The sequence below is a fragment of the Duganella rivi genome, from assembly GCF_009857435.1.
Lineage (GTDB): Bacteria > Pseudomonadota > Gammaproteobacteria > Burkholderiales > Burkholderiaceae_D > Rugamonas > Rugamonas rivi.
On the sequence record NZ_WWCK01000002.1, the window covers coordinates 173015 to 230685 of the forward strand.

Sequence of the window (57671 nt, forward strand, 5' to 3'; positions counted from 1 at the left end):
GCCGCCAGATTCTGGCCCAGCGTGAAGCGCCATGCGCCCAGGCGGCCGTGCGTATTCACTAACTCGATATGGCCAACGCCCGCGTGATCGTGGTGCTTCAACACCAAGTCCGGCGAAAACGGCCACGCTTCCCAGCGCTCGGCGCCCGGTGCGCGGGCCAGAACCCGGCTCGGCGTCACGACCACTACACCTTTTGCGAAACGAAGTTGCTGATCCAAGTCAACCTCCAGGGCACTTACAACGTTTTCCCCTTGGGAAAGTTGTGCCTGTATCTCTGAACGCCAGCGTTCTGGAAGATCGCTAAGGCTGGATACGGTGGAAAGTTGTTCGGTTGTCATCGTGTGGCGTACTCCGGTGGGGAAAAGGGCTGTTATAACGGCTTATTTACGGTATTCTGTCATTCATCAAACATTTGACAGAGAACAATAAAACCGGATGTTTGGGGCGCGGGGCCAACTGGCGGCAAGTATACCGCACAGGGCAAGCCAAGGGTACAGGGTTTAAAATACGGCGCGGGCTGGCTAGGCCGATAACAAAGTTACAAGAATCAATACATGACTAAGAAGAAAGACATTGAAGTTCTCCGCGTGACCCACTTGCGTGGGCCCAACATCTGGACTTATCGCCCAGTGATCGAGGCATGGCTGGATATCGGCGAGCTGGAGAACTTTCCCTCGAATTTGCTGCCCGGTTTGTATGAGCGCCTGACGGCGATCCTGCCGGGCCTGATCGTCCACCGCTGCGGCGTGGGCGAGCACGGCGGCTTCCTCGAACGCCTGCGCGACGGCACCTACGCCGGCCACATCCTCGAACACGTGGTGCTGGAGCTGCAAAATCTGGCCGGCATGAAAACCGGCTTTGGCAAGACCCGCCAGATCGGCGAAGACACCGGCCTGTACAAAATGGCTTTCCGTACCCGCCAGGAAGAAGTCGGCCGCGCCGCGCTGGCCGCCGGCCGCGACCTGCTGATGGCGATGATCGAAGATAAACCGTACGACCTGGCCGCCACGATTGCCAACCTGACCGACATGGTCGAGAGCCTGTGCCTCGGCCCAAGCACCGGCAACATCGTCGATGCTGCCGGCGTGCGCAAGATTCCGCATATCCGCCTGACCGACGGCAATCTGGTGCAGCTGGGCCACGGCGCGGCGCAGCGCCGCATCTGGACTGCGGAAACCGAACACACCTCGGCCATTGCCGAAGGCATCGCCAGCGACAAAGACTTGACCAAGACCTTGATCTCGTCCTGCGGCGTGCCAGTGCCGGAAGGCGAATTGGTACGCAGTGCCGAAGAAGCGTGGGAAGCCGCGCAAGACATCGGCCTGCCGGTGGTACTGAAACCGTACGACGGCAATCACGGCCGCGGTGTATCGCTGAACCTGAGCACCGAAGCCGACATCGCCGCTGCCTATGCGCTGGCAGCGGAAGAGGGCGACAGCAGCAGTGTCATCGTCGAGCGCTTCATCGTTGGCGATGAGCACCGCCTGCTGGTGGTGGGCCGCCGCGTGGTGGCTGCTGCCGCCGGCGAATCGCTGTGGGTGACCGGCGACGGCAAATCCTCCGTGCTGGAATTGTGCAATACCCAGATCAACACCGACCCGCGCCGCGGCGAGACCGAGGAGTTCCCACTGGGCCTGGTCAAACCGAACGAATCGGGCGAGATCGTGCTGGAACTCCAGCGCCAAGGCCTGACCCACGATTCCGTGCCGGCCGACGGCGTGAAAGTGCTGATCCAGCCTAACGGCAACGTCGCGGTCGACGTCACCGACAAGGTGCACCCGCAAGTGGCCGCAGCAGCCGCACTGGCGGCGCGCGTGGTCGGCCTGGATATCGCCGGCATCGACCTGGTGACCTCCGACATTTCGCGTCCGCTGGACGAAACCGGCGGCGCCATCATCGAAGTCAACGCCAGCCCAGGTTTGCTGGCGCACTTGAAGCCAGCCGTGGGCGAGCCGCGCAACGTCGGTGAAGCCATCGTGGAGCACCTGTTTGGCGAAGCCACTGGCCGCATGCCTATCGTTGGCGTCAGCGGCAAGCATGGGACTACCATGACCTCGCGCCTGATCGCGTGGCTGCTGCAAATCAGCGGCAAGAAAACCGGCCTGACTTGCGCCGACGGCTTGTTCGTCAATGGCCGCGAGCTGCCGCTTGACGGCTTGAGCGAGTGGGAAACCGGCGAGCGTCTGCTGTTGAACAAAAACGTTGAAGCCGGCGTATTCGAATCTAGCGCGCGCATGATCCTGGCCGAAGGCCTGGCCTACGACAAGTGCGCCGTCGGCGTGGTCACTGACGTCAGCGACTTCGAAGACGTGAGCGACTTCCACATCGAGAGCCTGGATAAGCTGTACAACGTGCTGCGCACCCAAGTGGACGTAGTGCTGCCGAGCGGCGTCGCGGTGCTGAACGCCGCCGATTCGCAAGTGGTAGAGATGGCCGACCTGTGCGACGGCGAAGTGATTTTCTACGGCGTGGACGAACACCTGGACGCCATCGCCGCGCACCGCAAGGACGGCAAGCGCGTGGTGTTCCAGCGCGCGAATGGCATCGTGCTGGCAAACGGCGACGCTGAAGTAGCGAACCTGCCGCTGTCGCCACTGGTGCCGCCTGAAGCCGTGCTGGCAGCGATTGCCGCCGGCTGGGCGCTGGGCCTGACGCCGGAGCTGATCGGCGCCGGCTTGCGCACCTTTGAAGCGGCTCCGAAGAAATCGCATCACTGATCGTCATCACTGAAAGAATAAGAAGAGTTATATGGAAGTCATACGCACCCGCGCCCTTCGTGGCCCGAATCTGTGGAGCCATCACACTGCGGTGGAAGTCATCGTTTCGTGCCCGCCGGAAGAACAATCGATTGCCACGCTGGCAGGCTTCGAGCAGCGCCTGCGTGCGCGCTTCGGCACCATCGGCGCACTGCGTCCGACCGGTACCTCGGACGCCGTGCCGCTGGCCCGCGTATTGGAAGTGGCGGCACTGAGCCTGCAAGCGCAAGCCGGTTGCCCGGTCACCTTCAGCCGCACCACTGCGACGCTGGAAGACGGCATCTACCAGACCGTGGTCGAGTACACCGAGGAAGCAGTTGGCCGCCGTGCCGTGGAGCTGGCGGAAAGCCTGATCAACGCCGCGCTGGCCGATACGCCGTTTGACCTGGCCGCTGCGCTGGCAGAACTGGCCGATCTGGATGAAGACGTGCGCCTGGGGCCAAGCACCGGCGCCATCGTCAACGCCGCCGTGGCGCGCGACATCCCATTCCGCCGCCTGACCGACGGTTCGATGGTGATGTTCGGCTGGGGCTCGAAACAGCGCCGCATCCAGGCCGCTGAAATGGACACCACCGGCGCGATCGGCGAGACCATCGCGCAGGACAAGGAACTGACCAAGAAGCTGCTGCACGCAGCGGGCGTGCCGGTGCCTATCGGCCGCTCGGTGGAAGATGAAGCCGACGCGTGGAAAGCCGCGCAGGAAATCGGCCTGCCGGTGGTGGTGAAGCCGAAGGACGGCAACCAGGGCAAGGGCGTGACGGTCAACATCATGAGCAAGGAGCACCTCGAAGCCGCCTTCCGCACCGCCAAGGAATTCCGCGACGACGTGATGGTTGAACGCTACCTGCCGGGTCATGACTACCGCTTGCTCGTCATCGGCAACAAGCTGGTGGCCGCAGCGCGCCGCGATCCGCCGCAAGTGGTGGGCGACGGCAAGCACACCGTGCGCGAGCTGGTGGACATTGTGAATGCCGATCCGCGCCGCGGCTCGGGCCATTCCACTTCGCTGACCAAGATTCGTTTTGACGACATCGCGATTGCGCGCCTTGCACTGCAAGACCTGCAAGCGGATTCGGTGCCGGCCCATGGCCAGCGCGTCATCCTGCGCAACAACGCCAATCTGTCGACCGGCGGCACCGCTACCGACGTTACCGATGACGTGCACCCGGAAGTGGCAGCGCGCGCGGTAGAAGCGGCGCAAATGATCGGCCTCGATCTGTGCGGCGTGGACGTCGTTTGCGACAACGTGCTGTCGCCGATTGAAAATCAACGCGGCGGCGTGGTGGAAGTGAACGCTGCACCGGGCCTGCGCATGCACATCGCGCCATCGTTCGGCAAAGGCCGCGCAGTGGGCGAGGCTATCGTCAACACTATGTTTGCACCGGGCGAGAACGGCCGCATTCCAGTGGTGGCGGTGACCGGCACCAACGGCAAGACCACCACCGTGCGTTTGATCGCGCACCTGCTGACTGCCAGCGGCCTGCGTACCGGTATGACCAATACCGACGGCGTCTACATCGAAGGCCGCCAGACCGATAGCGGCGATTGCAGCGGCCCACGCAGCGCGCGCAACGTGCTGCTGCACCCTGACGTCGATGCGGCGGTGTTTGAAACCGCGCGCGGCGGCATTCTGCGCGAAGGCCTGGCTTTCGATCGCTGCCAAGTGGCGGTCGTCACCAACATCGGCATGGGCGATCACCTTGGCCTGAACTACATCACCACGGTGGAAGACCTGGCGGTACTCAAGCGCGTGATCGTGCAGAACGTGTCGGAGAGCGGCTTCGCGGTGCTGAACGCGGTCGATCCTATCGTTGCAGGCATGGCGGCGAATTGCCGCGGCAAGGTGATCTTCTTCGGCGCCGATCGCACGCATCCTGTGATTGCGACGCATCTGGCGCAGGGCTGCCGTACCGTGTACGTGGAAAATGGCCACATCGTTGCAGCGGAAGGCCGCGAGCAGCACACCATTCCATTGTCGGCTGTGCCAATCACCCGCAACGGCGCGATTGGCTTCCAGGTGGAGAACGTGATGGCGTCGGTCGCTGCGGCATGGGGCGTGGGCATCAGCTGGGATGCGATTCGCCTCGGCCTGAAAACCTTCGCCAACGATTCGGACAATGCGCCGGGCCGTTTCAACGTGTTCGATTACAAGGGCGCAACGCTGATCGCCGACTATGGCCACAATCCAGACGCGATCCTCGCGCTGGTGAAGGCTGTAGAGACCATGCCGGCCAAGCGCCGCGTGGTGGTGATCTCGGGCGCAGGCGACCGCCGCGACCAGGACATCACGCAGCAGACCGAAATCCTTGGCCGCGCGTTTGACGACGTGCTGCTGTACGAAGACGCCTGCCAGCGTGGCCGTGTTGATGGCGAGGTTGTAGCGCTGCTGCGTTCGGGCCTGAACGGCGCGCCGCGCACTTCGCACATCGAGGAAATCTATGGCGAGTTCAAAGCCATCGATACCGCGCTCGCCCGCTTGCAGGACGGCGACCTTTGCCTGATCCTGATCGACCAGGTAGAAGATGCGCTGGCGCACATCGCAAAACGTATCAAAGAAGCATAATTTAGATAATATCTATCGAATCCATAGATATAAATAGATTTTGTTTATGACTCTCGTTGTTTAGAATAGCCTCACGCTATCAAACAACGAGGAGTCATAGTCATGAATATCACCACCGCCTCCGGCATTCCCGTCGCCGACAATCAAAACTCCCTGACCGCCGGCCCGCGTGGCCCAGTGCTGCTGCAAGACTTCCACCTGATCGAAAAACTCCAGCATTTCAACCGCGAGCGCATTCCTGAGCGCGTGGTACACGCCAAAGGCTCGGGCGCTTACGGCACCTTCACCGTCACGCACGACATCACCAAGTATTCCAAGGCCAAGCTGTTTGCCGAAGTAGGCAAGCAAACCGAGACCTTCTTGCGCTTCTCCACCGTGGGCGGCGAGAAGGGCAGTGCCGACACCGAGCGCGATCCACGCGGCTTCGCAGTGCGTTTCTATACCGAAGAAGGCAACTGGGATTTGGTCGGCAATAACACGCCAGTGTTCTTCCTCAAGGACGGCATCAAGTTCCCGGACTTCATCCACACCCAAAAGCGCGATCCGCAAACCAATCTGAAATCGCCGACCGCGATGTTCGACTTCTGGAGCCGCACGCCGGAAAGCCTGCACCAGGTGACCACGCTGTTTTCCAGCCGTGGTACGCCAGACGGCTATCGCCACATGCACGGTTTCGGCAGCCACACCTACAGCTTGATTAACGAAGCCGGTGAGCGCGTCTACGTAAAGTGGCACTTCCTCACGCAGCAAGGCATCAAGAATCTGAGCGCGGAAGAAGCGACGCGCATCGCCGGCTCTGACCCGGATTACGCACAGCGCGATTTGTTTAACGCGATTGCAGGCGGCGACTTCCCACGTTGGGACGTCAAGGTGCAAGTAGCCACCGACGCCGAACTGGCGGCATGGGAAGCGCGCACCGGCTGGAATCCGTTCGACCTGACCAAGGTGTGGCCGCACGCGGACTTCCCATTGCTGCAAGTCGGCGTGCTGGAACTGAACCGCAATCCGGTCAACTACCACTCGGAAGTGGAGCAGGCTGCGTTGTCGCCATCGAACGTGGTGCCGGGCATGGGCTACTCGCCGGACAAGATGCTGCAAGCGCGCCTGTTCGCTTACCACGACGCGCAGCTGTACCGCGTCGGCACCAATCACCAGCACCTGCCGGTGAACGCGCCACGCTGCCCGTTCCACAATCAGCAGCGCGATGGTGCGATGGCTGGCGCGAACGGTGGTTCGGCGGTCAATTACGATCCGGTGCAAGGCGCGGGCAGCAACCCGCACGGCATGGGCCACGGCGAACCGCCGCTGGCGCTGGACGGCGCGGCCGGCCGTTACGATGGCCGCGGCAAGGAAGACGATTACACCCAAGCCGGTGACCTGTTCCGCCTCTTCCCAAAGGATGAGCAACAAAACCTGTTCAACAACATCGCCGGCCCGCTGAGCCAAGTGAATATCGAGATCATCGAGCGTCAACTGGCGCATTTCGACAAGGCCGACCCAGCCTACGGCGCCGGTGTGCGTGTTGCGTTGAAAGCGCGCGGCGTCAATCTGGCGTAAAGATGGCTTACAATCTCCATGTTGCAGTGCACCGTGGAGGTTAGACTTGAAGTCCCATTCTGCTTGTCCACCATCATTCTCCCTGCCGGGCCAGATCGTTCTGGTCTTGCAGGGCGGCGGCGCTTTAGGCGCTTACCAGCTCGGCGTGTACCAAGCCTTGCACGAAGCCGGCATCGAGCCGGACTGGGTGATTGGCACTTCCATCGGCGCGATTAACGGCGCGCTCATTGCGGGGAATCCGCCGGAGCAGCGGTTGGATAAGCTGCGCGAATTTTGGCATCGCATGGAGCGGAATTCCTTCGGCTTCGACGCCATGCCGCGCGCGGTGGCGAATGCGATTACGGTGGGGCAGGGGATACCGGCTTTCTTCGAGCCGAATTTGACGTCGTGGTGGAATCCCGAGGCGCGCGTCGGCGTCGAGCATGCGTCTTTCTATCAAACCACGCCGCTGCGTGCCACGCTCGAAGATCTGGTCGATTTCGATTACCTCAATGCGAAGCACATGCGCATGACGGTGGGCGCGGTCAACGCGCGCAGCGGCGCAATGCGCTACTTCGACACGCGCCGCGAGCCGCTGTGCGTCGAGCATGTGATGGCGTCTGGCGCGCTGCCGCCTGCGTTTCCTGCGGTGCGCATCGATGGCGAGCCGTATTGGGACGGCGGTATCTACTCCAATACGCCGATCGAAGCGGTGCTCGATGATGAGCCGCGCCGCAGTTCAGTGATCTTCTCGGTGCAAGTGTGGAACCCGGACGGGAGCGAGCCGGAAAGCGTGCTCGATGTGCTGGATAAGCACAAGGAAATCCAGTACGCGAGCCGCGCTAGCAACATCGAACAGCAGCGCAAGCTGCACCGCCTGCGCCACGTGATCCGCGAACTGACCAAGCACCTGCCGGCGGAAGAACTGGCATCGCAAGAAGTCCGCGACCTGGCCTCGTGGGGCTGCGGCACCGACATGCACGTAGTCTCGCTGCGCGCCCCGCGCATCGGCAACGAAGACCACACCAAGGACATCGACTTCAGCGCATCCGGCATCCGCGCCCGCTGGCAAGCCGGCTACGACGACACGGTGCGCTTCATCAAGCAGCGCCCATGGGATCAGCCTATCGACCCTATCGAAGGCATCGCGATCCACGAACTAAACGCATGAAGCCCATGCTAATCTGTTCTAGTACGGGCTTGATGCGGGCCGGCCAGCCAAGTCTGTCCATATGTCGTCTGGCAGCGAGCGGTCTCGCAGGCAAACCCGGTCATGCTCTGGGTAGGTAATTTGATCGACAGGTGCGCGGGTTCCAACTACCAGGCAACGCGTTGGAGACGAACTTCGATTCTCCAAATAATGTCCGACCGGGACGCCGGCCTTGAAAGTCGCGACACTACCAGCTCGCATAAGCGTTTCGGACGCGCCTTCGATGACGGTGATTTCACCGGCAAGAACATAGACCATCTCGTCTTCGGCGCTATGCCAATGTTTGATTGACGATCTGCTGCCTGGCTGAAGGATTTCAATGAACGATCCAAACTGCGAAAGCTGTCCAGCTTCACTGATCCAGAGTGTTTGATTCGGTTCGGTGGAGCCTTCCACCTTGCTGATCTCTTTGATCAGTTGATCAGGTGTAAAGACGGGCATTAGCGTCACTCCTTTGCAAGGGATATGGGCTCAGAGCCTAGCACATCGTGGCAGACTTCCAGCCACGCGCGGGCGGCGTGGGAGAGGTAGGCGCCGCGCCAGACGTGGGCTGGTTGCCATGGTAGTTCGGGATCAACCAGCTTTACTGCATCGAGATGGCCTATGGCCAGGCGATGGATGAAGGGCTCGGGCAGCAAGGCCACGCCCATGCCGGCGGAGGCCATCGCCACCAGCCAGTCCCATTGACCGCTCTGGGCGGCGATCTGCGGCTCGAAACCTGCTTCGGCGAAGGCGGTGCGCAGGGCGCGGGTCATGGCGAAATCGTCTTTCAGCAGCACCAGCGGCGTGTTTGCCAGCGACTTCAGTTTTAGCGTGGTGCGGTTTTTCTGGAAGGTGTTGCGCGCGGCGAGCGCCCAGATCGGGTAGCTGGCAATCGGCGATGACTGCAATCCCAGCGCGGGATCGGCCGGCAGCACGGTCAGGCCGATCTCCAGATCGCCTTGCGCTACCTGGCGTTCTATCGCCTGGCCAGCGTCTTCCTGCAATGTCAGCGTGATGTTGGGGTGGCGCTGGCGGAAGGCTTTCAGCACAGGCGTGAACAGCAGGTTGATCATCGGCGGAATGCCGACTGTCAGGTGGCCGCGCTCCAGCGCTTGCGTGTCGCGAACCTCCGCCGCCAGCTGGCGCATGGCGTTCAGCATTTCCAAGCCACGTTCGTAGACCACGTTGCCGGTATCGGTCAGCGTTAATCGGCGGCCTTCGCGGATCAGCAACTGCGCGCCGACTTCCTCTTCCAGCTGCCGCACCATTTTGCTGATGGTCGACTGCGTAACGTGCAGCGACTCCGCCGCCTGCGTAAAACTATTCAGGCGGACGGTTTCAACGAAGTAGCGCAGTGATCGCAGATCCATGAGTAAAACGACTGGAAGTTGAGAATTTAAGTCATGAAACGACTTTTTCCTGATTCTATACTGGATCAAAGAATGAGGAGAACAATCATGTACGAAGATCGCATCCGCCGCCCGGCACTCATGAACAAGCTGATGAGCGCCGAGAAAGCCGCCCTTTTATTCAAAGACGGTATGACTGTGGGTATGAGCGGCTTTACCAGAGCCGGAGACGCCAAGGCGCTGCCGTTAGCGCTGGTTGAACGTTCGCGCCAGTCGCCTTTGCATCTCACTTTGCTGACCGGCGCGTCGCTCGGCAACGACAGCGATGGCTTGATGGCCAACGCCGGCGTGGTCGCGCGCCGCATGCCGTTTCAGGCCGACGCCGCGCTGCGCCGAAAGATCAATTCCGGCGAGGTGATGTTCATCGACCAGCACTTGTCGGAGACCGCCGAGCAGCTGCGTTCCGGCGATCTGAAGGCCATCGATATCGCGGTGATTGAAGCAGTGGCGATTACGCCTGATGGCGGCATTATTCCTACCATGTCGGTCGGGAACACGGCCAACTTCGCGCAGCAGGCCGACAAGGTGATCGTCGAGATTAATCTGAGCGCGCCGCTGGCGCTGGAAGGCTTCCACGATATCTACGTGCCGGGCAATCGTCCGCATCGCGGCGCGATTCCGCTGCTGACGCCTTGGCAGCGCATGGGCTGGACTTCCATCCCGGTGCACCCGGATCGCATCGCTGCCATCGTCATTACCGATAGCCCGGACAGCCCATCCAACGCGCTGCCGCCGGACGACGAGACTGACGCCATCGCGCGCCACGTCATCACCTTCCTTGAAGGCGAGGTGAAGGCAGGGCGCATGGATCCGTCGCTGCGGCCGCTGCAAGCGGGCATCGGCACTATCGCCAACGCGGTGCTGCATGGCCTGATCGATTCGCCGTTCCGCAACATGACCATGTATTCGGAGGTGCTGCAGGATAGCGCGATTGAGCTGCTCGATTCGGGGCAGTTGTCGATGGCGTCGGCGTCGTCGATCACGCTGTCGGCGGCCATGCACGAGAAGTTCATCCACAATCTTGAGAAGTACCGCGAGCGCATTGTGCTGCGGCCGCAGGAGATCAGCAATCACCCAGAAGTGGTGCGCCGTCTCGGCATCATCGCGCTGAACACGGCGCTGGAGTACGACATTTACGGCAATGTGAATTCGACCCACGTCGGCGGCACGCACATGATGAACGGTATCGGCGGTTCGGGCGACTTTGCGCGCAACGGCCAGTTGTCCATCTTCGTCAGCAAATCGGTGGCCAAGGATGGCGCGATTTCGAGCGTGGTGCCGTTTGTGGCGCACGTCGATCATACCGAGCACGATGTAGACGTGGTGGTGTCCGAATGGGGCTTGGCCGACCTGCGTGGCCTCGCGCCACGCGAACGCGCACCGCTCATCATCGAGAACTGCGCTCACCCGGATTATCGCCCGCAGCTGCGCGCTTATTTCGAAGAAGCGAAGCAGGGCGGCGGCCAGACCCCGCACGTCCTGGAGAAGGCCTTGTCGTGGCACGCCCGCTATAAACGCGAGGGGAGCATGCTGGTAAAATAACGGTCATAAAAATTCACTTGATATTGGATTAACATGACCATCAAAATCAGCCAGAACTTCGACTCCGGCGCCATTGAAGTGCTGCGCGCCGACAGTGCAGCCACCATCGAACTGAATCTGCGCAAGGACTCGCACGCGGACATTCACCAGTGGTTCCACTTCCGCGTGCAGGGCGCGCGCGGCCAGAAGCTGAACATGCGCTTCCTGAACGCCGGCAGCGCTACTTACGCCAAAGGTTACGAAGACTATCAGGCGGTCGCCAGCTACGACACCGAGAATTGGTTCCGCGTGCCGACCACCTTCGATGGCGAGGTCATGACGATCAAGCACACGCCGGACACCGACAGCATCTACTACGCTTACTTCGAGCCGTATTCGTTCGAACGCCACCTGCGCTTGCTGGGCGAAGTGGGCGAGCACCCGCTGGCCCGCGTGCACGACCTGGGCAGCACGGTTGATGGCCGCGATATGAACCTGGTCGTCATCGGCAAGCCGGAAGCGGAAAAGAAAATCTGGTTCATCGCGCGCCAGCACCCGGGCGAGTCGATGGCCGAGTGGTTCATCGAAGGCCTGATCGATTCGCTGCTGGATGATGCGAATCCAATCGCGCGCAAGCTGCTGCAACGCTGCGTGTTCTACATCGTGCCGAACATGAACCCGGACGGCTCGGTGCGTGGCAATCTGCGCACCAACGCGGCTGGCGCTAACCTGAACCGCGAGTGGATGACCCCATCCGTCGAGCGGAGCCCGGAAGTGCTTTACGTGAAGCAGAAGATGCACGAAACCGGCATCGATATGTTCTTCGATATTCACGGTGATGAAGCGCTGCCGTACAACTTCGTGGCCGGTAACGAGATGCTGGAGAACTTCAGCGACGAGCGCCGCGCCAAGCAGCAGGCTTTCATTGACCGCTACAAGAACGCCTCGCCGGACTTCCAGGATACCGTCGGCTACGCAGCCAGCAAGTACAAGGAAGACATGCTGACGCTGGCCTCCAAGTACGTCGGCCACCACTTCGGCTGCCTGGCGCTGACGCTGGAGATGCCGTTCAAGGACAACGCGGATCTGCCTGATCCTGCCGTTGGCTGGAACGGCGCGCGTAGTGCGGCGCTGGGTGCTGCGATCCTGCAGCCTATCCTGCTGTCGCTGAACGACTACTGATCATGGGCGTCGAAATCGAGCGCAAGTTCCTGTTGCGCGGCGATGGCTGGATGACGCTTGGAGAACCGGTGTTCTTCAAGCAGGGCTACCTGTCGTCGCACAAGGATCGCGTGGTGCGCGTGCGGATTGAAGGCGAGCGTGCAGTGATGACGATCAAGGGCGCCAATAAAGGCGCCACGCGCGGCGAATGGGAATACGAAATCCCCGTTGCCGATGCGGCCGAGCTGCTCGACGGTTTGTGCGAGCAGCCCTTGATCGAAAAGTACCGCCGCCGCATCACGTACGCGGGCAATGTGTGGGAAGTGGATGAGTTCCTCGGCGCGAATGCCGGACTGGTGGTGGCGGAGATTGAATTGCAGTCGGAAGACCAGCAGTTCGACAAGCCGGACTGGATCGGAGAGGAAGTCACCGACGATCTGCGCTACCTCAACTCCAGCTTAATTAAGCACCCGTATTCCGCTTGGTAAAGCCGCTCGTTTGTCCTAAGCTGTAAGGATGGACAACGAACGACAAATGGCGCTTGAAGCGCGCTTCGATATGATACTGCCGACCTTGGCTACCAAGTCGGATATCGAAGCTTTGCGCGCAGAGATGCACAAAATGTCTGCTGAGGGCTACCGTTGGATGGTGGCTTCGATGATTGGTATGTTTCTTGGCTTCGGCGGGCTGTACTTCGCTAGCAACAACGCTGCAAAGCCGCAGCCGGCAGCGCCGGTTGTCGTGCAGGCACCGCCGGCGCAGGTGCAGCCGATACAAACATTACCGCCCATCGTCATCTACGTCACGCCGCCAGCACAAAAATAAAGCCCCGTGAGGGGCTTTATCGTTAGTGGAAGTGCTCCGTGCCGGTCGGGGCGTCTTCCGGCATTTCGGCGTGGGCCAGTTCGCCTTGCGGGTCGGCGAACAGCGGGGCGCCGCAGTCATCGCAGAATTCCATCACGTAGCGCTCGGTGTGCTTCTTGATCTGCGTGATGCCCGCTGCGTTCAGATGCGCGGTGATATCTTCCACCGGCGTCATCGGCTTTTGCAGCGCGGTCAGCGCGCCCGGGCCTTCCGGCGGCGTGCCTTCTTCATCTTCCTGCCCGTACAGCGGCCACACCACGCCATAGATCACGTCCGGCGACGAACGCTGGGTGAAGGCCACGCGGTATTCGTCGATCTGGCCATCGGCGGTTTCTTCGCCAAAGCCGGCAATCACGGCGCGCAGTTCGGATGGCTCTACCGACAGCGTGTGCGTCAGGTAGTGCACCGCCGCGCGGATCGATACCGGGCGAATCAACTTGTCCGCTTCGCGGCAGGCCATGTAGTAAGCCTCCGGCAACAGCAGCTCAACGCCGCAACCCGGCAGCAGACGGTTGACGGTCGGCGTGGCTTGCACACGCCATTGTTCCAGCGCGGAAGCACGCTCGGCAGCGAAGCTGGCTTGATGCTCGGCCATTTGCCAGCGGAACAGCGGCGCGCCGGCCGGCGCCACCACGGCCACCAGCAGGTAGCGCGTGTCGGCCAGGAACGGTGCGGTTTCCGGCACCTTGGTGTCGGCCTTCAGCACGCTGCCTTTGATGGCGGCTTGCGCCAGCTTGTGCACTTTGCCGTAGGTCTCGACGTGGCTGCGCGGCAGCTGGTCGATCGAGAACAGGGTAGGCGACATGGCCAGCTGCGTGCCATCGGCCAGCAGGTGGGCGGAGAAGTGCGCCGTCAGCGTTTGCAGAATATCGGACGGAATCGCGCCGGAGGCAATTGCAAAGCGCGTCCACGCCAGGATGGGCGCGGCCACCAGCAGCACGTCGAATTGCTTGCTGACGCCGTCGGCGGTTTCAACGGTGAAGCTGCCCGATTCGCTGCCGGCTTCCACACTGTCCATCAACACGTCGTAGGCGTTCAGGTCTTCCTTGAACAGCGCGTTGAGCGTGGCGTCGATGGTGTCCTGGTGGCCGGTTTTCAAGAGTTTCTGGAGCTGTGCATCGAGGGAGTGTTCCCATGCACGTTCTTCGATGCGGCTAGCCGCCTGCCCAACTGCTTGAGCATAGGTGGCGAGGCGCTGGCTCTCGGCGGACAACTTGTGAGGTGAAGCTTGTTTTGAACGACGCATCGCGCGGAGAGTCTCTATAAAAGTGAATAAAACTGATTATGACCCTATTGTAGATGATTCGGCAAACGTGCATAAAAAAACGCCGGGACAAGCCCGGCGTTCTCTCTGTAACTGCTTAACGATTAAGCAGCCAGCAGTTGGCGCAGAACGAACGGCAGGATGCCGCCGTGCTTGTAGTAGTCCACTTCGATCGGGGTATCGATACGCAGCAGCACTTTGACTTCCTGCTTGGTACCGTCGGCGCGGTGGATCACCAGCGTGGCTTGCTGCTGAGGCTTGATCTCGCCGTCCAGGCCTTTCAGATCGTAGGTTTCCTTGCCGGTGATGCCCAGCGATTCGACCGAGTCGTTGCCGATGAATTGCAGCGGCAGCACGCCCATGCCCACCAGGTTGGAGCGGTGGATACGTTCGAACGAACGCACGATCACAGCCTTCACGCCCAGCAGCTGGGTGCCTTTCGCTGCCCAGTCGCGCGACGAGCCGGTGCCGTACTCTTCGCCGCCGAACACCATGGTCGGGGTACCCGCTGCCACGTACTTCATGGCCGCGTCGTAGATCGACAGCTGTTCGCCCGATGGCTGGTGAATGGTGATGCCGCCTTCGACTGCGGAACCGTCGGCCTTCGGCGGGATCATCTTGTTCTTGATGCGCACGTTGGCGAAGGTGCCGCGCATCATGATTTCGTGGTTGCCGCGGCGCGAGCCGTAGGAGTTGAAATCGGCTTTCGACACGCCGTTTTCTTTCAGCCATTTACCGGCCGGGCCGTCTTCCTTGATCGAGCCGGCTGGCGAGATGTGGTCGGTGGTGATCGAGTCGCCAAACACGCCCAGCGCGCGCGCGCCGGTGATGTTGGGATCGGTCGCTTTCGGGGTCATCTCGAAGCCGTCGAAGAACGGTGGCTCGGCGATGTAGGTCGAAGCAGGCCAGTTGTACACTTGACCTTCGGTCGACGACACGTTTTCCCACAGCTTGCCTGGATTGCCCTTGACGTCGGCGTAGTTCGATTTGAACACTTTCGAGTTCATCGCAAACTTCATCAGCTTGGCGATCTCTTTCGAGGTCGGCCAGATGTCGCCCAGGTACACGTCCTTGCCGTCCTTGCCCTTGCCGACCGGCTCGGTCATCAGGTCGACGGTCATGTTGCCGGCGATGGCGTAGGCAACCACCAGCGGAGGCGAAGCCAGGAAGTTGGAGCGGATATTCGGGTGAATACGCGCTTCAAAGTTGCGGTTACCGGACAGCACGGCCGAAGCGACGATGTCGTTCGAGGTGATGGCGGCGTTCAGTTCAGGCGTCAGGTCGCCGGCGTTGCCGATGCAGGTGGTGCAACCGTACGCGGTCACGCCGAAGCCCAGTTTTTCCAGGTATGGCAGCAGGCCGGCGGCGGTCAGGTACTCGGTCACCACGCGCGAGCCAGGCGCCAGCGAGGTCTTGATGTGCGGCGCCACGGTCAGGCCGGCTTCCACCGCCTTCTTCGCCAGCAGGCCGGCAGCCAGCAGCACGCTCGGGTTCGAGGTGTTGGTGCACGAGGTGATGGCGGCGATCAGCACGTCGCCGTTCTTCACGTTGACGCCGTTGGTGGTGGTGTAGGTCTTGGTCAGGTCGTCGGCTTTTTTGTTGAAGCCGTTGTCCGAAGTCGGTTTCGAGAACAGTTCGGTGAAGTTGTTTTTCACGTTGCCGATTTCGATACGGTCTTGCGGACGCTTAGGGCCGGCCAGCGACGGGGTCACGTCGGTCAGGTTCAGTTCCAGCACCCGGGTGTAGTCGATGTCGCCGGCTTTCGGAATGCCGTACATGCCCTGCGCCTTGAAGTAAGCCTGGAAGGAAGCGATCTCTTCCTTGGTGCGGCCGGTGCCTTCGAAGTATTCGATGGTGGCGTCGTCAACCGGGAAGAAGCCCATGGTCGCGCCGTATTCCGGCGCCATGTTGGCGATGGTGGCGCGGTCGGTGACCGACAGGGTCTCGGTGCCTTCGCCGAAGAATTCGACGAATTTGCCCACGACCTTAGCCTTGCGCAGCATTTCGGTGATGGTCAGCACCAGGTCGGTCGCGGTGCAGCCTTCGCGCAGCACGCCGGTCAGGTTGACGCCGATCACGTCCGGGGTCAGGAAGTAAACTGGCTGGCCCAGCATGCCGGCTTCCGCCTCGATGCCGCCCACGCCCCAGCCGACCACGCCGATACCGTTGATCATGGTGGTGTGCGAGTCGGTGCCGACCAGCGAGTCAGGATAGTAGACGCCGTTGCTGTCCTTGTGGACGCCGCGCGCCAGGTATTCCAGGTTGACCTGGTGGACGATGCCGAAGCCCGGCGGCACCACGCCGAAGGTGTCAAACGCTTGCATGCCCCACTTCATGAACTGGTAGCGCTCGTTGTTGCGCGAGAATTCCAGCTTCATGTTCAGGTCCAGCGCTTTCGGCTCGCGGAAGTGGTCGATGGTGACCGAGTGGTCAACCACCAGGTCGACCGGCACCAGCGGCTCGATCTTCTTGGCGTTCACGCCCATCTTGTAGGCGACGTTGCGCATCGCGGCCAGGTCGGCCAGCAGCGGCACGCCGGTGAAGTCTTGCAGCACCACGCGGGCGACGACGAATGGAATCTCGTCTACGCGCTCGGCGGTGGCGCCCCAGTTGGCGACTTGCTTGACGTGTTCTTCGGTGACTTTCTTGCCGTCGACGTTACGCAGAACCGACTCCAGCACGACGCGGATCGATACCGGCAGGCGGGAGATTTTGGCGCCCAGGCTTTTTTCCAGGGCTGGCAGCGAATAGAACTTCGCCTTTTTACCCGAAATACTGAATTCCTGAAGCGTGTTAAGCGTGTTGTGGGACATGACCTCTCCTTCGGGTGGGTGCGGGTTTTTGGAACTTATTGCAGCGTGTTGGCCGGCGCCTCGGTGATGGCGACCGGCTTCATTTGTTCGGCATTGCGGCATTCATTGGCCAGCTGGCGGTTTTGCTTGGAATCGAGCAGCATGCCCTTGGCCGGGATGCCGATCCAGATCAGGCCGTAGAGCTTGTTCTCGAAGCGGTTGGCGCCGGTGGTGGTGCCGACGCGGGTCAGGCGGTGCAGGCGCTTTTTCCAGCGCAGCGCGATGTGCGCTTCGTCGTTGGTGTTGGCGTAGATGGTGATCTTGTTGCCCAGTTCGCAGTCGAACTCGGTGACGGCGGAATCGGTGATCGATGGTTCGTCGGCTTCTTCATCCGGCGCTTTTGGTTCGACCGGCTTGGCGGCTTTCTTGGTGGTTTTGGTGACAGCTTTCTTCACCACTTTCTTGGTGGTGTCGCCATCGGTGTTGGCGGCGTGGGCGCCAGTTGCCAGTGTCAGCGAGGCCAGCGTGAGGCTGCAGGCCATGAATAATTTGGAGATGGACATCAGTGTGCTTCCTGTTTGTGATCGGTGGTGCTACCGTTGAACAGCGGCGCGACGGATTCGGGCAAGGTCAGCCCGGCCAGTTTAGCGCGCTGCAAAACAGTCCAATAGTATCTGTAGCTGGCGCGATCATGCAATCGGCCATTTTGGGCAATCGGCCCCCATTGTACGGCAGCTGCTTCGTGCAGAATGGCGGCCGCCTCGCTGACCTCGGACAGGCGCGGGGTAAAGGTTTTGATGATCGGCTTGATCTGGTTCGGGTGGATGCTCCACATGCGCGTAAAGCCGAACTCGGCGGCGGCACGCTGGGCATCGTTGGCGGCGACAGCGGTATCCTTGATCTCGGTGGTCACGTTATGCGACGGCACCTTGCCGTGCGCATGGCAGGCGGCGGCGATTTCCAGCTTGGCGCGCGTTACCAGCGGATGGGTGAACTGGCCCGGCGTGCGCATCGCCGCACCGGGAATTGCGCCGTAGTGCGACGAGACGAAATCCATGATGCCAAACGACAGGCTCTGCACCTGGGGCAGGGCGGCGATCGCGTAGGCGTCGCGCAGGGCGCCGTGGGTCTCGATCAGCACGTGCACCGGCAAGTCCTTGCGGCCGGCCTTGGCGGCGTGGGTGTTGATCAGCTTGATGGCGCGTTCGACTTCGGCCACGCCATGCACCTTGGGCAGCATGATGTAGGCCAGGCGCTGGGCGGCGGCGCAGATGATTTCCACGTCGCGCGCAAAGAACGGGCTGCCGACATCGTGCACGCGGGCGCCGATGCGGTTGAATTTGTTCTCGTCGGAGTTGAGCAGTTCGACCACCAGCTTGGCGTGCGCCTCCTCGTTGCCGGCGCTGGCGCCGTCTTCGCAATCGAGGGTGATGTCGAACAGTGGGCCAAGTTCTTGTTGCAGGGCGATCGACTTGCGCATCAGCTTTTCGGAGCCGGCGTAGTGATCACATGCGGGCAGCAACAGCGGCTGGCGGTTACCCTGGAATAAAACCTCGGATGGATGCATGCAGGAAGGATCAGGTGAAACAGATACCGCGCTGCTCTCGGCAGCGCGGCGGGTGCGGCGGATCGGTGGTTTAACCGGTTCCACGTGCGGACAGAAGATTATGGCAGCAGGTGCTTAACGCCTTCGCGCTCTTCGGTCAGTTCTTTCAGGGTCAGGTTGATGCGCTCTTGCGAGAAGGCGTCGATTTCCAGGCCCTGGACGATTTTGTATTCACCGTTTTCGGTGGTCACTGGGAAGCCGAACATGATGCCTTCAGGGATGCCGTACGAACCGTCCGATGGCACGCCCATGGTAGTCCACTTGCCGTTGGTGCCAACGTGCCAGTCATGTACGTGGTCGATGGCGGCGTTGGCAGCCGAAGCAGCCGACGACAGGCCGCGCGCTTCGATGATCGCTGCGCCGCGCTTGCCAACGGTAGGCAGGAACACGTTGGCGTTCCATTCCTGGTCGTTGATCAGGTCTTTCACGTTTTTGCCGTTCACGGTAGCGAAGCGGTAGTCAGCGTACATGGTTGGCGAGTGGTTGCCCCACACGGTCAGCTTCTCGATGTCTTTCACCTGGGTGCCGGTCTTGGCAGCCACTTGCGACAGCGCGCGGTTGTGGTCCAGGCGCAGCATGGCGGTGAAGTTCTTCGCTGGCAGCGAAGGCGCCGATTTCATGGCGATGTAGGCGTTGGTGTTGGCTGGGTTGCCGACCACCAGAACTTTCACGTTGCGCGAAGCGACTTGGTCCAGTGCCTTGCCCTGGGCGGTGAAGATCTGGGCATTGGCTTCCAGCAGGTCTTTACGCTCCATGCCTGGGCCGCGTGGACGGGCGCCAACCAGCACGGCGTAGTCGACATCCTTGAAGGCGGTCAGTGGATCGGAGTGGGCGGTCATCTCGGTCAGCAGCGGGAATGCGCAGTCGTCGATTTCCATCATCACGCCCTTCAGCGCTTTCTGTGCTTTTTCGTCGGCGATTTCCAGCAGTTGCAGGATAACTGGTTGGTCTTTGCCGAGCATGTCGCCGTTAGCGATACGGAACAGCAGAGCGTAGCCGATTTGGCCGGCGGCGCCGGTGACAGCAACACGCAGTGGGGTTTTAGCCATGATGAATCTCCAAAGTGGGAAGTGAATCGTTCGTGAAGCAGGGCCGGCGGCCGACCCGGGAAAACGTAATGATACTGCAAAATAAGCGCTTTATAATCGCGTATCCATAAAGCGCTTGGCTCGGGAGTGTAGGCTTGGCGCCACTATCTGTCAATCCTATCTTATGTCTTATATAAGACAGATAAGTTATTGCCGTTTTTTCTGGACGGCACCAGTCTTTTGTGGTGAAATCTTGGCCTATGAGTTCCACCCCGTCCAATCCGAATAATAATCCTGCCGCCGCAAATGCTGGCGGCGCGGGTGGCTCGTCTCCTACTTTCTCTCCTTTGTACCAGCAAATCAAGGCTCTTATTACGCAGAGCCTGCAGTCCGGCGAGTGGAAGCCGGGCGAGCTGATTCCTAGCGAAGTGGAACTGGCCAACCGTTTCAAGGTCAGCCAGGGCACCGTGCGCAAGGCGATCGACGAGCTGGCGGCGGAGAACCTGGTGATGCGCAAGCAGGGCAAGGGCACGTTCGTCTCGACCCACCACGAGGCGCGCGCACACTTCCGCTTCCTGCGCCTGATGCCGGACGAGGGCGTGCCGCACTACCCTGAAAGTAAGTTCATAGAAGTGAAGCGCATGCGCGCGCCGGCCGACGTGGCGCGCCTGCTCGACTTGAAGTCCGGCGACGCCGTGATCTTCGTCAAGCGCGTGCAGTCGTTCGACGGCGTGCCGACGATTGTCGAGGAGCTGTGGCTGCCGGGTCTCACCTTCAAGGGATTGACTGCCGAGCGCCTGGAAGAATACAAAGGCCCTATGTACGGCCTGTTTGAGTCGGAATTCGGCACCCGCATGATCCGCGCCACGGAGAAAATCCGTGCCGTCTGTGCCGGCGCAGACGACGCCGCACTGTTGAAAATTACCGTGAATACGCCGCTGCTGGCGTCCGAGCGGGTCTCGTTTACCTATGGCGACAAGGCGGTCGAGCTGCGCCGCGGCCTGTACCTGACCGAACGCCATCACTACCACAATGAGTTGAATTGATGGAGACACAGCGCGCAGTCATACGGCTGTAGCATTGTTGCGCTGATAATACGTTGAGCTACGGAAAGGTAGCCAGAGCCGAGCTTCTCATGGTGTTGCCAACGATTATTTTTGTTATATGTAACAATAGATATTGGTTATGAGAGTAGAAATAGGCGAAAATCGCAGTCTCACCAAATTTTTGTATAAGCCTGAGGAGGTCTTGTTATGTCAGAAGCCGTAAGGGAAGCCCCTAAAAAAGAACGGCCGGAGTTCCGTAACATTCACGTTACCGAACTGTCCAACTACCGCATGCCATTGGCTGCCATCGTATCGATCCTGCACCGTATTTCGGGCGTAGGCATGTTCGTGCTGCTGCCATTCGTGCTCTATCTCTTGCAGAACTCCCTGCGCTCCGAGATCTCTTTCGCGTACTACGAAGGTTTCGTGACCTACCCGCTGGTCAAAGTGATCATCCTGGGCCTGTCGTGGAGCTTCCTGCACCACATGCTGGCTGGTATCCGTCACCTGGTGATGGACCTGCACATTGGCCTGGACAAGCACTCGGCGCGCAAGTCGTCGGCCACCGTTCTGGTCATCAGCCTGGTGCTGACCGCCCTGATCGCCCTGAAACTGTTTGGAGTATTCTGAAATGTCCATTAACGATAACGGTATCGGCCCTAAACGCCGCGTCGTCGGCGCTTCCTATGGCATGCGCGACTGGCTGGCGCAACGCGTCACCGCAGTCATCATGGTGATCTACACCGCCACCCTGGTGCTGGCCTTCCTGACCGGCCAGAACTTCACCTACGAAGGCTGGGCCGGCTTGTTCGCCCAGCAGTGGTTCAAACTGGTTACCGCTGTGACCCTGATCGGCCTGTTCTACCACGCGTGGGTAGGCATGCGTGACGTCTGGATGGACTATGTGCGCGCCGTTGGCCCGCGCCTGTTCCTGCAAATCGCCACCATGGCCTGGCTGATCGGCTGCGCCGTGTGGTCGATTCAAATTATCTGGAGTGTCTAATCGTGGCAGCTATCAAATCTGCAATCCCTACCCGCCGCTTTGACGCGGTAATCGTCGGCGCCGGCGGCTCCGGCATGCGCGCATCGCTGCAACTGGCCGAAGCCGGCCTGAATGTGGCTGTTCTCTCCAAAGTGTTCCCAACCCGTTCCCACACCGTGGCAGCGCAGGGCGGTATCGGCGCCTCGCTGGGCAATATGGCCGAAGACAACTGGTTCTGGCACATGTTCGACACCGTCAAAGGTGGCGACTACCTGGGCGACCAGGACGCGATCGAATTCATGTGCCGCGAAGCACCGAAGGTCGTGTACGAGCTGGAACACTTCGGCATGCCGTTCGACCGTAACCCGGACGGCACCATCTATCAGCGTCCGTTCGGCGGCCACACCGCCAACTTCGGTGAAAAAGCTGTGCAGCGCGCTTGCGCCGCAGCTGACCGTACCGGCCACGCACTGCTGCACACCCTGTACCAGCGTAACGTCCGCGCACGTACCCACTTCTTCGTGGAGTGGATGGCGCTGGACCTGATCCGCGACGCCGAAGGCGACGTGGTTGGTGTGGTAGCCCTGGAAATGGAAACCGGCGAAGTCATGATGCTGGAAGCGAAAACCACCATCTTCGCCACCGGCGGTGCTGGCCGTATCTTCGCCGCTTCGACCAATGCCTTCATCAACACCGGCGACGGCATGGGTATGGCGGCACGTGCCGGCCTGCCACTGCAAGACATGGAATTCTGGCAGTTCCACCCGACCGGCGTGGCCGGCGCGGGCGTGCTGATCACCGAAGGTGTACGCGGTGAAGGCGGTATCCTGATCAACTCGGAAGGCGAGCGCTTCATGGAGCGTTATGCTCCGACGCTGAAAGACCTGGCGCCGCGCGACTTCGTGTCCCGCTCGATGGACCAGGAGATCAAAGAAGGCCGCGGCTGCGGCCCGAACAAAGACCACGTCATGCTGGACCTGCGCCACATCGGCAAGGACACCATCGAGAAGCGTCTGCCGTCGATTCTGGAAATCGGCCACAAGTTCGCCAACGTCGATGCGACCAAGGAACCGATCCCGGTCGTGCCAACCATCCACTACCAGATGGGCGGTATCCCGACCAATATCCACGGCCAGGTTGTCACCCCGAACGGCGACGGCACCCAGAAAGTGGTCAACGGTCTGTACGCCATCGGCGAATGCGCCTGCGTATCGGTGCACGGCGCCAACCGCCTGGGCACCAACTCGCTGCTGGACCTGGTGGTGTTCGGCCGCGCAGCCGGCAACCACGTGGTCGCATCGAACCTGAAGCAGAAGGAAAACAAGCCGCTGCCGAAAGACGCCGCCGACTTCGCACTGAACCGCCTGAACAAGCTGGAAACCTCGACCGGCACTGAGAAAGTGCAGGGCGTGGCCAACGACATCCGTTCGACCATGCAGAAATACTGCGGCGTGTTCCGTACCGACGAGATGCTGAACAAAGGCGTCGAAGAGATCATGAAGCTGGACGAGCGCCGCAAGCACGTTTCGTTCAAGGACAAGTCGAAAGTGTTCAACACCGCCCGTGTTGAAGCACTGGAACTGGACAACCTGATCGAAACCGCGAAAGCGACCATCGTGTCGGCAGCAGCCCGTAAAGAATCGCGCGGCGCCCACGCCCACGACGATTTCCCGCACCGCGACGACGACAACTGGATGAAGCACACGCTGTGGTACTCGGAAGGCAACCGCCTGGACTACAAGGCAGTCGTCACCAAGCCGCTGACGGTTGATACCTTCAAACCGAAACCACGTACTTTCTAAGGCTATAAAATGGCACGCACTCTCAAACTGAAAATTTACCGCTACGACCCGGATCAGGACGCCAAGCCGTACATGCAAGACGTCACCGTCGAGCTGAAAGACACCGACAAAATGCTGCTGGACGCCCTGCAGCGCATCAAGTCGGACGTGGATGACTCGCTGGCCCTGCGCCGCTCGTGCCGCGAAGGCGTGTGCGGTTCGGACGCGATGAACATCAACGGCAAGAACGGTCTGGCTTGCACCACCAACCTGAACGAGCTGACCGAGCCTATCGTGCTGCGTCCGCTGCCAGGCTTGCCGGTGATCCGCGATCTGATCGTCGACATGACCCAGTTCTTCAAGCAGTACGATTCGATCAAGCCATACCTGATCAACGATTCGATCCGCCCAGAGAAAGAGCGCCTGCAGACCCCTGCAGAACGCGAAGAACTCGACGGCCTGTACGAGTGCATCCTGTGCGCGTGCTGCTCGACCTCGTGCCCATCATTCTGGTGGAACCCGGACAAGTTCGTCGGCCCGGCCGGCCTGCTGCAAGCCTACCGCTTTATCGCCGACTCGCGCGACGAAGCCACCGGCCAGCGCCTGGACAACCTGGAAGATCCGTACCGCCTGTTCCGCTGCCACTCGATCATGAACTGCGTCGATGTCTGCCCTAAGGGTCTGAACCCGAACAAGGCCATCGGCAAGATCAAAGAGCTGATGGTACGCCGCGCAATCTAATGCGCACACGGGCGGCGGCAGTAGCGCCGCCCGTTTTTGTGTAAAGTAGTAAGACTATGACTGAAACGAACCCTTCTGCGCATCAGTCCGACCCAGCCAACCGTGCCCGCCTGCGCTGGCGCTCCCGTCGGGGTCTGCTGGAAAACGACATCATCCTGACGCGTTTTCTGGATGCGCATGAAACCGAATTGACCGACGAGGAAGTGGACGCATTCACGCGGCTCCTCGACTTGTCGGACAATGCCCTGATGGATCTGGTACTGGCCCGTAAAGAGCCGGAAGGCGAAATCGACCTGCCACACGTGCATGCGATGTTGCAGCGGTTACGTAGTGCGTAGTTAAATCACACCCAGAATTTTTGCTTTTTTTATTCGCATCATCTCTCCAAGAAGGAAGAGTCCATGAACATCTCTGATAACAAAGCCACTCTCTCGTTCTCCGATGGCAGCCCAGCGGTCGAATTCCCGATCTACAAGGGCACCGTTGGCCCGGACGTCATCGATATCCGCAAGCTGTACGCCGGCACCGGCAAGTTCACCTACGACCCAGGCTTTATGTCGACCGCGTCGTGCAACTCGTCGATCACCTACATCGACGGCGACAAAGGCGAACTGCAATACCGCGGCTACCCAATCGAACAGCTGGCCGTGAACGCCGACTTCATGGAATCGTGCTACCTGCTGCTGAACGGCGAACTGCCGAACGGCGTGCAGAAAAAAGAATTCGTCGACACCGTGACCAAGCACACCATGGTGCACGAACAGATGCAATTCTTCTTCCGCGGCTTCCGTCGTGACGCGCACCCGATGTCGGTACTGGTTGGTACCGTTGGCGCGCTGGCCTCGTTCTACCACGACTCGCTGGACATCAACGATGCCAAGCAGCGTGAAATCTCGGCCATCCGCCTGATCGCCAAGATGCCTACCCTGGTGGCGATGGCTTACAAGTACTCGATCGGCCAGCCGTTCATGTACCCACGCAACGACCTGTCGTACTCGGCCAACTTCATGCGCATGATGTTCGGCAATCCGTGCGAAGAGTACAAAGTCAACGACGTGCTGGTGCGCGCTCTTGACCGTATCCTGATCCTGCACGCCGACCACGAGCAGAACGCTTCGACCTCGACCGTGCGTCTGGCCGGTTCGTCGGGTGCGAATCCGTTCGCCTGTATCGCTGCCGGTATCGCTTGCCTGTGGGGCCCTGCCCACGGCGGCGCCAACGAAGCGGCACTGACCATGCTGAAAGAAATCGGCTCGGTCGAGAACATTCCTGCCTTCATCGCTCAGGTGAAAGACAAGAACTCGGGCGTGAAGCTGATGGGCTTCGGTCACCGCGTCTACAAGAACTTCGACCCACGTGCGAAGCTGATGCGCGAAACCTGCTACGAAGTGCTGAACGAACTGGGCCTGCAAGACGACCCACTGTTCAAGCTGGCGATGGAACTGGAAAAGATTGCACTGAACGACGAATACTTCGTCTCGCGCAAACTGTACCCGAACGTCGACTTCTACTCGGGCATCGTGCAGTCGGCACTGGGCATCCCAGTCTCGCTGTTCACCGGCATCTTCGCGATGGCGCGTACCATCGGCTGGATCGCCCAGTGGAACGAAATGATCGCCGACCCGGAACAGAAAATCGGCCGTCCACGCCAGCTGTTCGTCGGCTCGGCAACCCGCGACGTACCACCGCTGGACAAGCGTTAATCCAGGGTTTTACGCAGCAAATGAAAAACGGGCTTCGGCCCGTTTTTTTTTCGCCGATTGCCGGAACTTACTGCTGCGCTGCCAGTCCAAGCCTTATCCATAACCGTTGTGGAGGGCAAGTGATGGACATCTCCCATATGGAGCCCAGGCTGCTCCAATGCGGCCTGACGCAAGAGCAGGTCAACGAACTGAAAGCTGCCGCCGCCAAACTCCCACCCGGCATTGAGGACGGCACGCTAATCAACATTCCCCGCATCCCCGGCCTCACGCAACAGCAATCCGAGTTACTTGTGTCGCGTTTGTTGGATCGACTGGCCATCGAGCTTGGCCTACCAGTCGATGATCCCGACCTATATGATGAGTTAGGCTTTCCTTCGTTAGAAGAATTGATAGAGCTTGCTGAGCGCCATGAGCAGGTAATGCAGACGAAGGAACATGAGCGTGCCTAAACATGGATATCTTAGCTTCCGCGATGCGTCGGCTCCTTACGTCCATAGGTACCATGGGCGGGCTCGCCTTACGGGTATGGAAGCTGTTATCGCACCTAATTTTTCTTGAAGAACGGCGACGCGTAGAGCACCTGCGGAATGAAGGCCACGAAATTCAAAATATGCAGGCATACGAAAAGCTTTTGGCGCAACACGCCAAGCTCATGCGCGCTTTAGGAAGTAGTCCGAAAGATGTCGAGACATTGATTGTTGAGCTAATGAATTAACGCTTACGAGCTTACTTGAGATTGCACGCTATGCCTGATGCCAAAATAGGAGTGGTTCCGCAACATGAGGAAGTTGAATTTAGGGAGCGCAAAATAGAGCCGCCATTTATGGACGTCGCACACGCAGAAAGTAGCGCCGCGATAATGAAAAACAAAATGATTTTCATATCTACTACTCCTTAACTTCATGTCTGCAAATTGCCGTTTGCTGGCGGAGATTGGCTACCTAACTTTTGCTTTCTTGCAGAAGCTGATGGAAGACAGCGCGGCTGTCTTCGTCGATGCGGAGGAATTGGACGCCGGTTTTGTAGCCTAGCTCGGTGTCGGGATCGCTATAGACCACCTGGCCCATGGCTAGCACGTTGTGGTTGGTGTCTCCCAGCTGGATCTTGAACGAGACGGCACAGTATTGCGCGAGGCGGATCTGATTTTCGGTTTGCAGGCTGATGCCGCCGTGCGACAGATCCAAGGTTTGGACCTCGTGGCGGCTTTCGTCAGTCATGGTGAGCACGGCCGGCTGGCGGACAGCGTGGCGGCGGGCGCTGCGGGCTTTTTGAGTCATGGTGCTACCGAGAGTTGGATTGTGAAAAGATTATCACATTCTCCGGCGGTGTTCAGGAAGTTTTCAGGCCTTGGCTCCGCACAGTATCTCAAATCCTCTCCATTAACATTCCTCAATAGAAAGCTTGCGTTATAGCAATGTCTTATCTTTCTCGGCGCGCAAAATGGACTCAACGGGTAATCAGAGAGCGGGAAGATAAACATGCGCAGCTGCGATCAATTATTTCGTGAAGAGATTCTTCGTGCGCATGGGGCAAGCCCATTCGGGTCAATTATATTGATGCGACCCGTGCCGATATTGCTTGCGGCATGGATTGCGATTTTGCTGAGCGTTGCACTTTGTTTGTTTTTAATCCTGGGAAAGTACACGCCAAAGGTGCGTGTTACGGGACAAATTGTGCCGGTTGGTGGTGCGATCAGGGCAGTGGCTCCGCAGTTTGGCCGCATCGTGACAGCTCATGTTCACGAGGGGGCGGCGGTCACTATCGGCCAGGTTATCTATGAATTGTCGTCGGAACGCAATACTGAGAACCGCAATATTGATACACGTATCAATGCCGCGTTGGTCGAAAAGCAAAAGCTGCTTGATCAGGAGCAGTTGATGCAGGTCGCACAATTGACGCGTCTGGAGCAGGCGCTGGGTGAACGACGTCGACTCAGCCAAGCTGGACTGACGCGTTTCGATCAAGAGATATTGTTGCAGCAGAATCGAGTGGCGAATATCACCAAAGTGCTGGCGCGTTATCGGTCCTTGCGCGAAGAAGGCTTTGTGTCGGAACTACAGCTTATCCAGTATGAAAGCGAGCAGGGGGAGCAGCTTGGCCGTCTGCAGACGTTGGAGCGAGCCAAACTGGATGCGTTACGCGATCTGCGGCAAATCGATGCCGACACGGAGCAATTACGTAGCCAGATCGTTATTGGTAACCTGCAGGCGCGCCGTGCCCGTAGTGATCTTGAGCATGAAGTGGCCGAGCAGTCTGCACGGGCGCGAATTCAAGTGCTTGCACCCGCAACAGGAAGGATTACCGCATTGTCCGCCGTGATGGGGGAGTCGGTTGGCGCCGGTGCGGTGCTGGCAACTGTCATTCCCGCTGACTGTGTGCTTGAAGCACACCTGATGGCCCCATCGCGTGCTATCGGATTCGTATCGACTGGCCAAAGTGTACGCCTGCGAGTGGCGGCATTTCCCTATCAAAAATTCGGCCAGATTCACGGGACGGTGGGCAATGTCGAGTTGAGCCCGTCCTCTTCCGGCGCATTGTCCCAAGTGACCGAACCCATGTATCGGATCACGGTCCAGTTGGCCCGGCAATCGGTTGATGGCTTGGGGCGCCAACATCAATTCAAAGCAGGCATGGCGGTGGAAGCTGATATGCGGCAGGAACCGCGTCGCCTGATCAACTGGTTGTTCGATCCCATTTTGAGCGCAGCCAAGGACTATGCCAGTTGATGCAGATTCAGGATTGCGGTCGACGCACTGCAATGATCGCGCGATGCCCTCATGGTAGCGCGAGTAGCATCGGCCATCCCGCCGGGATGGTTGTTTAACTTACTTTGGAGGTTCAAATCATGCGAACAATTACCAGTCAAGAACAGGCCGCCGTCGTGGGAGGTATTGATAGCGTAAATGTCCCTGCTAAGAAGAAAGACGACGGAGCGGCATCGGCCGCGCTCCAAATGTCCATCAGCAATAGCGGCGCGAACAGCGCCGGCTCAGCCGGGGGCGTTGGCGGAAGCGGAAAGCAGACCATCACGACCTGTGTTGATACCGTTACACAGGTCAGTCAAACCGGCGGTCCGTCTGAAATGAGTTTTGGCGTTCAAGGCGTGAGCTTGAGGCAAGTCCCTAAGATCGAATCTGTCACCAAAACCAGCAAGTGCACGAGTGTCACAACTCAGCGCAGCCAATAAGCGCTTGGCTTTCCGTGATTTAACCGCCGGATAGAAAAATCCGGCGGTCATTGTCTGTATCGGTGAAATCATGCGGAATCGTATATCGAACATCGTACTTTGGGGCGTCTTTTTTATGTGCACATTGTGCTTGCATCCGGCTTTTGCCCAGCACACGTGGCACTTTTCTGTTCCTGCGAGCGCGTCCTCTGATGCGATGCGCGGACAGGTTGATTGGCCAAATGGAGCGCTGAACCAATGGGATGGGCCTGTGCTATTGCTCGTATCGTCGGGTAATCCGAATGATCGTGATGGCTGGCTGGTCAGGTCAATTGAAACAGTATGGTGGGAACGCCTACCTCTAAAAGAATTTACAGTCGCGCTGCTGGCCGAAGGCATCGCAGTCATTCGCTTTGATAATCCGGGTGTGTTGCCTCCGTCGCTGAAATGTCGGGAGACTATTCGTAAGCGGGGCCTTAGCGCTGAAGTCTTGCGAAAGCACTGTCTGAATGCTGCGGTCGTGGGAAAGTTCACGCCCACGAGGTATTTGAACAATATAGAAAGTCTGTTACTCCGTGTGCAAGCCCAGATGCCAGCTGTTCGGAGCAGGCTAGCCGCATTAGGTTTTTCAGAAGGTTTGTACCATGCCGCGTCGCTGGCAGATCGGGGAAGGTTCGTTCTGCAAGGGTTGATTTCGATTGGCTCTCCAGCAGAAGCATTCACATCATTGAGTCACTGGCAGGGAGTAGAGCGTGTTATGGAAACGCTGGCGGACTTCGATGTCAATATGGACGGTATTGTCACCAATGAGGAAATCAGACAAGGACATCAAAGGGGCATCAATAACTTCCTCAGTCTTGGTGGCTGGCTTAGTGAGAGCGGCGCTTGGGGAGATGATAATCGCGCCACCCTGAATGCTCGAGCATTGTTGGCCTACGAGGAGATTCGGCAGCGGTATATCGATATAGCTGGTCCTGGTAAGCTGGAATGGGTGACGGAAGCCAACGGTGTGCCTGTCCCCAATATGACAGAGTCACTTTGGCAGCTTCATTTCTTCGGCGAGCTTGCTCCTCTGGATGTGATGCAGCGGCGTGCTATTCCGGGGTTGTTTTTTTGGGGCGAGAATGATCGACAGGTGGGTATTGGCCGACAAGCAGATCTGGTGGATCAAGCGATAAAAGGAGGGGCGGATATCCAATATCGACGCCTGCCCGGTCGATACCATTTACTCTCACGGCACGAGGACTTGGACTGGCTAGAGGCCGATTTCATGCCGATCATTGCGAAACAGGTGGTCCTGTTTCTGAAAGGGCGCCGCTGTCAGGAACTTGACGCACGCGGCCGCGATTGCTGGCCACGGCCAGATCAATGATAGAGCATGGCAGGTCTACTCCACATGAATGCAAAGATTCCTTTGGCCTTTGGCGCCAAGCAAGTCCCCATGATTTTGCAGACTGAGGCCGCCGAGTGCGGCTTGGCCTGTCTGGCGATGATCGCCGGATGGTATGGTCATCATACCGATTTGTCCGTGCTGCGCGCCCGCTTTGTCATTTCGCTCAATGGTGTCAATCTGACCCATCTTGTACAGTATGCAAATGGTCTGAAGTTGTCGGCGCGCGCGCTTAGACTGGAGATCGAAGAATTGGGGCAGCTCGCGCTACCGTGCATATTGCACTGGGATTTGAACCATTTTGTGGTCTTGGTGAACACGGATCGCAAAGGTATCTTGATTCATGATCCCGCCGTGGGCGCGCATCACGTACCCTACGCGCAGGTAGCCAAGTATTTCACCGGTGTAGCGTTGGAACTGACGCCGATGGCAAGTTTCAAGCCCGCCGACGAGCGGCGCCGCGTATCGTTGATGGCACTGATGGGCAGGGTTGACGGATTGTGGCGCAGTTTCGGACTGGTGTTTGGTATGGCGTTGGCTCTTGAAGTGTTCGCGCTGGCGGCGCCGATGTTGAATCAGTGGGTGGTGGATGAAGCGCTGGTATCAGCGGATCGCAGTTTGCTCAATGTACTGGTGGGCGGCTGTGCCCTGATGCTGGCGATCCAGACCGCCATTTCGTTGGCGCGGGGCTGGACCGTCATGTATTTATCCACGCACCTTAGTCTGCAGTGGATGGCGAATGTGTTCACGCATTTATTGCATTTACCGATGGCGTGGTTCGAGAAGCGGCACTTGGGGGATGTTGTGTCGCGTTTCGGTTCCGTCTCGACCATTCAACATACGCTGACGACCGGCTTTATCGAGGCGATACTCGATGGCCTGTTTGCCCTCGCAACTCTGGCGATGATGTTGATCTATAGTGTGCAGTTGGCCGCTGTGGTGCTGATCGCGGTGCTGGTTTATGCGGGGATAAGGGTTCTGTCGTTCGGGCCGCTGCGTATGGCAAATGAAGAGGCTTTGCTACTGGGGGCGAAAGAGCATAGTCATTTTCTGGAGACGATCCGTGGCGTGCAGGCGATCAAGCTGTTTGGCAGGGAGCTGGACCGCCGTGGCCGCTGGGTGAATCTATTGGTCGATTCAGTCAACCGCAGTGTGCGCACCGAGAAGTTCATGCTGTGGTTTGGCATTGCCAGTACCGCCGTGTTCAGCGCTGAGCACCTGACCGTACTGTGGCTCGGTGCCGGCAAGGTGATGGATGGTGCCCTGACCATTGGCATGTTGTTGGCATTTACATCTTACGGTGCGCAGTTCGGTGGACGCATGGCGGCGTTGATTAACCGATTCGTGGAGTTTCGTCTGCTGTCCGTTCATGCCGAACGTTTGGCCGATATCGTGCTGGAGGCCGTTGAGCCGGAGGGGCAACAAGCTCATGTGACTACGGAGTTGGCGCCACGCATAGAATTGGTGGACGTGAGTTTTCGTTACGCGGAAAACGAGCCTTGGATCATCCGGCATTTGACGTTAACAATAGAGCCGGGCGAGTCGGTTGTGCTGGTCGGGCCTTCCGGTGGCGGCAAGACCACCCTCGTCAAGTTAATTCTGGGAATCCTCAAACCAACGGAGGGGGAACTGCGCCTTGGTGGCTGTCCAATGCAATTGTTGGGGGCGTCGGCCTCAAGGCGCCTCATGGCCGCAGTAATGCAAGACGACCATTTGTTGGCTGGTTCGTTCGCCGAAAACATTAGTTTCTTTGACCCGCAACCACTGCAGGAGCGCATTGAGTTGTGCGCTAGCATGGCGGCGGTGCATGATGATATCGTGGGGATGCCAATGGGATACCATACTCTGGCGGGTGATATGGGAATGACTCTATCCGGCGGGCAGAAGCAGCGAATACTACTTGCCCGTGCGCTGTACAAGTCCCCGAAGATCATGATTCTAGATGAGGCCACCAGCCATTTGGATGTGCTGCGGGAGCGGCAGGTTAATCAAGCGATCGGCGAATTGGCGATGACACGTATCTGCGTTGCCCACAGGCCGGAAACGATTGCCATGTCGGGGCGTGTGATTCGATTGGGTAACGACATGCCCGGCCTTACACAGTGAATGGCGTGTCCGCTTGTAAGCAGCAGTTGACATGGTGTTGTCGAGAATCAGGCCTTGGCTGCGGCGCTGTCGAAATGCAGCATGTGTTCGACGTGGACTTTGATTTCGCTGTTCAGGCTGGCCAGTGCTTTGCGCAACGCGCGGGCGGAGGCTTCGCCGATGCCGCCGACGGTGATGCTGTGCTCGTAAAAGCCGCCACGGCGCAGGATCAGCCACTTGTCGACGCGGGCGTTGGAGCTTTTCAAGGTCGATTCCAGTTCGCCAGCAGCAGGCTGGCTGGCGCCCAGCGACAGATGGAAGGTGTGCGTCATGCGGAACTGTTGATCCAGTGCGCTGGCGTCTTGGGTGAGGGAAGTCTGATTGGTCATGGTAGCTCCAGAAATCTTGGCTCGATTCGGAGCAAACCACGTGCACCCGCTTCGTTGCCGTTAAAAGGCCGCATCGCCACAAGGGCTTCCACCTTGCCCGGGGAGGCAGGTTGGCGTCGGATCAACCGACTCTTGATGCATAAATAATATCCGCTATAGCGAAATTTTGTTCAATATAGCGGAAATTTCGTGCTTCGGCAATAGGCTACTTGCTAAGGTTCCTCGGAAGTTTGCCGCTAACGATGGGGAGGGCGGGAATAGGAGGCTACTGATTATGAACACTGCAAATGTTGCTCCTGCTTACCTTGCACAGCTGGCCATCGCCACTGGCGCTCCCGGTGCTTCGGGCGCCACGGAAAGCACGACGGCACGAACCGCGATTCTGCAGCAAATCCGCAAGCTGCAAAAGCTGGAAGCAGGACTTGGTGAACAATTGGCCAAGTTGGCAGGCGACCGCACTTCGGATGGAATCCAGCAAAGGATCGCATTGCAGCAGCAAATTGACGGCATCGAGCAGCAAATTAAGGCGCTACAAATAGCCTTGCTGCAAAAGGATGCCGACCGTAAGGTGAACGTCCCTAAAACGGATGACAGTCAAACCTCGGCGTCCGCTGAGAGTGGCAGTGATCTTGCGGCCCCTGAAAGCGGTGACAAGAGCATCGCTGCGGCCGCCACTATCGGTACGGTGATTAATACCGCCGCTTGATGCCGATTTATCCTGGACGCTTATTGCGATCTGGACGCAGCACCAGCAACCACCAGCAAAGCACGCCCAGCGTCAGCTGCGGCAGGTTGTAGATAAATTTGTCGAGCGTGATATCGCGCCGCTGCGGCCATGCACTGTTGGCGGTTTCGGCAATGATGTTGGTGTGATAAAAGCAGGCCGCCAACAGGAACAGCGCGGCAACGCCCCAGATCGCGGGCAGGCTAGTCACGCGATGACGCAGCAGTGCCGCGAACGGATACACCAGCACGCAGCAGAAGACGTAGGCAAACAGGTTGGCCGGCAGGTTAGCCAGATCAGCGTGCGGCAGCACGATAGGCACAGCGCAAATCGCCACTGCGAGCATCACGGCAATAACGGGATGGGCCCGGTCAGGCCAGGCATGGAAGCGGTTGTTCATTGACTGGGCTTACTTCTCTTGATCCAGCAACGCCTGGATTTCTTCGCGTTCTTTTTTGCTGACGTGGCCGCCGCGCAGGGCTGCCAGGACCAGGGCTTTGCCGGAGCCGGCGAAGGCTTTTTGGATCAGGTCTTTCAGCAGGTTGGTTTGCACGGAGTCTTGCTCTTGCACCGGCGCGTAGATGTGGGCGCGCTGGCTTTCGTCGCGTTTCAGCAGGCCTTTGGTGTGCATCACTTGCAGCACGCGCAGGACGTTGGCGTAGCTGGTGTCGGGACGCGTTTCCAGCGCCGCTTCGTGCACTTGCCGCGCAGTCGCTGGGCCGAGCGCGAATAGCAGGCGCAGCATTTCCAGTTCGGCGGCAGTTGGTTTCGGTAAGGTGCTCATGGATGTAGAATAAAATATCTAGAATGGATTGTCTAGCTGTTCTTTGATGTCGCTGAAACGCGGGCTGCCTTGCTGGCAGTCGGCTTGCAGTTGGCGCAGGCGTGGCAGGGGCGTGTCGCAGCGATCCAGCAGTTCTTCCAGCAGGTTGCCGAAGGCGCGGACTTCCAGTGTTTGCAGCGCGGCGGCATGCGGCCCGGCCGGATCGTAGAACGAGGCGGCGCCGAAGTCGCCCAGCAGCGTGTGGCCGTGGTCGTCGTGCAGGACGTTGTGGCCGTATAGGTCGCCGTGCATAATGCCGTGCGAGTGCAATTGCGCTGCGGCCGAAGCGATGCCGCGCGCGATCGACAACATGGCGTCCAGATTGAAACGCTTGCTGTCCTTGTAGATGTCGCGCGTGCAGCTGCCCAGGCTCGGCGGGCCGGCGAGGTTGTGGAAGTCCGGCGAGATCAGCGCCATGGCCAGGCCGTGCGCACCTTCTGGGTGGTCTTCAATGTGGCCCAGCACCGGGATCAGGTTAGGATGCGCGCCAGCGCCGAGGCAGGCGGCCATTTCGCTGAGCGGTGAGCCGTCGCTGGTCATCGCGCCTTTGAAGAGTTTGGCCGCGATGTGCTGGCCGCGCCAGTCGGCGCGGTAGATCACGCCGGAGGCGCCTTCGCCCAGCTTGTCGCCCAGCGTCAGTTCGGGCCAGCGGATGGTAGCCGATGGCGTGTGAACCAGCGTGTCTTCCAGTTGCTCGCACAGCGGGTTGCCAGCATAGGCCAGCCACGTCAGGCGCGGCAGCGACAGCAGCCACGGCGGCAGCGCCTCCAGCTGATTGGATGCGATGCGCAGCAGTTCCAGTTTGTGTAGCTGCGCCATTGATTCTGGCAGGGCGCGCAGGCGGTTCCCGGCCAGCATCAGCTTTTGCAGCAAAGGGCGTTCGCCCAGCGCGGCTGGCAGCTCTTCGATGTCGTTATCGGTTAGCACCAGCCAGCGTAGCGCGGCCGGCAGGGCGGCGGCAGGCACGTGCCGAATTTGGTTGGCTTTGAAGCCGACCATCGTCAGCGAAGGGCAGGCGCCGAGTACCGCCGGCAGTTCAGTGAACTGGTTATCCGAGCAAAAGATGATGCGCAGCTTGTGCAAGCGCGGCAGGTCATCCGGCAGCGACGTCAGCGCATTGCCGGACAGGTCGAGAATTTCCAGCCTATCGGCCAGCGCGTAAATCTCGCGCGGGAATTCGGTGAGGCCGCAGCGCAAGGTCAGGCGCGTGATGCCTGCCAGTGCGCCGCTGCGCAACTGCTCAAGGGTGTGCATGGGATGAGGCGGTGAACAACGACGGCGCAGTGTAACACTTCGTCGCCGCAGCAGGCAGGCTGGCCACGTTGCTCACTGGTTACACCCCATCCGAATGGAGATGTACGGCATGTGCACTTTTCGTCAACATATGTCATCAGCCTTGCCCCCCATGCTGGACTTATTGCTGATGTGGTTTAGTCGAAAAAGCCGTTAAATATTTGAAAACATTAAGCGCAAACCAAGCGTCCATGCGGCTTAAGTTAAAATTAATGCTGAAAGATTTACCGTGATTTTGTCGCGCAAATGATTGTTGAGATACAATACCGGTGCTATGCTGAATGGCCCGTTTTAGGTAACACTGAACAAATAGCCCTTCCCCCACAACTTGATGTGCAATCCGCTAACCGGTCAGGCCGTGTCGCGGAAGGTTAGATTAACCCGCTAATTCCTCGCGAAGCGCGAAGAAAGGTGAGCAAGAATGATGCAACAATACACGTCCAACTCCTACCTGTTTGGTGGGAACGCCCCGTACGTTGAAGAACTGTACGAAGCGTATCTGAACAATCCAGGCTCCGTCCCAGACAACTGGCGCGCTTACTTCGACGCCATGCAGCACGTACCGGCAGTCGACGGCACCAACAAACCAGACGTGGCCCACGCTTCCGTCATCGCCTCCTTCGCCGAACGCGCGAAAGCCGGCCCAATCCGCACCGTGAGCGCCTCGGCCGACGCCGAAATGGGCCGCAAACGCGTTGCCGTTACCCAGCTGATCGCCGCTTACCGCTACCTGGGTTCCCGCTGGGCCAATCTGGACCCGCTGCAGCGCCAGGAACGTCCAAGCATTCCTGAGCTGGAGCCTAGCTTCTACGGCTTCACCGATGCCGACATGGACACCGTGTTCAACGTCAGCAACACCTATTTCGGCCCAGAGACCGCGACCCTGCGCGACCTGCTGAACTTCCTGCGCGACACCTACACCCGTTCGATCGGCGCAGAATACATGTACATCTCGGACCCAGCCGAAAAGCGCTGGCTGCAAGAGCGTCTGGAGTCGATCCGCTCGACCCCGACCTTCACCGCCGAGAAGAAAAAACACATCCTGGAGCGTCTGACCGCTGCAGAAGGCCTGGAACGCTACCTCCACACCAAGTATGTGGGTCAAAAACGATTTTCGCTGGAAGGCGGCGAGACCTTCATCGCGTCGATCGACGAGATCATCCAGCGCGCCGGTGAAAAAGGCGTGCAAGAGATCGTGATCGGTATGGCTCACCGCGGCCGTCTGAACGTGCTGGTCAACACCCTGGGCAAGGCGCCAAAAGACCTGTTCGAAGAATTCGAAGGCAAGCACGGCGACGACCTGCCAGCTGGTGACGTGAAATACCACCAAGGCTTCTCGTCGGACATCTCGACCGTTGGCGGTCCAGTTCACCTGTCGCTGGCGTTCAACCCATCGCACCTGGAAATCGTCAACCCAGTGGTTGAAGGTTCGGTCAAAGCCCGTATGGATCGCCGCGGCGACCCGGCAGGCAAGCAAGTTCTGCCAATTCTGGTCCACGGCGACGCCGCCTTCGCAGGCCAGGGCGTTGTGATGGAAACCCTGAATCTGGCGCAGACCCGTGGCTACGGCACCGGCGGTACCGTGCACATCGTCATCAACAACCAGATCGGTTTCACCACCTCCGACCCGCGCGATGCACGTTCGACCATCTACTGCTCGGACGTCGTCAAGATGATCGAAGCACCAGTGCTGCACGTGAACGCCGACGATCCTGAAGCCGCCGTGCTGGCATCGCAAATCGCGATGGACTACCGCGCGCAGTTCGGCAAGGACATCGTGGTTGACATCATCTGCTTCCGCAAACTGGGCCACAACGAGCAAGACACCCCGGCGCTGACCCAGCCGCTGATGTACAAGAAAATCGGCAAGCACCCAGGCACCCGCAAACTGTACGCGGACAAGCTGACCGCGCAAAACGTCATCCCAGCCGACGGCGGCGAGCAAATGCAAGCAGCCTACCGCGACGCCATGGATGCCGGTAAGCACACCGTGGATCCAGTCATCTCGAACTTCAAGAACAAGTACGCCGTTGACTGGCTGCCGTTCCTGAACAAGAAATGGACTGACGCTGCCGACACCGCTGTGCCGATGACCGAACTGAAACGTCTGGCCGGCCGCATCACCACCGTGCCGGAAGGCTTCAAGGTTCACTCGCTGGTTGAAAAAGTACTGGCCGACCGCGCTGCCATGGGCCGCGGCGAAATGAACCTGGACTGGGGCATGGGCGAACACCTGGGCTTCGCGTCGCTGGTATCGTCGGGCTACGCCATCCGCCTGACCGGTCAAGATGCCGGCCGCGGCACCTTCACCCACCGTCACGCCGTGCTGCACGACCAGAACCGCGAGCGTTGGGATGCCGGCACCTACGTGCCACTGCAAAACATCGCTGAAGGCCAGGCACCGTTCACCGTGATCGACTCCGTGCTGTCGGAAGAGGCAGTGCTGGGCTTCGAATACGGCTACTCGACCGCAGAACCTAACACCCTGACCATCTGGGAAGCCCAGTTCGGCGACTTCGTCAACGGCGCCCAAGTGGTAATCGACCAATTCATCAGCTCCGGCGAAGTGAAGTGGGGCCGCGCTTCCGGCCTGGTCATGATGCTGCCGCACGGCTACGAAGGCCAAGGCCCAGAGCACTCGTCGGCACGTCCAGAGCGCTTCCTGCAACTGTGCGCTGACAACAATATGCAAGTTGTGCAGCCGACCACTGCATCGCAGATCTTCCACGTTCTGCGTCGCCAGATGGTGCGCCAGTTCCGCAAGCCGCTGGTCATCATGACCCCGAAATCGCTGCTGCGTAACAAAGACGCAGGCTCGCCGCTGACCGAATTGGCCAAGGGCGCGTTCCAGACCGTGATCGGTGAAGTGGACGAGAAGATCGACGCCAAGAAAGTGAAACGCGTGATCGCTTGCTCGGGCAAGGTCTACTACGACCTGGTCAACGCACGCAAGACCCGCGGCCAGACCGATACCGCCATCGTGCGTATTGAGCAGCTGTATCCGTTCCCGCACAAAGCCTTCGCTGCCGAACTGAAAAAGTTCCCATCGCTGGCCGAAGTGGTGTGGGCGCAGGACGAACCGCAGAATCAGGGCCCATGGTTCCAGATTCAGCACAACCTCTTCGAGAGCATGGAAGCTGGCCAGCGCCTGGCCTACGCCGGCCGTCCAGCATCGGCATCGCCAGCCGTCGGTTACTACGACAAGCACTACGCTCAACAGAAAGAGCTGCTGGAAACCGCGTTCTCGAAGCTCAAGGGTTTCATCCTGACCAAGTAATCGTCGCACCACATTGAACGGAGCGCTCTGCTGCTACGCGGCGGGGCGCCGCAAAAACAAAATATACGGAGTTTTTTCATGGCACAAATCGAAGTCAAAGTTCCTCAGCTGTCGGAATCGGTCGCAGAAGCAACCATGCTGACCTGGCATAAAAAAATCGGCGACACCATCGCCCGCGACGAAAACCTGATCGATATCGAAACCGACAAAGTGGTTCTGGAACTGCCAGCACCGGCCGCCGGTACCCTGGTGCAGATCATCAAGGGCGACGGCAGCACCGTTGTTGCTGACGAAGTGATCGCGATTATCGATACCGAAGGTGGCGCTGCTGTTGCTGCCGCTCCAGCTGCTGCCGCTGCTCCAGCCGCCGCTGCACCTGCCGCTGCTGCTCCAGCAGCCGCTGCCGGTGGCAACAAAGGCGACGTGGCCATGCCAGCCGCCGCCAAGATCCTGTCGGAAAAAGGCCTGTCGGCTGGCGACGTTGCCGGTTCGGGCAAAGATGGCCGCGTGACCAAGGGCGACGCCCTGGCCGCTTCGGCTCCATCGACTCCAGCCGTTGCGCCACTGGCTGCTCCAGCTGCCAAGCCAGCACTGGCACAAGTTGCCGCTCCAGCCGCTGCCAACCTGGGCGACCGTCCAGAAGAGCGCGTGCCAATGAGCCGCCTGCGTGCCCGTATCGCTGAGCGCCTGGTGCAATCGCAATCGACCAACGCCATCCTGACCACCTTCAACGAAGTGAACATGGCTCCGGTCATGGACCTGCGCAACAAGTACAAAGACAAGTTCGAAAAAGAGCACGGCGTCAAGCTGGGCTTCATGTCGTTCTTCGTCAAAGCTGCTGTTGCCGCGCTGAAGAAATACCCAATCCTGAACGCTTCGGTTGATGGCAACGACATCGTCTACCACGGCTACTTCGACATCGGTATCGCTGTCGGTTCGCCACGCGGCCTGGTAGTGCCTATCCTGCGCAACGCCGACCAAATGTCGATCGCTGAAATCGAGAAGAAAATCGGCGAATTCGGCGCCAAAGCCAAGGAAGGCAAGCTGACCCTGGACGACCTGACCGGCGGTACCTTCTCGATCTCGAACGGCGGCACCTTCGGCTCGATGCTGTCGACCCCGATCATCAACCCACCACAATCGGCGATCCTGGGCGTGCACGCGACCAAAGACCGCGCCGTGGTTGAAAACGGCCAGATCGTTGTTCGTCCGATGAACTACCTGGCGATGTCCTACGACCACCGTATCATCGACGGCCGCGAAGCCGTGCTGGGCCTGGTGGCCATGAAGGAAGCGCTGGAAGATCCTGCACGCCTGCTGCTGGACCTGTAATTCTTGTTTGACTCCGGGCCCGTCTGGGCCCGGAGAATTCTCAAGAGGATCATGAATGAGCGTTGCTGAAGAGATCAAGCGTTTGCATGAACTGCACCAGGCCGGAGCGCTGTCGGATGAAGAGTTCGCGGCGGCCAAGGCCCGTTTGCTGAACAACGAAGCGCCATCCATCTCCAACGACATCACCCGTTTGCGCCGTTCGCGCAGCGACCGCTGGCTAGGCGGCGTGTGCGGCGGACTTGGCCGCATCACCGGTGTCGATTCCTGGATCTGGCGCTTGTTGTTCGTGCTGTTCGTGATCACGTTTGGCTTTGGCCTCGCGATATACATTCTGTTGTGGATCTTCGTTCCAGAAGACGAACTGATTGGAAATTAAAAAATGAGTAAACAATTTGACGTAGTAGTTATCGGCGCCGGTCCTGGCGGTTACATCGCCGCTATCCGCGCTGCACAGCTGGGTTTCTCGGTTGCTTGCGTAGACGCATGGGAAAATGAAAAGGGCGGCCCAGCACCGGGCGGCACTTGCACCAACGTCGGCTGCATCCCATCGAAAGCGCTGCTGCAATCGTCGGAACACTACGAGCACGCTGGTCACGCGTTCAAGGATCACGGCATTGATGTTGCCGGCCTGTCGCTGAACCTGCCGCAAATGCTCAAGCGCAAAGACAGCGTTGTGAAGCAAAACAACGACGGTATCCTGTTCCTGTTCAAGAAAAACAAAGTGACCTTCTTCCACGGCCGCGCCGCCTTCGCTGGCGCCGCTACCGCTGAAGGCTACCCGCTGGTGATCTCGGCGCCTGCCAACGAGAGCATCAGCGCCAAGCAAGTGATCATCGCCACCGGCTCCAACGCCCGCGCGCTGCCGGGTGCAGAGTTCGACGAGAAACTGATCCTGTCGAACGAAGGCGCACTGGCCATCGGCGACGTGCCGAAAAAGCTGGGCGTGATCGGCGCCGGCGTGATCGGCCTGGAAATGGGTTCGGTATGGCGTCGCCTGGGTGCGGAAGTGACCGTGCTGGAAGGCCTGCCAACCTTCCTGGGCGCTGTCGACGAGCAGATCGCCAAGGAAGCCAACAAGCTGTTCACCAAGCAAGGCCTGAGCATCAACCTGGGCTGCAAGATCAACAAAGTCACCAAGGGCGACAACAACGTCACCGTGGAATACGACAACGCCAAGGGCGAAGCCAACACCGCCGTGTTCGACAAGCTGATCGTCTCGATCGGCCGTACCCCGAACACCAACGGCCTGGCTGCTGACAAAGTGGGCCTGGCGCTGGACGAGCGCGGCTTCGTGGCCGTCGACGACGACTGCAAGACCAACCTGCCAGGCGTATGGGCAATTGGCGACGTGGTGCGCGGCCCGATGCTGGCGCACAAAGCGGAAGAAGAGGGCGTTGCCGTTGCCGAGCGCATGGCTGGCCAGCACGGTCACACCAACTTCGCGACCATCCCTTGGGTGATCTACACCTCGCCGGAAATCGCGTGGGTAGGCCGCACCGAACAGCAACTGAAGGCCGACGGCGTAGCGTACAAGGCCGGCACCTTCCCATTCCTGGCCAACGGCCGCGCACGCGCGCTGGGCGATACCTCGGGCATGGTCAAGTTCCTGGCTGACGCGACCACCGACGAAATCCTGGGCGTGCACATCATCGGCCCGATGGCTTCGGAACTGATTTCGGAAGCCGTGGTGGCAATGGAGTTCAAGGCATCGGCTGAAGACATCGCGCGTATCTGCCACGCTCACCCATCGCTGTCGGAAGCAACCAAAGAAGCAGCGCTGGCTATCGACAAGCGTACGCTGAACTTCTAAGCTCGTTTGAGCTGAAGTAAGGGCGGGCCGTCATGGCCCGCCATTTTTGTTTGTGCAGATTGAATACTATGAACGTCCAAGAGTACTACCACAACGCGCTGTCGCAGCGCGGCTACAAGCCCGACGAGGCCCAGCAGCGCGCCATCACCCGTCTGCAGCAATGCTACGACGAATGGGTGGAGTACAAGGGCCAGCGTTCCAGCACCTTCAAGCGCCTGATCAACCGCCCGGCGGTGCCGAAGGGCGTGTATATGTGGGGCGGCGTGGGCCGTGGCAAGTCGTTCTTGATGGACAGCTTCTTCTCGGTGGTGCCGCTGGTGCGCAAGACGCGCCTGCACTTCCACGAATTCATGCGCGACGTGCACCGCCAGCTGGACGAGCTGCGCGGCGTGGCTGACCCGCTCGATGAAGTGGCCAAGCGCGTCGCCAAAAAGTACCGTTTGATCTGTTTCGACGAATTCCACATCTCGGACGTGGCCGACGCCATGATCATGTACAACCTGCTGAAGGCGCTGTTCGATAATGGCGTGTCCTTCATCATGACCTCGAACTACGATCCGAACCTGCTGTACCCGGACGGCCTGCACCGCGACCGCATCCTGCCGACCATCGCGCTGCTGTACGAAAAGCTGGACGTGATGAACATCGACGCCGGCATCGACTACCGCGGCCGCGCGCTGGAGCAGGTCGAGGCCTACTACACGCCGCTCAACGCCGAGACCGACAAGGCGCTGCGCGACGCCTACGCCAGCGTGGCCGAAACCGCCGACGAAGACCCGGTGATCCGCATCGAGGCGCGCGAAATCCGCGCCCTGCGCCGCGCCGGCACCATCATCTGGTTCGACTTCAACACCCTGTGCGGCGGCCCGCGCTCGCAGAACGATTATCTGGAAATCGCCAGCCGTTTCCATACCGTGATATTGTCCGGTGTACCGATGATGTCGGCGGCGATGTCGTCGGAAGCGCGCCGCTTCACCTGGCTGATTGACGTGTTCTACGACCAGGGCGTGAAACTGCTGATGTCGGCCGAAGTGGAGCCGGAAGAGCTGTACACCACCGGCGCCATGGCCAACGAATTCCACCGCACCGTGTCGCGCATCGTCGAGATGCAGTCGCAGGAATACATGAACCGGCAGCAGCGCGGCGCGGCCGCATCGCTGTCGTAATTGGATTAGAAAATGAAAGCACTGATCGCATTGCTGGGCGCGCTGGTTGTCAACGCGCAGGCGCAGAACGTCACCTCGGTCGAGCAGGCCAACGCCGCCTTGATCAAGGTGGCCCAGGATCGCGCCGCCGTCCACGAGGAATTCGCTGCCAGCGAGCGCGAATGCTCGACCAAGTTCTTCGTCAACAACTGCCTGGACAAGGCCAAGGAAAAACGCCGCGTGGCGCTGGCCGCCTTGCGCGCCACTGAGGTCGACGCGCAGCATTTCAAGCGTGCCGACTCGGTCGCCAAGCGCGATGCCGATCTGGCCGAACGCGCCCGCAAGGATGCGGAGGAGGCCGCGCTGCGCGCCGCCCAGCCGCCGAAGCCGCCGCACGAAGAAAAGGAGCCGCCGAAGGCACCGACCGGCCCGCGCGTGGCCGACCGCGAAGCCGAGCATGAAGCCAAGCTCAAGCGCTTGGAACAGGAAGCTGCCGCCGGCGCCGCCAAGCGCGCCGCCAATGTCGAAGCGTTCGAGAAGAAAAAAGCCGAATCCGAGCGCCGCCAGGCCGAAGTCGAACGCCGCAAAGCGGAAAACGCCGCCAAGGCGGAAAAAGCTGCCGCGCGCGCTGAAGCCGACAAGAAAAAGGCCGAGGCCCAGCCGGCGCCGGCCAAGTAATTACACGGCCCGGCGCATCTTCTCGACGGTGTAGCCGGGCGCCTCCTGCGGCGGGGCGACCAGCTTGATGATCGCCATCGAGCAATTATCGCCTTTGCCCTGCGCCCGTTCGCCGGCCTTGCCGATCAGGCGTTCGGCCGCTAGTCTTGGCGTGTTGCGCGCCACCGCCGCCGCCAATTCTTCGGGGCGGAACAACTGCCACAAGCCGTCCGAGCACAGCATTAGCGCATCGCCGGCCTGCAAGCCCTCGTGGTGGCCGACCGTAATGAATGGTTCCTTCAAACTATTGCCCAGCACGTTGTTGAGCAGGCGCGAGCCGCGATGTTTCCTGGCCGCTTCCGGCGGCAGCTTGTCGTGATTGGTGAGGTGTTCGACGTAGGCGCTGTCATTGGTGCGCATGGCGCAGCTTTCGCCGCTGAAACGGTAGATGCGGGCGTCGCCGACGTGGGCCCAGACGGCTTGCGCTTGCGGCGTCAGCACCAGCAGGGCGACCGCGCTTTGCGGCTCGGCCGTGGCCGACAGCGGATTCATGGTGATCACCTGGTGCACCTCTTGCGCGATATTGCGCAGCAGTTCTTGCAGGCGGGGCAGGTTGGCGGTGTCGCCGACGCGGTACTCGTCGAACAAGTGCTTGCTGGTCAACAGCACCTGGTCGGCGGCGATGGGGCTGTGATTGCCGTCGGCCAGCACTGCCATCACGTAGCCCGGGGCTTGGGCGGCCGTGTACAGGGCCACCCGGTCGTTTTGTTGTGACCGGCTGCCGATGTGCTGGGCGGTTCCGGCCTCGATTTTATAGGCGCTCATAGTCGGTACTGTATCCTGAACGGCGGGTGAGCGATCATTCTGTTGGCGGCTGACGCGCCGTAGATTAAACTATGCACCGTGTCGCAGTTCGTGCGCAACGGGTTCGCAACGTCGGTGTTGTTCCAGTGAAACTATTTGATTGAAAAATATGGCTGATGTACAAGATATCCAACGTCGTTTAATCGAACTTGACGTCGAACACCGCGATCTGGACGCGGTAATCGATATGCTCACGCTGGACGGACACCACGACCAACTGCAACTGCGCCGCTTGAAGAAGCGCAAACTGCAGCTGAAAGACCACATTACTCTGCTGAAAATGCAACTTGTGCCTGACGTTCCGGCGTAACGCACACTACTTATTTTGACCGAACACCTGCCACCCGCGCCTGACGCCATCCCTGCCGTTATCGGCGCCACACCTGAACAGCCTCCCGGCAAGTACGATTCCGAGGTCGAGCGCCTGTTTGGGGCTGGCGGGCCGCTGGGGCCGGCCGTGGGCGACTTTCGCCCGCGCCGCTCGCAGACCGAGATGGCCAAGGCGATTGCTTCGGCCATCGCCTCGCAAACTACGCTGATTGCCGAGGCGGGCACGGGTACGGGTAAAACTTTTGCGTATCTGGTGCCGGCGCTGATGTGGGGCGGCAAAACCATCGTCTCGACCGGAACCAAGAACTTGCAGGATCAATTGTTCCTGCGCGACATCCCGACCGTGCGCGCGGCTTTGCAGGCGCCGGTGTCGGTGGCGCTGCTGAAAGGGCGCTCGAATTATCTGTGCCACTACCATCTGGAGCGTACGCTGCAGAACGGCCGCATGACCTCGCGTGACGACGTCGGCTACCTGCGCGAAATCTCGCGTTTCCTGAAAATGACCAAGACCGGCGACAAGGCCGAGCTGGCGCGGGTGCCGGAAAATGCGCTGATCTGGAATCTGGTGACCTCGACCCGCGACAATTGCATGGGCACGGAATGCCAGTACTACCAGGACTGCTTCGTCATGAAGGCGCGCAAGGAAGCGCAGCAGGCGGACGTGGTGGTGGTCAACCACCACCTGTTCTTCGCCGACGTGGCGCTGAAGGATTCCGGGATTACCGAGTTGCTGCCGTCGGCCAACACGATTATCTTCGACGAGGCGCACCAGCTGCCGGATACCGCCACCTTGTTCTTCGGCGACACGTTCTCCACCTCGCAGGTGCTGGAACTGTGCCGCGACGTGCTGGCCGAGGGCTTGTCGAACGCGCGCGATGGCGCCGACTGGGGCAAGGTTGTTACCGTGGTCGAAAAAGCCGCGCGCGACCTGCGCCTGACTTTCCCGCAGGACATCGTGCGCCTGTCCCTGCCGCAAATCGCGCCGTCGAGCGACTTCTTCCCGGCGCTGGAAACGTTGAAAGACGAGCTGGACGGCATGATGGAAGTGCTGGAAAAGCAAGCCGAACGGGCGGAAACGCTGGAACAATGCCGCCAGCGCGGTGTTGACCTCGTGGGCCGGCTGGCTGCCTGGAAATTCGATCCGAAAGCCAAGGTCGCCAAGGGCGAGGAAGCCGTGTTCTGGGTCGAGGCCTATGCTTCATCCTTGCAGCTGCACAAGACGCCGCTGTCGATTGCGCCGATCTTCAACGGCCAGCGCGAAGGCGTGCCGCGCAGCTGGATCTTCACCTCGGCAACGCTGGCGGTGAAGAACGACTTCAGCCATTTCTCCGAGCAAATGGGCTTGGGCAACGAGCCATCGATGTCATGGCCGAGTCCGTTCAATTACGAGGAGCAGGGCATTTTGTACGTGCCGACCGGCTTGCCGGATCCGAATTCCTTCGGCTACACGGACGCCGTGCTGGATCTCGCGCTGCCGGTGATCGAGGCAGCGGGCGGGAAAACTTTCCTTTTGTGCACGACTTTGCGCGCCGTGAAGCGTGCGGCCGAGCGCTTGCGCGATGAATTTGAGAAGCGCAACCTGCCATTCCCGCTGTTCGTGCAGGGCGATAAAGGCCGCACCGAGCTGCTGGATCAGTTCCGTAAAGCTGGGAATGGCGTGCTGATCGGCTCGCAAAGCTTCTGGGAAGGTGTCGACGTGCGCGGCGATGCGCTGTCTTTAGTGATTATCGACAAGCTTCCGTTTGCGCCGCCCGATGATCCGGTGCTGGCGGCACGCATCGAAGTAATGGAAAAACAGGGCAAAAACGGCTTCATGAGCCACACCCTGCCTGAAGCAATCATCAATCTGAAGCAGGGCGCCGGCCGCCTGATCCGCGACGAAAAAGACCGCGGCGTGCTGATGCTGTGCGATCCTCGGGTGATTTCCAAGCCCTACGGCAAGCGGATTTGGCAAAGCCTGCCGTCCTTCAAACGTACCCGGGAGCAAGAAGTAGTGATCGAATTCTTCAAAAATAAGAATTCCGATCAGTAACTTTCGGTAGTGAAACCCCACTGCCAGAGGGGTCTGACCCCGTACGGGGTCAGACCCCGCAGCATATCGCCGTGCGGGGTGAAAGCATGCTCAACAATCACTTTGTGGCAACACTACAATCTTGCCGGTAACCCGTCGCGACGCCATATCGTTTAGGGCTTGGGGCGCTTCTTCGAGTCTGTAGCGTCCCGAAATGTGCGGCTTGATTTTGCCTTCATGCAACCATTGCAAGAGCTGGCGCATATTGGCCGCGTTGCCTTTTGGATCACGCTTGGTGAACTCGCCCCAAAAGACGCCCATCAATGACGCACCTTTGAGCAGGGTCAAATTGAGCGGCATTTTCGGGATGTCGCCGTTGGCGAATCCCACCACCAGGTGACGTCCTCCCCACGCAATTGAACGGAATGCCGGCTCGGTATATTCGCCGCCGACCGGGTCGTAAATAACGTCCGGGCCTTTGCCGCCGGTGGCCGCCTTGACCGCCTCGCGCAAATCTTCCTTGCTGTAGTTGATCAGCACGTCGGCGCCGTGCTGTCGGCACACTTCCAGCTTCTCGTCGCTCGAAGCACAAGCAATAATGCGGGCTCCAAGGGCTTTTCCGATCTCAATCGCCGCCAGGCCTACCCCTCCGGCTGCGCCAAGAATTAGCATGTTCTCACTATTTTCTAGCTTGGCACGGTTCACAATCGCGTGATACGAGGTGCCGTAGGTGAGGGTGATGGCTGCCGCAGTCTCGAAATCCATACCCGGTGGCATCGGGATCAGGGCTTGTAAGGGAGCTAACAATTGCTGCCCAAAACCACCGGTCGGAACAAAGGCGATGACTTTGTCGCCAGCTTTAAAAGTTGTCACATCAGCAGCAACCGAGCGGATGATGCCGGCCACTTCGCTGCCGGGAACGAAGGGCAGTTCGGGCTTGAACTGATACTTTCCTTGCACGATTAATACGTCCGGGAAGTTCACCCCGGCGGCTTGTACATCGATTACTACCTGTCCTGGGGCGGGTTCCAGATCTTGCAATTCTTTCACTTTTAGCGTGTCCGGCAATCCCCACGCTTCGCATACGACAGCTTTCATGTGCGTCTCCTTGATTATAAAAAAAGTACGGTCGTTATATTTTTATCTTACCTGAAACTGCCAGCCGTTTGCGCAAACTTCGGTCTGGCGCACGTTTGTGCTAGCTCAAAGTCTCTGCATTAAGGCTTGTTAGAGTTGGTTAAACGCAGGGAGGATGTCATGACTATCCGTCACGGCTGCTTTTTCAGTTATGCACATGGCCAGCATGCTTACATGAGCAAATTCAAGGACGACCTGGTCGATGCCTTGAAGTGCTATCTCGAACCCCACTTTGATAATGAAGAGGAGCTATTTGTTGATAGCGAGCAACTCGGGGGCGGGGACGACCTCGACGAGAAGATCGCGCGCGCCTTGTGCGAAAGCGTCTGCATGATTGCTATTTATACACCAAAGTACGAGGCCCACGGCTACACCCGCCGCGAGTTTGCAGCCATGCAACTTATCGAGCACGAGCGCAAACAGTGGTACACGCTGCCCAGCCACCTGATCATCCCCGTCATCATGACCCGCCACCCGAACGGTCTGCCGCCGCAAATTGCCGGGCCGGGCATGTACGTGGATTTCTCGCGCTATACGCTGGCCAGCGGCGACTTGAAAACCAATCCAGAGTTTCTGCCGGACATAGAAAAAATCGTCCACCGCATTGCCGAGCATTACCACTGTCTAAAACATAGCACGCCGCCGGGGCACGATTGCGGTCGTTTCGTGATGCCGGAAATCCCGCCCGAATGGCGCGTCATTCCTCCTCCACATTTCCCACGATAAAGGTTTGCCATGGAACTCAATCCATTGACCCTGCCGCCGCTCAGCACCAGCGGTGAAGTGATTACTTTCTATTCTTATAAAGGTGGGACGGGGCGCACGATGGCGCTGTCTAATATAGCAGTGCTGCTGGCGCGCCAGCAGAACGCCACCACGCCGGTGCTGATGATCGACTGGGATTTGGAGGCGCCGGGGCTGCACCACTATTTTCCCGACCAGCATCAGGAGGCCAAACCCGGCGTGCTGGAATTATTCGAGGCCTGCCGCGAGCGGCTGCAACGCCCGCGCAGCGGCGGCGCGGCGGTGGACGACGAAGCGCTGGCGCACGAGGTGCTGGAGGCTGTTGGCTGGGAGCAATATGTCAGCCGGGTCGATCAAAGCAGCCAGCTCTACCTGATGCGCGCCGGCCGCTGCGACGACAGCTACGGCGAGCGCCTGGCCGCGCTGCGCTGGGAAGACTTGTTCTACACCTGCCCAGCCTTGTTCCGCTGCTTTGCCGACCGGCTGTCGCGCCACTTCCGCTACGTGCTGGTCGACTCGCGCACCGGCCGCAGCGACAGCGCCGGCATCTGCACGACCTTGCTGCCGCGCAAGCTGGTGGTAGTGTTCACGCCAAACCGGCAGAGCCTGGAGGGCGTGCAAGCGCTGGTCACCCGCGCCACCACTTACCGCCGCAGCCACGAAGATGAGCAGCGGCCGCTGCTGGTCTATCCCCTGCCATCGCGCATAGAGATGGGCGACAGCATCCAGCGCTCCCATTGGCGGCGCGGCGACGAGCGCCAGCACATTCTCGGCTATCAGCCCAGTTTTGAAGAGTTGATCCGCGACTGCTACGGCATGCAGAAAGTCTCGCTGGAAAGCTATTTCGACGAGGTGCAGCTGCAGCAGACCCGCACCTTTGCCTATGGCGAACAAGTGGCGGTGCGGCTCGACCAGGGCGGCGACCGCTTCTCGCTGACGCGTACTTTCGAGGCCTTCCTCGCGTGGCTGGCGCCCGGCTATTTCCCGTGGCAGTCCCACCGCGAAATCCACTTGCTGACCTCGATCAATGAGGCGCGCCGCCTGGTGTCGGAAGGGGGCGGCGCGGCGCGGGCAGTGCCGCAACCGTTGGCGCGCGACCTCAACCAGTTGGGCGATTTATACCGGCGCGAGGGCAAGCTGCGCCAGGCGCTGGCCTGTTTCGAGGAAAGCCTCGCCTTGCGCCAGCGCAGTTTGGGCGAGGATCACCCTGACACTTTGGCCAGCAAGACCAGCATGGCCGCCGCGCTGCGCCAGCAGGGCAAGCTGGAGGAGGCGCAATTTCTCGAGGAATGCGTGGTCGACGCGCGCGAGCGCCAGCTGGGCTCCGAGCATTTCGATACGCTGGCGGCGCGTAGCAACCTCGCTGTCACCATGGGGCAGCAAGGCCGGCTGGCCGAGGCGCTGGCGGTGCAAGACGCCGTCATCGATACTTATATGAAGCTGCTCGGCGCCGACCATCTGGTAACCCTGTCCGCCAAGGCCGCCCGCGCCGAGTTGCTGCTGCAACGCGGCGACGCCGAACACGCCCGCAGCGTGCAAGAGCAAGTCCTCGCCGCGCGCAAGCGCTTGCTGGGCGCCGAGCATGCCGACACGCTGCGCAGCAAGGCCGCGCTGGCCCGCACTTTGTTGCATATGGAGGAATTGGAGGCCGCCCGCAGCCTGCTGGAAGCGGTGCTGCACGCCCACCTGCGGCGGCTGGGGCCGGATCACCCGGAAACCCGCCGCGCCCGCGAACAGTTGTTGGACGTGCAACTGCAACTGGGCGTGCCGGCCGGCGAATTGCCGCCCATGCACGAGCTGCACCAGAACGCGTCCATGGATGATTATGGCGATGCCCTGGTGCGCTCGGCCGGGCGAGGGCGGCCGCAGAATTCAGCCAACGGCCTCTGGTCGCGCAGCGCGGATGAATTGCTGGCGCTGGAGCTGCACCTGGCCACGCCGCACACGCCGTCTCGTTGATAAAAATTAATATGTTTTCCGCGCGGTTGCTATGCGCAGCAAGGGCATTGCTTCGGGTAAAATCTCCTGCATGAGAATCCTGATAAGCAATGACGACGGCTACTTGGCGCCAGGTATCAATGCCTTGGCCGAGGCGCTCGCGCCCATCGCGGAGATCGTGGTGGTGGCGCCGGACAGCAACCGTTCGGGCGCATCGAACTCCCTGTCGCTGGACCGGCCGCTGTCGGTGCAGCGCGCCGCCAATGGCTTTTACTTCGTCAACGGCACGCCCAGCGATTGCGTGCACGTGGCGCTCACAGCGATACTCGACTACAGGCCGGATCTGGTGGTGTCCGGCATCAACAACGGCCCCAATATGGGCGATGACACGCTGTACTCCGGCACCGTGGCCGCCGCCACCGAAGGATTCCTGTTCGGCATTCCCGCCATCGCCTTTTCCCAGGGCGCCTACGGCTGGGAGCACATCGACGATGCCGCCCGCCACGCGCGCGACCTGATCCAGCGCTACTACGAGGCGCTGCCGCGACCCTGTCTGTGGAACGTGAATATACCGAATCGTCCTTATGAGCAACTTAACGCCGTGGCGGCAACCCGGCTGGGCCGGCGCCACCAGTCCGAGCCGGTGATCAAGGCCAAGGATCCGCGCGGCAAGGATATCTACTGGATCGGCCCGCCGGGGGCGTGCAAGGATGCGGGCGAGGGCACGGACTTCCATGCCGTGGCCGCTGGTAAGACCTCGATCACCCCGCTGCAAATCGACCTCACCCACACCTCCCAACTCAGTGCATTGGCAAAGGCCTTGGCATGACCGAAAAAAACCGTACCTTTCCTTTGCCGCTGTCCTCGGTAGTAGACAAGGGGGCCAAAAAGGCAACGGTATTCGCGCCGGTGGCAACACCGCAAACTGCTACGCAAAACGCTGCGCGCCACGCGCCGCCCCTGTATCCCGCCCCGCGCCCGGTGGCGGCGCCGTCCAAATCCCATAGTTACGCCATGGAGCGCGCCCAGCCGGCGCCGGCCGCCGCGCCGCGCTCCAATCCGCTGGTGTCGGACGCCGTGCGGCGCGCCATGGTGCAGCGGATTGCCAAGCAGGGCGTCAAGGATCAAGTGGTACTGGGCGCGATGGACACGGTGCCGCGCCATATGTTCATGGACGAAGGGCTGGCGCCGCAAGCCTACGTCGACGCCTCGCTGCCGATCGGCCACCACCAAACTATTTCCCAGCCCTACATCGTCGCCCGCATGATCGAGGTGATGCGCAACGGCGGCCAGCTCAAGCGCGTGCTGGAGATCGGCACCGGCTGCGGCTACCAGGCGGCGGTGCTGTCTTGCGTGGCGCAGGAGGTGTATTCGATTGAGCGCATCAAGCCGCTGCACGAGCTGGCCAAGGCCAATCTGCGGCCGCTGCGGGTACCGAATCTGCGTTTGCACTACGGAGATGGTATGCTTGGGCTGCCGCAAGCGGCTCCATTTGACGGTATCATTCTGGCCGCGGCCGGGCTGGAAGTGCCGCAAGCCTTGCTGGAGCAACTGACCATCGGCGGCCGTTTGGTCGCGCCGGTGGGCGCGCGCTCGCAGCACTTGGAACTGATTACGCGCATCGGCAAGACGGAATGGGCCAGCCAGACGCTGGAAGATTGCCATTTCGTGCCGCTGCGCCCGGGCGTGGTGTAACGCCCGAACCACTAGACACGACAATGAGAATGACGAATAAAAGCAAACTGCTCGTAATGAGTTTTGCGCTCGCTTTATTGAGCGCCTGCGGTACCACTCCTAATCAAGCCCCGGTCGTCGACCGTACCATTCCACCGCCGGTCAAGCCGGCCACTCCGAGCGAAACGGCGCAAGTGGCGCGCGATGAGCGCGGCCTGTACACCGTGAAAAAAGGCGACACCCTGATCCGCATTGCGCTGGAATTCGGCCAAAACTACCGCGATCTGGTGGCCTGGAACAATCTGTCCAACCCGAACGACATCAAGGTCGACCAGGTGCTGCGCGTGCTGCCGCCGGAGAGCAACGGCGTGGAAACTGCCGCCATCGTCATGCCGCCGTCCGATAAAACGCCGGTCACCCCGCCGGTTGCCAAGAAAACCGGTCCGAAAGGCGAGAAGAAACCGTACACCGACGCCAATCTGGCCGAATTGCAGCGCGCCGACAACGGCAAGGACGCTGCCCCGGCAGCAACCACGCCTGCACCGGCCGTGGCCGCCGTCACCCGCCCATCGACGCCGGCGCCTGCCGTGCCGGCCGCCCCGGCGCTGGCCGCCGACGACGCCAGCCTGAGCTGGGTGTGGCCGGCTGACGGCAAGGTCGTGGCTACTTTCGACGAAGGCAAGAACAAGGGCGTGGATATCTCCGGCAAGGCTGGCCAGCAAGTCGTGGCGGCCGGCGCAGGAAAAGTGATGTATGCCGGTAGCGGCATCCGCGGATATGGTAATCTCGTTATTGTGAAGCACAGTAATAATTTGTTGTCGGCCTACGCGCACAACCGGACCATCCTGGTCAAGGAAGGGCAGAGCGTAAGCAAGGGACAAATGATTGCGGAAATGGGTGACTCGGATACCGACTCCGTCAAGCTGCACTTTGAAATACGGCAGCAGGGCAAACCGGTAGACCCGTCCCGATTCCTGCCTAACCGCTAGCTGAACCATGACATCTACCCCGCGCGATCAGATAGACGATGATGCACTCCCGGATGACTTCCGGGACGAGGGGAGTGATGATGTCATCACCGACGGCGCCGACGACGCCGACCTGCCCGAAGCCGGCGCGGTACTCGAAAGCGTCGATGAACTGAAAAAAGTGCTGGCCGCCGAGCTGTCCACCGACACCACCCAGCACTACCTGAACCAGATCGGCACCCGCCCGCTCTTAACCGCGCAGCAGGAAGTCCACTACGCCACCCTGGCCAAGGCCGGCGATTTCAGCGCGCGCCAGACCATGATCGAGCACAACCTGCGGCTGGTGGTGTCGATCGCCAAGCATTACATCAACCGCGGCGTGGTGCTGCTCGACATGATCGAGGAAGGCAACATCGGCCTGATGCGCGCCATCGACAAGTTCGAGCCCGAGCGCGGCTTCCGTTTTTCAACCTACGCCACCTGGTGGATACGCCAGAGCATCGAGCGCGCCATCATGAACCAGGCACGCACGGTGCGCCTGCCGGTGCACATGGTGCGCGAGCTGAACCAGATCCTGCGCGGCAAATACCACCTCGAAGCCCAGCACCACAACGGCAAGGATGCCACCGCCGAGGACATCGCCGAGCTGGTCGGCCGTCCGGTGGAAGAGGTGCAAGATATTTTGGCGCTGTCCGAGCACGCCACCTCGCTCGATGCGCCACTGGACAACGATCCGCAATCGTCGCTGATGGACATGCTGCCCGGCGATGCCGACGATAGTCCCGACGCCCGCGCCGAACACCACGAAATGACGGTGCTGGTGCGCGACTGGCTGACCAAGCTGCCGGACAAGCAGCGCATCGTTATCATGCGCCGCTTCGGTCTCGACAACGACGACCCGGCCACGCTGGAAACGCTGGCCGAGGAAATGGGCGTCACCCGCGAACGGGTGCGCCAGATCCAGCAGGAGGCGCTGGTCAAGCTCAAGCGGGCGATGGCTGCGCGCGGCGTCGTCCGCGATTCCCTGCTGTAGTCCCTTCCCATTCTGCTATCATATCGGCCCGGCATATGTGCCGACGCCTTCCTTTTGCCATTCAATATTGAACGCTATGCAAGAAAATACCATCGACATCAAATCGCTCGACATGGACGCCCGCGGCGTCGGCCACATGCAAGACAATGAAGACGGCACGCCGGGTAAAGTGGTGTTCGTGGAAGGCGCCTTGCCGGGCGAGCGCGTCAGCTTTGAGACCTTCAAGAAGAAAAAGAACTGGGAGGCGGCGCGCATGACCGCGCTGCACCGCGAATCGGCCATGCGCGTCAAGCCGAAGTGCGAGCACTTCGACTACTGCGGCGGCTGCTCCATGCAGCACATCGAGCCGAGCGCGCAGGTGGCGATCAAGCAGCGCGTGCTGGAAGATAACCTGTGGCACATCGGCAAAGTCACGGCCGACAACATCATGCGCCCGATGTACGGCCCGACCTGGGGCTACCGCTACCGCGCGCGCCTGTCGGTGCGCTGGGTCGAGAAGAAGGGCACGGTGCTGGTCGGCTTCAAAGAGAAGAAATCGATCTTCGTGGCCGATATCAAGAGCTGCCAGATCTTGCCGAAGCACGTGTCGGACATGTTCATGCCGCTGCGTGCGCTGATCGGCTCGCTGTCGCTGTACAACCAGATTCCGCAAATCGAGCTGGCGATTGGTGAAGACGTCACCGTGCTGGTGCTGCGCATCATGGACGCGCTGACCGCCGACGACGAAACCAAGATCAAGGCCTTCGCCGACCAGTACAAAGTCCAGTTCTGGCTGCAAACCAAGGGCCCGGAAACGGCCGCGCCGTTCTACCCGCTGGAGCCGCAGCTGCACTACCTGCTGCCCGAATACGGCGTACGCATGCCGTTCAAGCCGGTCGACTTCACCCAGGTGAACCACCACATCAACCGCGTGCTGGTGCACAAGGCGCTGCGCCTGCTGGATGTGCAGCCGCAAGACCGCGTGGCCGACCTGTTCTGCGGCCTCGGCAACTTCACCTTGCCGCTGGCGACCCTGGCGCGCGAAGTGGTCGGCATCGAAGGCAGCCAGGCGCTGACCGACCGTTCGCTGAGCAACGCCAAGGCCAACGGCCTGGATAGCAAGACCACCTTCTACAACCGCAACCTGTTCGAGGTAACGCCGCAAGACCTGATCGACCTCGGCAAGTTCGACCGCATGCTGATCGACCCGCCGCGCGACGGCGCGATGGAACTGTCGCTGGCGCTGGGCGAACTGCGCAAGACCAACCCGGAGTTCCTGCCGAAGCGCATCGTCTACGTCTCGTGCAGCCCATCGACCCTGGCGCGCGACGCCAACGTGCTGGTCAACGTGGCCGGCTACAAGCTCGACAAAGCCGGCGTGGTCAACATGTTCCCGCACACCTCGCACGTCGAATCGATGGCCGTGTTCGACTTGGTCTAAAGTGGTTTTCTTCTAATGTTATTGACTTTGCAGGAGGCGTGCGCAACACTGGGCTGATTCTTTATCCGCGCCTGGAGTTGGCATGCGCCTCCTGTCTCGCCTCATCGCGTTGGCTGCGTTCTGCAGCTTGCCGCTGGCCGTTCTGGCCGATACGTCCGTCACGTCGTTTTCGCCTTCCGGCACCGTCAAAGGTGTGCGGCAGGTGGCTGCGCGCTTCAATGGGCAGATGGTGCCCTTGGGCGATATGCGGCTCGGCGATCCGTTCAATGTCGATTGCCCGGAAGAGGGCAAGGGCCGCTGGATCGATGGCCAGAACTGGAGCTACGATTTTGCACGCGACTTGCCGGCCGGCGTCAGTTGCCGCTTCACGCTCAAGGACGATATCAAGGACTTGAGCGGCAAGCCGCTGGCAGGCATACGCCAGTTCAGCTTTGATACCGGCGGCCCGGTGGTGAAAGCCGCCGCGCCGCGCGACGGTTCCGGCTACATCGACGAGCAGCAGATTTTCGTGCTCGGTCTCGACGGCCCGGCCAGCGATGAAACGGTGGCCGCGCATGCATGGTGCCGCGCCGATGGCATCAACGAGCGGATCGGCGTGCGCGTGCTGCAAGGCGCGGAACGCCAGCAGGTGCTGGATTTGCGCAAGGCGTTCACCGAGCGCTATCTGTCGGTGTACTTCAAGGCGCGCGGCGTTGTGTGGCGCGCCACCACGGCGATCCATAACAAGAAGCTGGAACGCTTGCCGCTCGCCGTCCTGCAATGCAAGCGCAATTTGCCTGCGGCGACCGAGGTGTCGCTGGTGTGGGGCGCGGGCATCCAAGCCGATAGCGGCATCGCCACCAAGGAGGATCAGGTGCTGTCGTTTAAAACGCGCCCGGATTTCACGGCGCGTTTTAGCTGCGACAGGTTGTCCAAGGACGCCGGCTGCGTGCCGTTCCTGCCGATGCGCGTGCAATTCAGCGCGCCGATCAAACGCGCCGACGCCTTGGCCGTGAAGATCACAGCACCCGGCGGCAAAGTCTTCAAGCCGCTAATCGATAAAGAAGAAGAAAAGAGCGAGTACCTTGAATGGCTAACCTTCAAAGGCCCATTCCCTGAAAACGCGAAATTGAGCGTCGCGCTGCCGGCTGGTTTGAAAGACGATGCAGGCCGCGCCTTGGTCAATCAATCCCGCTTCCCGATGGCGATCCGCACCGATACGCAACCGCCGCTGGTCAAATTCCCCGCGCGCTTCGGCATCATCGAGGCCAAGGGCGACAAGCTGCTGCCGGTCACGGTGCGCAACGTCGAGGCGCAAGTGGCAGGAACCAAGGTTGACGGCACGTCGCTGCGCGTCAACGACAACACTGCCACGCCGGAGCAGCAAGACCAGCAAGTGATCGCCTGGCTTAAGCGCATGGGCAGCAGCTACAGCTGGGAGCCGCAAGAACTCTACGCAAGCAATATGGCCAAGCCGCTATTGGATGCTCATGCCGGTAAGCTTGAACGCTTCACCATGCCCAAGCCGGGCGGCGGC

53 protein-coding genes and 1 riboswitch (2 of these 54 running past the window's edge) are annotated in these 57671 nt (G+C 60.2%); of the genes, 38 read left to right on the top strand and 15 right to left on the bottom strand.

Features of this window, described 5'->3' with window-relative positions:
• Positions 1-338, bottom strand: the 5' end (the start) of a protein-coding gene (locus tag GTP45_RS05340; RefSeq protein WP_161012859.1) for a cyanophycin metabolism-associated ABC transporter. Its footprint begins 1921 nt before the window's first position; 338 of the gene's 2259 nt are visible here — the first part of the coding sequence; it begins with the start codon at positions 336-338; its stop codon lies beyond the left edge, outside the window.
• Positions 339-554: 216 nt separating this feature from the next.
• Between GTP45_RS05340 and GTP45_RS05345 the strand changes: the two genes are divergently transcribed.
• The 4 genes from GTP45_RS05345 to GTP45_RS05360 all read left to right on the top strand — a co-directional run bounded on the left by GTP45_RS05345 (position 555) and on the right by GTP45_RS05360 (position 8026).
• A complete protein-coding gene (locus GTP45_RS05345; RefSeq protein ID WP_161012860.1) occupies positions 555-2717 on the top strand; it encodes a cyanophycin synthetase in 2163 nt (720 codons plus the stop codon).
• 31 nt (positions 2718-2748) lie between these two features.
• Positions 2749-5319: a cyanophycin synthetase gene (cphA, locus tag GTP45_RS05350; protein WP_161012861.1), complete on the top strand. Its 2571-nt coding sequence runs from the start codon at positions 2749-2751 to the stop codon at positions 5317-5319.
• Between the two features lie 102 nt (positions 5320-5421).
• Positions 5422-6876, top strand: coding sequence for a catalase (locus GTP45_RS05355; protein WP_166454547.1), 1455 nt, complete (start codon positions 5422-5424; stop codon positions 6874-6876).
• 46 nt (positions 6877-6922) lie between these two features.
• Positions 6923-8026 (top strand): patatin-like phospholipase family protein, encoded by a 1104-nt coding sequence (locus GTP45_RS05360; protein WP_229258347.1) that lies wholly within the window; start codon positions 6923-6925, stop codon positions 8024-8026.
• A gap of 18 nt (positions 8027-8044) precedes the next feature.
• Here the strand turns inward: GTP45_RS05360 and GTP45_RS05365 are convergent, their stop codons facing one another.
• Together GTP45_RS05365 and GTP45_RS05370 are read right to left on the bottom strand one after the other, a co-directional pair.
• Complete coding sequence (locus tag GTP45_RS05365; protein ID WP_161012862.1) at positions 8045-8506, bottom strand: cupin domain-containing protein; 462 nt, start codon at positions 8504-8506, stop codon at positions 8045-8047.
• Positions 8507-8511: 5 nt separating this feature from the next.
• A complete protein-coding gene (locus GTP45_RS05370; RefSeq protein ID WP_161012863.1) occupies positions 8512-9417 on the bottom strand; it encodes a LysR family transcriptional regulator in 906 nt (301 codons plus the stop codon).
• An 87-nt stretch (positions 9418-9504) separates the two neighbouring features.
• Here GTP45_RS05370 and scpC point away from each other — a divergent pair, with 87 nt between their 5' ends.
• From scpC to GTP45_RS05390, 4 genes are read left to right on the top strand one after another with little or no spacing between them, the layout of a single operon-like run.
• Positions 9505-10998, top strand: a complete 1494-nt coding sequence (gene scpC / locus GTP45_RS05375; RefSeq protein ID WP_161012864.1) for a succinyl-CoA:acetate CoA-transferase ScpC — start codon at positions 9505-9507, stop codon at positions 10996-10998.
• Positions 10999-11031: 33 nt separating this feature from the next.
• Positions 11032-12159, top strand: a complete 1128-nt coding sequence (locus tag GTP45_RS05380; protein ID WP_161012865.1) for a M14 family metallopeptidase — start codon at positions 11032-11034, stop codon at positions 12157-12159.
• Positions 12160-12161: 2 nt separating this feature from the next.
• Positions 12162-12626, top strand: a complete 465-nt coding sequence (locus tag GTP45_RS05385; protein ID WP_161012866.1) for a CYTH domain-containing protein — start codon at positions 12162-12164, stop codon at positions 12624-12626.
• 28 nt (positions 12627-12654) lie between these two features.
• A complete protein-coding gene (locus tag GTP45_RS05390) occupies positions 12655-12963 on the top strand; it encodes a hypothetical protein (RefSeq protein ID WP_161012867.1) in 309 nt (102 codons plus the stop codon).
• A gap of 22 nt (positions 12964-12985) precedes the next feature.
• On the opposite strand, the gene GTP45_RS05395 is transcribed toward GTP45_RS05390, so the two are convergent.
• From GTP45_RS05395 to GTP45_RS05415, 5 genes are all read right to left on the bottom strand, one after another.
• Positions 12986-14248: a DUF2863 family protein gene (locus GTP45_RS05395; RefSeq protein WP_161012868.1), complete on the bottom strand. Its 1263-nt coding sequence runs from the start codon at positions 14246-14248 to the stop codon at positions 12986-12988.
• A gap of 122 nt (positions 14249-14370) precedes the next feature.
• Positions 14371-17079, bottom strand: a complete 2709-nt coding sequence (acnA, locus tag GTP45_RS05400; RefSeq protein WP_161012869.1) for an aconitate hydratase AcnA — start codon at positions 17077-17079, stop codon at positions 14371-14373.
• 35 nt (positions 17080-17114) lie between these two features.
• Positions 17115-17621, bottom strand: coding sequence for a hypothetical protein (locus tag GTP45_RS05405; RefSeq protein ID WP_161012870.1), 507 nt, complete (start codon positions 17619-17621; stop codon positions 17115-17117).
• Positions 17621-18625: an HpcH/HpaI aldolase/citrate lyase family protein gene (locus tag GTP45_RS05410; RefSeq protein WP_161012871.1), complete on the bottom strand. Its 1005-nt coding sequence runs from the start codon at positions 18623-18625 to the stop codon at positions 17621-17623. Before GTP45_RS05410 ends, GTP45_RS05405 begins: the two co-directional genes overlap by 1 nt.
• A gap of 98 nt (positions 18626-18723) precedes the next feature.
• Positions 18724-19713, bottom strand: coding sequence for a malate dehydrogenase (locus tag GTP45_RS05415; protein WP_161012872.1), 990 nt, complete (start codon positions 19711-19713; stop codon positions 18724-18726).
• A gap of 239 nt (positions 19714-19952) precedes the next feature.
• On the opposite strand from GTP45_RS05415, the gene GTP45_RS05420 reads away from it, so the two are divergent.
• The 9 genes from GTP45_RS05420 to GTP45_RS05460 all read left to right on the top strand — a co-directional run bounded on the left by GTP45_RS05420 (position 19953) and on the right by GTP45_RS05460 (position 26660).
• Positions 19953-20738: a GntR family transcriptional regulator gene (locus GTP45_RS05420; protein WP_161012873.1), complete on the top strand. Its 786-nt coding sequence runs from the start codon at positions 19953-19955 to the stop codon at positions 20736-20738.
• A gap of 207 nt (positions 20739-20945) precedes the next feature.
• Positions 20946-21368 (top strand): succinate dehydrogenase, cytochrome b556 subunit, encoded by a 423-nt coding sequence (gene sdhC / locus GTP45_RS05425; RefSeq protein ID WP_161012874.1) that lies wholly within the window; start codon positions 20946-20948, stop codon positions 21366-21368.
• Between the two features lies 1 nt (position 21369).
• Positions 21370-21741, top strand: coding sequence for a succinate dehydrogenase, hydrophobic membrane anchor protein (gene sdhD / locus GTP45_RS05430; protein WP_161012875.1), 372 nt, complete (start codon positions 21370-21372; stop codon positions 21739-21741).
• Between the two features lie 2 nt (positions 21742-21743).
• A complete protein-coding gene (gene sdhA / locus GTP45_RS05435; protein WP_161012876.1) occupies positions 21744-23522 on the top strand; it encodes a succinate dehydrogenase flavoprotein subunit in 1779 nt (592 codons plus the stop codon).
• 9 nt (positions 23523-23531) lie between these two features.
• The gene (locus tag GTP45_RS05440; RefSeq protein WP_092273755.1) at positions 23532-24242 is read left to right on the top strand and encodes a succinate dehydrogenase iron-sulfur subunit; all 711 of its coding nucleotides are present in this window, start codon (positions 23532-23534) and stop codon (positions 24240-24242) included.
• 56 nt (positions 24243-24298) lie between these two features.
• Positions 24299-24580, top strand: coding sequence for an FAD assembly factor SdhE (locus GTP45_RS05445; protein ID WP_161012877.1), 282 nt, complete (start codon positions 24299-24301; stop codon positions 24578-24580).
• Positions 24581-24643: 63 nt separating this feature from the next.
• Positions 24644-25945, top strand: coding sequence for a citrate synthase (gene gltA, locus GTP45_RS05450; RefSeq protein WP_161012878.1), 1302 nt, complete (start codon positions 24644-24646; stop codon positions 25943-25945).
• Between the two features lie 119 nt (positions 25946-26064).
• Positions 26065-26394, top strand: a complete 330-nt coding sequence (locus GTP45_RS05455; RefSeq protein WP_161012879.1) for a hypothetical protein — start codon at positions 26065-26067, stop codon at positions 26392-26394.
• Between the two features lie 2 nt (positions 26395-26396).
• Positions 26397-26660: a hypothetical protein gene (locus GTP45_RS05460; protein ID WP_161012880.1), complete on the top strand. Its 264-nt coding sequence runs from the start codon at positions 26397-26399 to the stop codon at positions 26658-26660.
• A 226-nt stretch (positions 26661-26886) separates the two neighbouring features.
• Here the strand turns inward: GTP45_RS05460 and GTP45_RS05465 are convergent, their stop codons facing one another.
• Positions 26887-27222: a PilZ domain-containing protein gene (locus tag GTP45_RS05465; RefSeq protein ID WP_161012881.1), complete on the bottom strand. Its 336-nt coding sequence runs from the start codon at positions 27220-27222 to the stop codon at positions 26887-26889.
• Positions 27223-27423: 201 nt separating this feature from the next.
• Here GTP45_RS05465 and GTP45_RS05470 point away from each other — a divergent pair, with 201 nt between their 5' ends.
• From GTP45_RS05470 to GTP45_RS05485, 4 genes are all read left to right on the top strand, one after another.
• Complete coding sequence (locus GTP45_RS05470; protein ID WP_161012882.1) at positions 27424-28671, top strand: HlyD family secretion protein; 1248 nt, start codon at positions 27424-27426, stop codon at positions 28669-28671.
• A 119-nt stretch (positions 28672-28790) separates the two neighbouring features.
• Positions 28791-29132 (top strand): hypothetical protein, encoded by a 342-nt coding sequence (locus tag GTP45_RS05475; protein ID WP_161012883.1) that lies wholly within the window; start codon positions 28791-28793, stop codon positions 29130-29132.
• A gap of 70 nt (positions 29133-29202) precedes the next feature.
• Complete coding sequence (locus GTP45_RS05480; protein WP_161012884.1) at positions 29203-30483, top strand: alpha/beta fold hydrolase; 1281 nt, start codon at positions 29203-29205, stop codon at positions 30481-30483.
• Positions 30484-30489: 6 nt separating this feature from the next.
• Positions 30490-32607: a peptidase domain-containing ABC transporter gene (locus GTP45_RS05485; RefSeq protein WP_229258348.1), complete on the top strand. Its 2118-nt coding sequence runs from the start codon at positions 30490-30492 to the stop codon at positions 32605-32607.
• Between the two features lie 47 nt (positions 32608-32654).
• Here the strand turns inward: GTP45_RS05485 and GTP45_RS05490 are convergent, their stop codons facing one another.
• Entirely contained in the window at positions 32655-32975 is a 321-nt protein-coding gene (locus GTP45_RS05490) for a hypothetical protein (RefSeq protein ID WP_161012885.1), read from the bottom strand.
• A gap of 40 nt (positions 32976-33015) precedes the next feature.
• Positions 33016-33119, bottom strand: a riboswitch (SAM-I-IV-variant riboswitch).
• Between the two features lie 130 nt (positions 33120-33249).
• Here GTP45_RS05490 and GTP45_RS05495 point away from each other — a divergent pair.
• Positions 33250-33681 carry a FlxA-like family protein gene (locus GTP45_RS05495; RefSeq protein WP_161012886.1) on the top strand — a complete coding sequence of 144 codons (432 nt, stop codon included), beginning with the start codon at positions 33250-33252 and terminating at the stop codon, positions 33679-33681.
• A gap of 7 nt (positions 33682-33688) precedes the next feature.
• Here GTP45_RS05495 and GTP45_RS05500 read toward each other — a convergent pair whose 3' ends face one another.
• The 3 genes from GTP45_RS05500 to GTP45_RS05510 are packed head-to-tail and all read right to left on the bottom strand — an operon-like array spanning position 33689 to position 35776.
• Positions 33689-34099 carry a hypothetical protein gene (locus tag GTP45_RS05500; protein WP_161012887.1) on the bottom strand — a complete coding sequence of 137 codons (411 nt, stop codon included), beginning with the start codon at positions 34097-34099 and terminating at the stop codon, positions 33689-33691.
• Positions 34100-34108: 9 nt separating this feature from the next.
• Positions 34109-34483: a BlaI/MecI/CopY family transcriptional regulator gene (locus GTP45_RS05505; RefSeq protein WP_161012888.1), complete on the bottom strand. Its 375-nt coding sequence runs from the start codon at positions 34481-34483 to the stop codon at positions 34109-34111.
• Positions 34484-34501: 18 nt separating this feature from the next.
• A complete protein-coding gene (locus GTP45_RS05510) occupies positions 34502-35776 on the bottom strand; it encodes a leucine-rich repeat-containing protein kinase family protein (RefSeq protein ID WP_161012889.1) in 1275 nt (424 codons plus the stop codon).
• 460 nt (positions 35777-36236) lie between these two features.
• On the opposite strand from GTP45_RS05510, the gene GTP45_RS05515 reads away from it, so the two are divergent.
• From GTP45_RS05515 to GTP45_RS05540, 6 genes are all read left to right on the top strand, one after another.
• A complete protein-coding gene (locus tag GTP45_RS05515; RefSeq protein WP_161012890.1) occupies positions 36237-39092 on the top strand; it encodes a 2-oxoglutarate dehydrogenase E1 component in 2856 nt (951 codons plus the stop codon).
• Positions 39093-39170: 78 nt separating this feature from the next.
• Complete coding sequence (gene odhB, locus GTP45_RS05520; RefSeq protein ID WP_161012891.1) at positions 39171-40424, top strand: 2-oxoglutarate dehydrogenase complex dihydrolipoyllysine-residue succinyltransferase; 1254 nt, start codon at positions 39171-39173, stop codon at positions 40422-40424.
• A 55-nt stretch (positions 40425-40479) separates the two neighbouring features.
• Positions 40480-40800, top strand: a complete 321-nt coding sequence (locus GTP45_RS05525; RefSeq protein WP_161012892.1) for a PspC domain-containing protein — start codon at positions 40480-40482, stop codon at positions 40798-40800.
• Between the two features lie 3 nt (positions 40801-40803).
• On the top strand, positions 40804-42234 hold the full coding sequence (gene lpdA, locus GTP45_RS05530; RefSeq protein WP_161012893.1) for a dihydrolipoyl dehydrogenase: 1431 nt from the start codon (positions 40804-40806) through the stop codon (positions 42232-42234).
• A gap of 68 nt (positions 42235-42302) precedes the next feature.
• Positions 42303-43400, top strand: coding sequence for a cell division protein ZapE (gene zapE, locus GTP45_RS05535; RefSeq protein ID WP_161012894.1), 1098 nt, complete (start codon positions 42303-42305; stop codon positions 43398-43400).
• A 12-nt stretch (positions 43401-43412) separates the two neighbouring features.
• Positions 43413-44057, top strand: coding sequence for a hypothetical protein (locus GTP45_RS05540; RefSeq protein ID WP_161012895.1), 645 nt, complete (start codon positions 43413-43415; stop codon positions 44055-44057).
• Here GTP45_RS05540 and GTP45_RS05545 read toward each other — a convergent pair whose 3' ends face one another.
• Positions 44058-44861 (bottom strand): PP2C family protein-serine/threonine phosphatase, encoded by an 804-nt coding sequence (locus GTP45_RS05545; RefSeq protein ID WP_161012896.1) that lies wholly within the window; start codon positions 44859-44861, stop codon positions 44058-44060.
• A 148-nt stretch (positions 44862-45009) separates the two neighbouring features.
• On the opposite strand from GTP45_RS05545, the gene GTP45_RS05550 reads away from it, so the two are divergent.
• Together GTP45_RS05550 and yoaA are read left to right on the top strand one after the other, a co-directional pair.
• A complete protein-coding gene (locus GTP45_RS05550; RefSeq protein WP_092273701.1) occupies positions 45010-45210 on the top strand; it encodes a YdcH family protein in 201 nt (66 codons plus the stop codon).
• Between the two features lie 15 nt (positions 45211-45225).
• Positions 45226-47262 carry a DNA repair helicase YoaA gene (gene yoaA, locus GTP45_RS05555; RefSeq protein ID WP_161012897.1) on the top strand — a complete coding sequence of 679 codons (2037 nt, stop codon included), beginning with the start codon at positions 45226-45228 and terminating at the stop codon, positions 47260-47262.
• A gap of 90 nt (positions 47263-47352) precedes the next feature.
• On the opposite strand, the gene GTP45_RS05560 is transcribed toward yoaA, so the two are convergent.
• Entirely contained in the window at positions 47353-48339 is a 987-nt protein-coding gene (locus tag GTP45_RS05560) for an NADPH:quinone oxidoreductase family protein (RefSeq protein WP_161012898.1), read from the bottom strand.
• Positions 48340-48498: 159 nt separating this feature from the next.
• Between GTP45_RS05560 and GTP45_RS05565 the strand changes: the two genes are divergently transcribed.
• The 8 genes from GTP45_RS05565 to GTP45_RS05600 all read left to right on the top strand — a co-directional run.
• Complete coding sequence (locus tag GTP45_RS05565; protein ID WP_161012899.1) at positions 48499-49104, top strand: toll/interleukin-1 receptor domain-containing protein; 606 nt, start codon at positions 48499-48501, stop codon at positions 49102-49104.
• A 9-nt stretch (positions 49105-49113) separates the two neighbouring features.
• On the top strand, positions 49114-51081 hold the full coding sequence (locus tag GTP45_RS05570) for a KGGVGR-motif variant AAA ATPase (protein ID WP_161012900.1): 1968 nt from the start codon (positions 49114-49116) through the stop codon (positions 51079-51081).
• Positions 51082-51151: 70 nt separating this feature from the next.
• Complete coding sequence (gene surE, locus GTP45_RS05575) at positions 51152-51889, top strand: 5'/3'-nucleotidase SurE (protein WP_161012901.1); 738 nt, start codon at positions 51152-51154, stop codon at positions 51887-51889.
• The gene (locus tag GTP45_RS05580) at positions 51886-52755 is read left to right on the top strand and encodes a protein-L-isoaspartate(D-aspartate) O-methyltransferase (protein WP_161012902.1); all 870 of its coding nucleotides are present in this window, start codon (positions 51886-51888) and stop codon (positions 52753-52755) included. Before surE ends, GTP45_RS05580 begins: the two co-directional genes overlap by 4 nt.
• Positions 52756-52784: 29 nt before the next feature.
• Positions 52785-53723 (top strand): peptidoglycan DD-metalloendopeptidase family protein, encoded by a 939-nt coding sequence (locus GTP45_RS05585; RefSeq protein ID WP_161012903.1) that lies wholly within the window; start codon positions 52785-52787, stop codon positions 53721-53723.
• A gap of 7 nt (positions 53724-53730) precedes the next feature.
• A complete protein-coding gene (gene rpoS, locus GTP45_RS05590) occupies positions 53731-54735 on the top strand; it encodes an RNA polymerase sigma factor RpoS (protein WP_161012904.1) in 1005 nt (334 codons plus the stop codon).
• A gap of 76 nt (positions 54736-54811) precedes the next feature.
• Positions 54812-56155 (top strand): 23S rRNA (uracil(1939)-C(5))-methyltransferase RlmD, encoded by a 1344-nt coding sequence (rlmD, locus tag GTP45_RS05595; protein WP_161012905.1) that lies wholly within the window; start codon positions 54812-54814, stop codon positions 56153-56155.
• A gap of 82 nt (positions 56156-56237) precedes the next feature.
• A protein-coding gene (locus GTP45_RS05600) for an alpha-2-macroglobulin family protein (protein ID WP_161012906.1) crosses the window boundary here: on the top strand, positions 56238-57671 show its beginning. The gene runs 4227 nt beyond the window's last position; 1434 of the gene's 5661 nt are visible here — the first part of the coding sequence; the start codon lies at positions 56238-56240; its stop codon lies off the right edge, out of view.

Excerpts from the sequence above, each read along its gene's own strand:
- GTP45_RS05380 (WP_161012865.1), top strand. The coding sequence starts at position 11,032 with ATGACCATCAAAATCAGCCAGAACTTCGACTCCGGCGCCATTGAAGTG.
- sdhD (WP_161012875.1), top strand. The coding sequence starts at position 21,370 with ATGTCCATTAACGATAACGGTATCGGCCCTAAACGCCGCGTCGTCGGC.
- GTP45_RS05370 (WP_161012863.1), bottom strand. The coding sequence starts at position 9,417 with ATGGATCTGCGATCACTGCGCTACTTCGTTGAAACCGTCCGCCTGAAT.
- GTP45_RS05500 (WP_161012887.1), bottom strand. The coding sequence starts at position 34,099 with ATGAACAACCGCTTCCATGCCTGGCCTGACCGGGCCCATCCCGTTATT.
- GTP45_RS05505 (WP_161012888.1), bottom strand. The coding sequence starts at position 34,483 with ATGAGCACCTTACCGAAACCAACTGCCGCCGAACTGGAAATGCTGCGC.
- GTP45_RS05470 (WP_161012882.1), top strand. The coding sequence starts at position 27,424 with ATGCGCAGCTGCGATCAATTATTTCGTGAAGAGATTCTTCGTGCGCAT.
- GTP45_RS05545 (WP_161012896.1), bottom strand. The coding sequence starts at position 44,861 with ATGAGCGCCTATAAAATCGAGGCCGGAACCGCCCAGCACATCGGCAGC.
- GTP45_RS05495 (WP_161012886.1), top strand. The coding sequence starts at position 33,250 with ATGAACACTGCAAATGTTGCTCCTGCTTACCTTGCACAGCTGGCCATC.
- GTP45_RS05420 (WP_161012873.1), top strand. The coding sequence starts at position 19,953 with ATGAGTTCCACCCCGTCCAATCCGAATAATAATCCTGCCGCCGCAAAT.
- GTP45_RS05585 (WP_161012903.1), top strand. The coding sequence starts at position 52,785 with ATGACGAATAAAAGCAAACTGCTCGTAATGAGTTTTGCGCTCGCTTTA.
- GTP45_RS05490 (WP_161012885.1), bottom strand. The coding sequence starts at position 32,975 with ATGACCAATCAGACTTCCCTCACCCAAGACGCCAGCGCACTGGATCAA.
- GTP45_RS05405 (WP_161012870.1), bottom strand. The coding sequence starts at position 17,621 with ATGTCCATCTCCAAATTATTCATGGCCTGCAGCCTCACGCTGGCCTCG.
- odhB (WP_161012891.1), top strand. The coding sequence starts at position 39,171 with ATGGCACAAATCGAAGTCAAAGTTCCTCAGCTGTCGGAATCGGTCGCA.
- GTP45_RS05460 (WP_161012880.1), top strand. The coding sequence starts at position 26,397 with ATGGATATCTTAGCTTCCGCGATGCGTCGGCTCCTTACGTCCATAGGT.
- GTP45_RS05510 (WP_161012889.1), bottom strand. The coding sequence starts at position 35,776 with ATGCACACCCTTGAGCAGTTGCGCAGCGGCGCACTGGCAGGCATCACG.
- GTP45_RS05385 (WP_161012866.1), top strand. The coding sequence starts at position 12,162 with ATGGGCGTCGAAATCGAGCGCAAGTTCCTGTTGCGCGGCGATGGCTGG.
- GTP45_RS05480 (WP_161012884.1), top strand. The coding sequence starts at position 29,203 with ATGCGGAATCGTATATCGAACATCGTACTTTGGGGCGTCTTTTTTATG.
- zapE (WP_161012894.1), top strand. The coding sequence starts at position 42,303 with ATGAACGTCCAAGAGTACTACCACAACGCGCTGTCGCAGCGCGGCTAC.
- scpC (WP_161012864.1), top strand. The coding sequence starts at position 9,505 with ATGTACGAAGATCGCATCCGCCGCCCGGCACTCATGAACAAGCTGATG.
- surE (WP_161012901.1), top strand. The coding sequence starts at position 51,152 with ATGAGAATCCTGATAAGCAATGACGACGGCTACTTGGCGCCAGGTATC.
- GTP45_RS05390 (WP_161012867.1), top strand. The coding sequence starts at position 12,655 with ATGGACAACGAACGACAAATGGCGCTTGAAGCGCGCTTCGATATGATA.
- GTP45_RS05580 (WP_161012902.1), top strand. The coding sequence starts at position 51,886 with ATGACCGAAAAAAACCGTACCTTTCCTTTGCCGCTGTCCTCGGTAGTA.
- GTP45_RS05570 (WP_161012900.1), top strand. The coding sequence starts at position 49,114 with ATGGAACTCAATCCATTGACCCTGCCGCCGCTCAGCACCAGCGGTGAA.
- GTP45_RS05475 (WP_161012883.1), top strand. The coding sequence starts at position 28,791 with ATGCGAACAATTACCAGTCAAGAACAGGCCGCCGTCGTGGGAGGTATT.
- GTP45_RS05515 (WP_161012890.1), top strand. The coding sequence starts at position 36,237 with ATGATGCAACAATACACGTCCAACTCCTACCTGTTTGGTGGGAACGCC.
- GTP45_RS05540 (WP_161012895.1), top strand. The coding sequence starts at position 43,413 with ATGAAAGCACTGATCGCATTGCTGGGCGCGCTGGTTGTCAACGCGCAG.
- GTP45_RS05525 (WP_161012892.1), top strand. The coding sequence starts at position 40,480 with ATGAGCGTTGCTGAAGAGATCAAGCGTTTGCATGAACTGCACCAGGCC.
- GTP45_RS05485 (WP_229258348.1), top strand. The coding sequence starts at position 30,490 with ATGGCAGGTCTACTCCACATGAATGCAAAGATTCCTTTGGCCTTTGGC.
- GTP45_RS05395 (WP_161012868.1), bottom strand. The coding sequence starts at position 14,248 with ATGCGTCGTTCAAAACAAGCTTCACCTCACAAGTTGTCCGCCGAGAGC.
- lpdA (WP_161012893.1), top strand. The coding sequence starts at position 40,804 with ATGAGTAAACAATTTGACGTAGTAGTTATCGGCGCCGGTCCTGGCGGT.
- GTP45_RS05345 (WP_161012860.1), top strand. The coding sequence starts at position 555 with ATGACTAAGAAGAAAGACATTGAAGTTCTCCGCGTGACCCACTTGCGT.
- cphA (WP_161012861.1), top strand. The coding sequence starts at position 2,749 with ATGGAAGTCATACGCACCCGCGCCCTTCGTGGCCCGAATCTGTGGAGC.
- GTP45_RS05365 (WP_161012862.1), bottom strand. The coding sequence starts at position 8,506 with ATGCCCGTCTTTACACCTGATCAACTGATCAAAGAGATCAGCAAGGTG.
- GTP45_RS05410 (WP_161012871.1), bottom strand. The coding sequence starts at position 18,625 with ATGCATCCATCCGAGGTTTTATTCCAGGGTAACCGCCAGCCGCTGTTG.
- GTP45_RS05550 (WP_092273701.1), top strand. The coding sequence starts at position 45,010 with ATGGCTGATGTACAAGATATCCAACGTCGTTTAATCGAACTTGACGTC.
- GTP45_RS05560 (WP_161012898.1), bottom strand. The coding sequence starts at position 48,339 with ATGAAAGCTGTCGTATGCGAAGCGTGGGGATTGCCGGACACGCTAAAA.
- rlmD (WP_161012905.1), top strand. The coding sequence starts at position 54,812 with ATGCAAGAAAATACCATCGACATCAAATCGCTCGACATGGACGCCCGC.
- GTP45_RS05415 (WP_161012872.1), bottom strand. The coding sequence starts at position 19,713 with ATGGCTAAAACCCCACTGCGTGTTGCTGTCACCGGCGCCGCCGGCCAA.
- rpoS (WP_161012904.1), top strand. The coding sequence starts at position 53,731 with ATGACATCTACCCCGCGCGATCAGATAGACGATGATGCACTCCCGGAT.
- GTP45_RS05465 (WP_161012881.1), bottom strand. The coding sequence starts at position 27,222 with ATGACTCAAAAAGCCCGCAGCGCCCGCCGCCACGCTGTCCGCCAGCCG.
- GTP45_RS05355 (WP_166454547.1), top strand. The coding sequence starts at position 5,422 with ATGAATATCACCACCGCCTCCGGCATTCCCGTCGCCGACAATCAAAAC.
- gltA (WP_161012878.1), top strand. The coding sequence starts at position 24,644 with ATGAACATCTCTGATAACAAAGCCACTCTCTCGTTCTCCGATGGCAGC.
- GTP45_RS05440 (WP_092273755.1), top strand. The coding sequence starts at position 23,532 with ATGGCACGCACTCTCAAACTGAAAATTTACCGCTACGACCCGGATCAG.
- acnA (WP_161012869.1), bottom strand. The coding sequence starts at position 17,079 with ATGTCCCACAACACGCTTAACACGCTTCAGGAATTCAGTATTTCGGGT.
- GTP45_RS05565 (WP_161012899.1), top strand. The coding sequence starts at position 48,499 with ATGACTATCCGTCACGGCTGCTTTTTCAGTTATGCACATGGCCAGCAT.
- sdhC (WP_161012874.1), top strand. The coding sequence starts at position 20,946 with ATGTCAGAAGCCGTAAGGGAAGCCCCTAAAAAAGAACGGCCGGAGTTC.
- GTP45_RS05445 (WP_161012877.1), top strand. The coding sequence starts at position 24,299 with ATGACTGAAACGAACCCTTCTGCGCATCAGTCCGACCCAGCCAACCGT.